The sequence below is a fragment of the Paraburkholderia sp. 32 genome (assembly GCF_050435345.1).
GTDB classification, from domain to species: domain Bacteria; phylum Pseudomonadota; class Gammaproteobacteria; order Burkholderiales; family Burkholderiaceae; genus Paraburkholderia; species Paraburkholderia tuberum.
On the sequence record NZ_JBNDKD010000003.1, the window covers coordinates 3,088,299 to 3,144,993 of the forward strand.

Here is a 56,695-nt window from a genome sequence, read left to right on the forward strand (position 1 = left end):
GGACGCCCTTTTATGCGGATCAGGCGCCCGCGGCGCGAGCCGTGCGATGAGAGGACCTTCCGAGGCACTTTTCGCGCAGGTAGTGGAAGATCTGCGCGACGCTTTGCGCGGGGCTCAGCGTTCCCGTGTCGACGTGCAGGTCGGGATCGATCGGCGCTTCATAGGGCGCTGATACGCCGGTGAACGAGCTGATCTCGCCAGACCTCGCTTTCGCGTAAAGACCTTTGGGATCGCGGCTCGCGCAGGTGGCGAGCGAGGCGGACACATAGGTTTCGACGAACTTGTCGGCTCCGATGATCGCGCGCGCCATTGCCCGATCTTCGCGTAGCGGCGAAATCAGCGCGGAAATCACGATCAGACCCGCGTCATTCATCAATTGGGCGACGTGCGCGACCCGGCGGATGTTTTCGCGCCGGTCGTCGGGCTCGAATCCAAGGTCGCTCGCCAGACCGTGGCGGATGTTGTCGCCGTCGAGCACATAGCAGGCGTGACCGAGCGCAATCAGCTGCTCCTCGAGCGCGAACGCGAGCGTCGATTTGCCGGCGCCGGACAGGCCGGTCAGCCAGATCGTGGCGGGCATCTGATCGAACATGCGTATGCGGTCCTGCAGCGCGATCTTGCCGTGGAAGCGTTGCACGAACTGGGGCGGCTCTTTCATGGATAGGTTCTCTTGGCTCTTCTGGCTCATTCGCAGTGCCAGCCTTGCCGCCACGTGCCGGCGTTGTGCAGGCTTTCGGTGGAATTGGCAATGGTAACGCGAAAGCCTTCCGGAATATCGTTCGGCAGTGGAATCGAAAATCCGCTGTATGCGCTCGGATAGCCGGCGCTCGCCACATCGGGCCGCGGCTCGCCGCTGCAGCCGGTCGCGACGATCTGCGTGCCGACCCGCACCTCGAGCGGTACCTGCCGCTGCGGCTCGCTCAGGTTGACGGCCCAGCCGCACACTACGCCGTCGCGCACCGTGTCGACAAAACCGTCGAACAGGTCGACCGGCGGACGCTGCCGGCTTCGCGCGAACTCCAGATAGGTGTCGATCGGCGCGAGATCGAAGCGGCGGATCACCTCATGCACGCGCGACAGGAATGAGCCATCGATGCCGAAAACCGTCGCGCTATAGACGTGCGGATTCTCGAGCTGATTTATTTCGGACTGAATCACGCGGACCAATTCGAGCGCATTCGAAAAGACGCTGCCCGTTTCATTCGCATAGGCTTCGACGATTCGATTCGCGTCGCGGAACAGTTCGTAATCGAGGCTATTGTCGTCGATGAACTTTTGTCTGGCTGCTTCGCTGATGTGAGCCTTGCCTTTCGGCGCACCATTGGTGCGATTCGCTTCGAAGCAGAACGGTAATTTCATCCCTGTCGAACCGCACAGCCGCAATAAGAATTCGCTCATGTCCTCGCAGACGCCGACGGTTCCGATCTGTTCGCGCAAATGGATTTGCGCGACGGCGAGGCTCGCTTCGTTGACCGCCGGCTCGCCGCTCAGCATCTGCACGAACAGATTCCTGCCGCCGAGCGATTCGCTGACCCACTCGTCGAGCGACAGTACGCCTTGCAGCGCCAGAGCCTCGGTCGCCGACACGCTGACGCCGCGCGTGATCTGGCCGTTCTTGCCGTTCGCCGCATACCAGTAGTGCGAGATCTGGCGCGCGAGCGGATCGCGCAGGATCGTGCAGTAGTTGACCGGATATTTGATCATCCGATGAATGCCATACGGTAGATGACCGCCGCCTACCTGCGTCTCGAGCAGCTTTGCGCGACAGTTTCCCCAGCCATCCTGATCCCAGACAAAGCTAATGAATTGGTCATTACCTTTATTCAAATCAAAAAACGAAATAACGGTCGAACCGCCGCATTTCGGTGGATGGATGAAGAAGGTGGGAAAGGACATGTGGGGACATATGACTGATCGTAATGCGTAAAGTCTAGACAAAAGATGTCATCGGCGTTGTAACGTTTGATTACGCGGTAAAACGTCTGGCTGCATCGCCGACAGCAAGATTCATGCGGCTATGCAAAATAAATTGACCAGGATGCCCGCGAGACGAACTGGGCGCGGCAGTATCGATAGCTACGCGCTAATTACATTGTTAAATTTGGATAAATCGAATGGAAAGTCGCACCAATCGCGAAAGTCGCATTAATGAAAAAAACGGCTGACAGCGGGTTTTTAGTCGATGCCGACAAATGGCGAGGTCAGTGCCGCGCTTCCCCCGGCGCCGTGCCCTTGCCTTGCGCGGGCGGCGTTTCGTCTTCATCGCTGCTGCGCGCCCAGAAGAAGCGATCGGGCATGTACGCCCCCATGCCGGGCCGGAACGCATTGCGCACTGCCTGATACAGATACTCCTGGCTTTCGCGCACCGCTTCCGCGGGCTCCTGGCCGTTGGCGAGAAGCGCGGCGATCGCCGCGCCGAGCGTATCGGTCAGGCCCGTCAACCGATGCGGCGCGCGGTCCCACATGTCCTGACGCAACTGGCCGTCCTCGCTGAAGAGTGTGTTGACGAGCCGATGCGTGCCGGTTTCGGTCGACAGAATGTACTCGCAGCCCTGCGACAGCAGATGCGAGATCGCCGCGTCGAGGCTCGGCGCCTCAGCGTCGCCGTCGGGCTGCGCGAGCGCGAGCAGCGTCGCCGAGTCGGCGACTAGCAGCGTGGTTTGCGGCGCGAGCAGATCGGCGATCGCTTCGCGCAGTTCGTCGGCGGCGAGCACGTGCTCGTCGTCGAGCGTGAAGTCCGGGGCGAGGATCAGCGGGATGTCGTCGTAGTCGGCAACAACTTCCGCGATCGCGCTGACCACTTCGGCGCGCGTGCACGCGCCGACCTTGAATGCGGCGATCGGCATGTCCTCGAGCAGCATGCGCGCCTGCGTCGCGACGATGTCCGGGTCGAGCCCGGTGACTTCGTCGCAGTTCGCCGAGTCGCGCACGGTATAGCCCGTGAGCACGGAAACGCCGTGGCAGCCCATGCTGGCAAGTGTCAACAGGTCCGCCTGCAGGCCGGAGCCGCCGGTGGGGTCGGAGAGACCGAAGGTGAGGACGATCGGAGGCGTGTCGCTGGGCATGAAAATGGATAAGGAAAGCAGGATTTCGGCGCGCAATGCGCAATTGGCTCAATTATGCGGCCTAAACCGTGGAGAGGGCGTTTTTTCGCGCGGCGGGGATCGCCAGAGGCTGGCTCGCGGCCCGCTGACGCGCAGCCGGCGGGGATCGCGTTGAGGTTGCCACGCTAGCGCCGCGAGCTTGCCGAGGGCGCCCTCTATGGCGCTGCCGGGTGTCCCCCACCGCCATGCGGCCTGACGCCGCGAGCGTCGTGCGCACGGCGCGCGGGCGCACCGCCGAAGCCCGGTCCACGCTACGATTGCGAGTTTTCGATTGCTAGGCATGGGGGCGGCAACACGGTACCATCATGGCTCCCGCTTCCACGGACTCAACGACGCGACAAAAGAATGGAATATCAAAGCTGGATGTGCCTGATTTGCGGCTGGATTTACGACGAAGAGGCCGGCTTGCCCGACGAAGGCATTGCGCCGGGCACGCGCTGGGAAGACGTACCCATCAACTGGACGTGTCCGGAGTGCGGAGCGCGCAAGGAAGACTTCGAAATGGTCCAGATCTGAAGTGCGGCAAGCCGCCGGCGTCAGCCGGCCGGTCGTTCGCATCGCTTGATCATTTGTTCCGGCGTCGCGGTTTGATGGGCTCGTGCCACACGCCGGAAGCTTCGGCCCCCAAACCGGGTCCCGAGATCCGGTCCCGAACCTGAACCCTGAGCTTCGATCCCGAAAAGTCAGCGGCGTCATCCGCCGCGCAATTGCTGCAATCGCTTGATGCGTCCGGCACGCCCGGCGCCTGTCTGAGCGCGCCGGCGCGGAACATCGCCGGTCGCGTCGTGTCGCAACGGTAGTCTGTCATTGTCCTGTCGCCGGTTCGCGCGGTGGCCGCTCACTCAGCATGCGGCGCGAAGCGACGGCCCCGTCAGCTTCGTGTCGCCTGCCCATGACTCTTCGATCCGCAGCACCCGTTTCCATCGATGCACTGCCGAACCCGCGCGGCGGCGCGGTCCGCCCTGCGGAACTCGCGCTCGCCGAGGCGTCGCTCGCGTTCGAGCAGCGCGACGAGAGCGGTGCCGCGCTGCTGCGCGCGTCGCATGCATTGCGCACGGCGGGCTGGCTCAGCGCGCAGCGTTTCACCGATGCCCTCGTGCGGCTCTCGCCGCTCGCGTGCGGCGAGCCAGCCGAAGCGGAAAGCGCGCGGCCAGTGTTCGGCGCGGCGCTGCGCGACTTCCGCGCGGCGCTCGAGCGTCACAATCTGCGCGAGCTCAGTTGCTCGCCGACGCTGTTCAACCACTACCGCGAGCTGTGTGCGCAACTCATCGAACCCACGCCGGGCTCCGCCGTTGCGTTCGAAGACCTCGCGCTGTGCGCGCGGCCAGTGCCGCCGGCTTCGCTGCACGCGCAATCGGCCGATCAGCTTGCCCATCTGCGGGCGCGCTACGAGCGCGCGTTGCTGCCGGTGCTGCGCTCGCAGGCCGACACCGGCAGCGCAGTGGCGCTTGCGGTCACGAACGCCGCGCTCGACGAGCTCGACGCCGTGTTCACCGAACTCGCCGGCCCCGATCCGTATGACTTCTGGCGGCTCGCGCGCGCCTGCGCGAAGGCGCTGCGCGCGCGCGGCCACGCAATCCGCGATATCGAGGCGCGGCGCTTCTACGCGCGCTGCAACCTGGCGCTCGCCGATCACGCGCGCGGCATCGAGCGCGCGCCGCGTTCGCTGGTGCGCGCGACGCTCGCGCTGCTGTGGCGCGACTACGCGCTGTTCGGCGCGGCCGCGCAAGACGCCGACCAGGTCGAGGTGCTGCACGACTATGGCTTGACCGTCGACTGGCACGTCGCCGGCACGCAGTCGTCGGAAGCGCTGTGGGAGGCGGGCGCGCTCGAGGCGCAGTCGCTGCCGCACACGCGCGATCTCGGCGTGCTGAGCGTCAACGCGAACGCGTACGAAGACTTCCTGCAGACCGCCGACGCGTCCATCGAGGCGCTGGCCGCCCATGCGCGCGCGGCCGATCAGCCGGAAAAAGCCGACCCGAGCGAAGCGCTGCAGGCGGGCGACGCCGCCTACCGGCTCGGCTCGGCCGCCTGCGCGCTCGGTCTCGGTCACGTGGCGCTGCTCGCCGACGCGCTCGGTCTCGCATGGCGGCGTCGTGCGCATGCGAGCGTCGCGACGCCGGCGGTGCGCGCGCACGTGATCGTCGGCGCGCCGCCGGCCGACACGCTCGAGCAGGCCGCCGAGGCCTTGCGTGCGTCGCTGCACAAGGTCGCCGCGGGCGTTGGACCGGCGGGCGGCAGCTTCACGCAGGCGGCGCTCGCCGCGCTCACGCGTGCTATCGAGCAGGGCGGCGCGTGAAGCGCAAGCCGGGTCGAACCAAACGCGCGACGTGGCGCGCGAATTGCGTCCGCAACGCTTCGACCGACGCGCGCCGAACCCGCTGAAACCCATTGTGACAAGTCACAATCCCGCAACTTCGCGACGCGCGCCGAACGTGCCGTTCTACGCGGTGTTTCGGCGCCTGATCGCGGCATGGCGCAAGTCGCGCGCGTGATAGAGTGCAACTTGATCCGGCGTCGATGGCGCGTCGCGCAGCGTGCGACCCAACGCGTTGCAATGCTCAAAGCAGCCCGCCATGACGCATCGTCTTTGCTAAAATCCGAACTATGTCCAAGAGTACCGATCGCATCAATCTGACCAACCAGTTCCTGATCGCCATGCCGAACATGGCCGATCCGACGTTTTCAGGAACGGTGGTCTACCTTTGCGATCACAGTGAGCGCGGCGCGCTCGGCCTCGTGATCAACCGGCCGACCGATATCGACCTGCAGGCGCTCTTCAATCGCATCGATCTGAAGCTCGAGATCGAACCGCTTCTCCATGTCCCCGTGTATTTCGGCGGCCCGGTGCAAACCGAGCGCGGCTTCGTGCTGCACGATCCGAAAGGCGGCAGCGCATACACGTCGTCGATGTCGGTGCCGGGCGGGCTCGAAATGACCACGTCGAAAGACGTGCTCGAGGCCGTCGCGAGCGGCAACGGTCCGGAGCGTTTCCTGCTGACGCTCGGCCACGCCGGCTGGGGCGCGGGTCAGCTCGAAGACGAAATCTCCAAGAACGGCTGGCTCACGGTCGAGGCCGATCCGAAGATCGTTTTCGACGTGCCCGCCGAAGATCGTCTCGAAGCGGCGCTCGCGCTGCTCGGCGTGTCGTTGTCGATGCTGTCGGGCGAGGCCGGGCACGCATGAGGGGCCGCGCATGAATCTGCCGGCCGGACGTGAGGCGACGCTGCTTGCGTTCGACTACGGAGAGAAACGCATCGGCGTGGCAGTCGGCAATTCGCTGACGCGCCGCGCGCGGCCGCTCGTCGTCGTGCAGAACCGCAGCAGGGAGTACCGCTTCGAAGCGCTCGGCAAGCTGATCGCCGAATGGAAGCCCGATGCGCTGGTGGTCGGCCTGCCGATGCACCCCGACGGCACACCGCACGAGCGCACGCAACTCGCGAAGCGCTTCGGCAACCAGCTGAACGGCCGCTTCAATCTGCCGGTCACGTGGGTCGACGAGCGCTACTCGTCGGTCGAGGCCGAGGCGGAAATCCGCGCCGGCAATGCCCGCGCCGACATGCTCGACGCCGAAGCCGCGAGCATCATCCTCCAGCAATATCTTGACGGACTTTCCGACGATCATGAGTTCCATTGACGCCGAAGCGCTGTATCGCGCGTTGCTCGACCAGATTCGCGCGGCGTACGGCGACCATCTCGCCGCCACGCAAGACGGTGCCGACGCGGCGGTACTGGCCGGTATCCATAGCGGCGGCGCGTGGCTCGCCGAGCGGCTCGCCCGCGACCTGAAACTGCCGAGCTTCGGCGTGGTGAACGTCGCGCTGCATCGCGACGACTACGCGAAGAAAGGGCTGCACGCGCAAGCAAGCCCGACCTCGCTACCGTTCGAGGTCGATGGCCGCCGCATCGTGCTGGTCGACGACGTGCTGTACACCGGCCGCACGATTCGAGCGGCGGTCAACGAGCTGTATGACTATGGCCGGCCGGCATCGGTCGAACTCGCGGTGCTCGCCGATCGGGGCGGACGCGAGTTGCCGGTGGCGGCGCGCTTCGTCGGTGGCGTGGTCGACGTACCCGCCGACGCGACGCTCGTGCTGGCCCGTGAAGACGACGGCGCGGGCGGCCAGCGGTTTTCTTTTCACACTGAAGCACGCGTCGATTGAAGGCAGTTTTGCGCAACGCAATGCCACGCAACATACGTGGAGCGCGCTGCGTTTGGTGAGATGCTGGAGTCGCCCCGAACCGTGGCAAGCAGCGTGCATCTGCAGCGATAGACTTGAGGTCCGTGTTTGAAGCAGGTACATCGTCAATCACCCCGGCCTATAGGCCGAGGCTTGCGGGGGTAAAAGTCCGCGAGTCTGAGATTGACCAGACCATGCGTCGCAAGACGCACCGTTGTGCAGAAGATTGCAGACCCACCGCCGGATGCTTCCTCAGTCTGGCGCTCTGGAAGTCGCAGCAGCAGACAAGCCACGGGTAGGTGTGAAACGGGCTGCGGCCGGTAGGAGTAATCCGCCCCTGCTGCACAACATGGTCGAGGGGAGCGGCGCCGCGAGGCGCCCGTCACCAGGCCCGTAAGGGCAACGCGCCGGAGTTTTTCCGGTTGGGCACCAGGAGCTACAGTTGGCGGTATTCGTTTTAGACAAGGTTGGGCGGCCGTTGATGCCGTGCAGCGAGAAGCGCGCGAGGCTGTTGCTCGCGCGTGGACGTGCGCGGGTTCATCGCCTCATGCCCTTCGCTATTCGGCTCGTCGACCGGGAGCTTCACAGCAGTGCATTGCAACCCCTGCGCATCAAGCTGGACCCCGGCAGCAAGGCCACCGGACTGGCGCTTGTGCGCGACGCGGAACACGTCGACACCTCGACGGGAGAAATCCATCGCGGTGCCGTGGTGCTTAACCTGTTCGAGTTGATCCACCGCGGTCGGCAAATCAGTGAGGCGCTTACTGCGCGCCGCACCATGCGGCGCCATCGGCGCAGCACCCTGCGCTATCGTGCACCGCGATTTCTAAACCGTACCCGGCCTGCAGGATGGCTCCCCCCATCGCTGCAACACCGGGTGGATACGACGCTCGCTTGGGTCGAACGGCTTCGGTGTTGGGCCCCGATAGCGGCGGTGAGTACTGAACTCGTACGCTTTGACATGCAGGCACTCGATAACCCAGAAGTCACCGGCATCGAGTATCAGCATGGAACTCTTTTCGGATATGAGCTGCGTGAGTATCTGTTGCAGAAGTGGACACACAAGTGCTGCTACTGTGACGCTCAGAACGTGCCTCTGAATATCGAGCACTTGGTGCCGCGCGCGCGCGGTGGCTCAAAACGGGTTTCCAACTTGGCAATTGCTTGTGTAGCCTGCAACGTCAGCAAGGGCGCGCGGCGGCTCGACGTCTTCGTAAAGGACGAGGCGCGCCTCGCGCGCATCATTGCCCAAGCCCTGCGCCCCCTGAAGGATGCATCGGCGGTCAATACCACCCGTTGGGCGCTGGTCAATGCCTTGCGCGCCACGGGTGTTCCTGTCGAAACAGCTTCCGGGGGACGAACGAAACACAACCGTAGCCAACTTGGCATCCCGAAGACTCATGCGCTGGATGCCGTGTGCGTGGGCGACGTTTCGACTGTGTTGGGGTGGCGAAAGCCGACATTGCAGGTGAAGTGCACTGGTCGGGGCAGCTATCAGCGAACGCGCCGAAACAAGTATGGTTTTCCTGTCGGCTATCTGATGCGGGCAAAACGCGTTCAAGGGTTCGGGACGGGAGACGTTGTGCGGGCGGACGTGCCTACAGGCAAAAAAGCAGGCACATATCATGGGCGTGTAGCCGTGCGCGCCAAGGGGAATTTCAACATTCAAACCCACGACCGGGTCGTACAGGGCGTTGCTCACCGCTATTGTCGGTTGCTGCAGCGCGCAGACGGCTATGGCTACTCAAGGATGGCAACTAACAAAGGAGAAGCGGGAGTAGGGGCTGTTATGCGGCCCGCGCCATCCCTCCCCGGCCCGGCGGCCGAGGTTTCCCGCGATGAAGGATGAACACCGCCACCCCGGCTCCGCAAGATTCCTCCGCTAGCGCATCCGAGCGCTTCCGCTACGGCTTCCTGAAGGGCAACCCGCAGCTCACGAAGAGCGGCGAGCTCAAACATCTGCTGTCGATCGAGGGGCTGCCGAAGGCCATCGTCAATCACATTCTCGAGACCGCCGATCAGTTCGTCAGCGTGACCGATCGCGAAGTGAAGAAGGTGCCGCTGCTGCGCGGCAAGTCGGTGTTCAACCTGTTCTTCGAAAACTCGACGCGCACGCGTACCACGTTCGAGATCGCGGCCACGCGGCTGTCGGCCGACGTGCTGAATCTGAACATCAACGCGTCGTCGACCAGCAAGGGCGAATCGCTGCTCGACACGATCAACAACCTGTCGGCGATGCACGCGGATCTGTTCGTCGTGCGTCATGCGTCGAGCGGCGCGCCGTTCCTGATCGCGCAGCACTGCGCGCCGCACGTGCACGTGATCAACGCCGGCGACGGCCGTCACGCGCACCCGACGCAGGGTCTGCTCGACATGTACACGATCCGCCACTACAAGAAGGACTTCACGAAGCTGCGCGTGGCGATCGTCGGCGACATCCTGCATTCGCGCGTCGCGCGCTCGGACATTCATGCGCTGACCACGCTCGGCGTGCCCGAAGTGCGCGCGATCGGTCCGCGCACGTTGCTGCCGGGCGGGCTCGAACAGATGGGCGTGCGCGTGTTCCACAACCTCGACGAAGGTCTCAAGGATGTCGACGTGATCATCATGCTGCGCCTGCAGAATGAACGCATGAGCGGCGCGCTGCTGCCGTCGTCGCAGGAGTACTTCAAGAGCTGGGGGCTCACGCCCGAGCGTCTCGCGCTCGCCGCCCCCGATGCGATCGTGATGCACCCCGGCCCGATGAACCGCGGCGTCGAGATCGACTCGCAGGTCGCGGACGGCCCGCAATCGGTGATCCTGAATCAGGTCACGTTCGGTATCGCGGTGCGCATGGCGGTGATGGGGATCGTCGCGGGCAATAACGACTAAGCAACGACTGATCGGGAAGCCGAACGATAGGCTGAACCACAGGTTTAACAAAGGCAGCGCATGAAGATTCATATTCAAGGCGGCACGCTGATCGATCCGGCAGCGGGCACCGAACAGCAGCAGGACATCTTTATCGAGGCGGGCAAGATCGCCGCCTTGGGCAACGCGCCGGCCGGCTTCCAGGCGGAGCGCACGCTCGACGCGCGCGGTCTGTCGATCGCGCCGGGTCTCGTCGACCTGTGCGCGCGTTTGCGCGAGCCGGGCTACGAGCACAAGGCGACGCTAGGCTCGGAAATGGCCGCGGCGCTCGCGGGCGGCGTGACGAGCCTCGTATGTCCGCCGGACACCGATCCGACGCTCGACGAACCGGGCCTCGTCGAAATGCTGAAGTTCCGCGCGCGCAATCAGAACAAGGCGCACGTGTATCCGCTCGGCGCGCTGACGGTCGGTCTCAAAGGGCAGACCATCACCGAGATGGTCCAGCTGACCGAGGCGGGCTGCGTCGGCTTCTCGCAGGCCGACACGCCGATCGTCGATACCCAGGTGCTGATGCGCGCGCTGCAATACGCGAAGACCTATGATTTCACCGTGTGGCTGCGTCCCGTCGATGCGTATCTGGGCAAGGGCGGCGTCGCCGCGAGCGGCGCGCTGGCGTCGCGGCTCGGGCTGTCGGGTGTCCCGGTGGCGGCCGAAACGATCGCGCTGCATACGATCTTCGAACTCGTGCGCGTAACCGGCGCGCGCGTGCATGTGTCGCATGTGTCGTCGTCGGCGGGCGTGGCGCTCGTGCGCGCGGCGAAGGGCGAGGGCCTGCCGGTGTCGTGCGACGTCACCGTGAACCACGTGCATCTGATCGACCTCGACATCGGTTACTTCGACGCGCAGTTCCGGCTCGATCCGCCGCTGCGCCAGCAGCGCGATCGCGAAGCGATCCGCGCGGGCCTCGTCGACGGTACGATCGATGCGATCTGCTCCGCGCACACGCCGGTCGACGACGACGAAAAGCTGCTGCCGTTCGCCGAAGCGACGCCGGGCGCAACCGGCCTCGAATTGTTCCTGTCGCTGACGGTGAAGTGGGCCGACGAAGCGGGCGTGCCGCTCGCGACCGCGCTCAATCGCATCACCGCGGCGCCGGCGCAGGTGCTCGGCCTCGAAGCGGCTGGCCGCATCGCGCTCGGCGCGGTGGCCGATCTCTGCGTGTTCGACCGTCACGCTCACTGGCGCGTCGAGCCGCGTGCGCTGAAGAGCCAGGGGCGCAACACGCCGTTCCTCGGCTACGAGCTGCCGGCACAGGTGCGCGCGACCGTCGTGTCCGGTCAGCTCGCCTACGAACAGCGCTGAGCGGTATCGTTTCGGTCCAGTCAAGGAAAGCTCCGGCCATGAAGCTCGCGTTACGCAAGGTTCGTCTCATCACGCATCTGCTGCACGGCATGTGGACCGTCGCGACGCGCTTTCCGAACGCGAGCGCCGAGCGGCGTCACGCGCTCAATCGCGCGTGGTCACTGAAGATGCTGCGGCTGTGCGGCATGCGCCTCGTCGTGCATAACGACGCGGTGCGGCTCGATCGTGGCGTGCTCGTCGTCGCCAATCACATCTCGTGGATCGACATCTACGTAATCAACGCGTGGCGGCCGACGCCGTTCGTCTCGAAGGCGGAGATCCGGCAATGGCCGGTGGTCGGATGGCTCGCACAGCAGCTCGATACGGTGTTCATCCAGCGCGAGAAGCGCAGTGACGCGAAGCGCATCATGCACGAACTCGCCGCACGGCTCAGCGCGGGTGAACTGATGTGCGTGTTCCCCGAAGGCACGACGTCGAACGGGCTCGAGTTGCTGCCGTTTCACGCGAACCTGTTCCAGGCCGCGGTGTCGGCCGGTGTGCCAGTGCAGCCGCTGTGCATCATGTACGAGGACGCGCAGGGCCGGCAGTCGACGGCACCCGCATATATCGACGACGTGTCGTTGTCCGACTCGCTCGACATGCTGTTGCGTGGCGGTCCGCTGACCGCCCACGTATATGTTGGCGCACCGCTCGCGCCGGACGCGGACCGCCGGGTGCTCGCGGCGCAGGCTCAGCAGGTGGTGGCGAACGCGTTGCGGGACATGCAGGCCGGCAACGCAGTAGCGGGGACGGTCGCGCAAGAGGGCGACGTTGTAGATGCTGCGTCGTCGAGCGACGCCGCTGAGACGGCGCAAACGCTGATCGAGCCCGTCGATCAGCCGCGCCGCTCGGTCTAAGCGGCGGCGCTGCCGGGCAGCGTCGCCGTCTTCTGTTTAGTTCTGTTTAGTTGCCCCCGCGCGGCACGCCGCGCGAATCGCAATCGACTTGCGTCAACGTCCGCTCAGCCGGGTTATTCGCGAGCCGTACCGCCGACAGCTTCTGCCCCCACACGCAACCCGAGTCGAGGCCGATCAGGTTGTCGCGCAACATCAGGCCGAGCGCGGCCCAATGACCGAACACGACGGTCACGTCGGCGGTCCGGCGCGACGGCACGTCGAACCACGGCATGCAGCCGCTCGGCGTGGATGCGAGCGTGCCGCTGCTGCTGAAATCCATCACGCCATCGGCGCTGCAAAAGCGCATGCGCGTCAACGCGCTGCACGTGACGCGCAGACGCTCGATACCCTTCAGGCCCGGCTTCCAGCGGTTCGGTTCATTGCCGTACAAGCCGGCAAGCGTCTCTTTCCAGTTCGGCGCACGCAGCGCGCGTTGCAACTCGTCGGCGAGTTCGAGCGTCAGCGTCGCATCCCATTGCGGCAGCACGCCCGCATGCACCATCAGCATGCCGTTGTCGAAATGCGCGAGCGGGCGGTGGCGTATCCACTCGAGCAGATCGGCGGCATCGGGCGCGGCGAGGATCTCTTCGATCGTGTCGCCTTTCTTCGACTTGCGAATCCCCGCCGACACCGACAGCAGATGCAGATCGTGATTGCCGAGCACCGGCACCGCGCGCTCGCCGAACGCGATCACGTCGCGCAAGGTGTCGAGCGAGTCGGGGCCGCGGTTGATCAGATCGCCGGCGAACCACAGCGGTGTGCCGTCCGGCGGCGCGGCTTTGGCCAGCAGTCGCTGAAACGGTGCGCGGCAGCCTTGCAGATCGCCGAAAGCAAGAGGGACGAGGGGAGCGGAGGTACTGGAAGCGTTGAGGGGTGTCATCGAGGAAATCAAGGCGATTCGATACGCGCGGTGCTGCACGACGCATGCCACGCTGGGCAGGGCAGGGCAGCAAGATAGCGTGACATAATAGCCCGTTTGGGGTTCGGGTATCGCGCGATCACGTTGCGGGACGCGGGTGGAACACCGCCGTAACACGGCACGGCGGCAGCCACGCATGGACCGCGCGCGATTCCAATACAACAACAGGATGACTCTCTCGTGAACGAAGCCAGCATGCCGTCTTCCGCGGCGAAGCAATCATTTCGCACGCTCGTCACCGGTGCGAACGGTTTTACCGGCCGCTATCTGGTCGAGAAGCTGACCGGGCGCGGCCATACCGTGATCGAAGCGGTGTCCGGCCGCGACGAGCCCGACAGGCCGACACGCGTCAAACTCGACATCACCTCACCGGAAGACTGCCGGCGCGTGCTCGACACCGTGCGGCCCGATTTCATCGTGCATCTGGCCGCGATCAGCTTCGTGGGGCACAACGATCCGCTCGACTTTTATCGCGTCAACGTGATCGGCACGCAGAACCTGCTCGAAGCCTGTGCCGCGATTGGCCATGTGCCGCGCAAGCTGCTGATCGCAAGCAGCGCGAACGTGTACGGCAACGTCAGCAGCGCCGCGATCGACGAGAGCTTCCCGCTTATGCCGGTCAATCATTACGCGGCCAGCAAAGCGGCCATGGAAGCGCTGGTGCGCACATGGTTCGACCGCCTGCCGATCCTGATCGTGCGGCCGTTCAACTACACCGGCCGCGGCCAGGCGGTGAACTTCCTCGTGCCGAAGATCGTCAGCCACTTCGCGCGGCGCGCGGCATCGATCGAACTCGGCAATATCGACATCGCGCGCGACTTCTCTGACGTGCGTTATGTGGCGAGCGCGTACGAGGCGTTGCTCGACTCCAATGTCGCCGCCGAAATCGTCAACGTCTGCACCGGCACGCCGTATTCGTTGCGTGAAATCCTCACGACCGCGAGCGAACTCACCGGTCACGACATCGAAGTCCAGGTCAATCCCGCCTTTGTCCGGCAAACGGACGTCAAGATGCTTGCCGGTTCGCCCGCCAAATTGCACTCGCTGGTGCCGGCGGTCGAGTCGATCCCTTTCATCGACACCCTGCGCTGGATCCTCGCGGCCTGAGCGCGCTCGCGCGAGCAACTGCCTGACAGTCTGCACTGAAGGGCCGCGTTTGCGGCCTTTCATGACGCTTTCGCCGTTCTTCTTCGTTTCCCACTCTTTCCGCGCCGCGCCGCACAGTATGTGGCGCACATCATTACAGGCGCCAAAATGCGTGTAACCGCACCGAAAAGCTCCTTTTCACAGACCAACGGCAACGAATTCTGTCAAGCTGTTTCAAGTTGTTAGGGTTCTAGTTTTTGCACTGGGCGGCTTTATAATTGGAGGTTCATAAAATTGGCGTCTGAGTGTCCACTCTCAGGGGAACGCGACGGACGACCAGAGAAACGGACACCACGCGGGGTGAACAGGTCGCAAGCTCTTCGCCGCCTGTCACTCACATCGACAAGGGAATTACATGATCCTGGTAACGGGCGGTGCCGGCTTTATCGGCGCTAATTTCGTGCTCGACTGGCTGAATGCGTCGGACGAAGCGGTGCTCAACGTAGACAAACTGACCTACGCCGGCAACCTGGGCACGCTGAAGTCGCTACAGGGCAATCCCAAACACATTTTCGCGCGCGTCGACATTTGCGATCGCGCCGCGCTCGATACGCTATTGGCCGAGCACAAGCCGCGCGCCGTGCTGCATTTCGCGGCCGAGAGCCATGTGGATCGCTCGATCCACGGTCCGGCCGATTTCGTGCAAACCAACGTCGTCGGCACCTTCACGCTGCTCGAAGCGACGCGCAGCTACTGGAACACGCTGGGCGTTGCGGAGCGCGCCGCGTTTCGCTTCCTGCACGTGTCGACCGACGAAGTGTTCGGCTCGCTGTCGGCAACCGATCCGCAGTTCTCCGAAACGACGCCTTATGCGCCGAATAGCCCCTATTCGGCGACCAAGGCCGGTTCGGATCACCTCGTGCGCGCCTACCACCACACGTACGGCCTGCCGGTGCTGACCACCAACTGCTCGAACAACTACGGCCCGTACCAGTTCCCCGAAAAGCTGATTCCGCTGATGATCGCCAACGCGCTCGGCGGCAAGCCGCTGCCCGTGTATGGCGACGGGCAGAACGTGCGCGACTGGCTGTACGTCGGCGACCACTGCAGCGCGATCCGTGAAGCGCTCGCGCGCGGCACGCCGGGCGAGACGTACAACGTCGGCGGCTGGAACGAGAAGAAGAATCTCGAGGTCGTGCACACGCTGTGCGACCTGCTCGACCAGCAGCGCCCGAAGGCGGCCGGCTCGTATCGCGACCAGATCACCTATGTAAAGGATCGTCCGGGTCACGACCGCCGTTACGCGATCGACGCCCGCAAGCTCGAGCGCGAACTCGGCTGGAAGCCGGCGGAAACGTTCGAGACGGGGCTCGCCAAAACGGTCCAGTGGTATCTCGACAACCAGCAATGGGTCGACGAGGTCGCTTCGGGCGAATACCGGAAGTGGGTCGAGACCAACTACGCGCAGCGCGCGTAAAGGCACGGCAATGGCGCGCAAAGGCATTATTCTCGCGGGCGGCTCGGGCACCCGCCTGTATCCGATCACGCACGTCGTCTCCAAGCAGCTGCTGCCGGTGTACGACAAGCCGATGATCTACTACCCGCTGTCCACGCTGATGGTGGCGGGTATTCGCGACGTGCTGATCATCTCCACGCCGCAGGACACGCCGCGCTTCGAGGCGATGCTCGGTGACGGCAGCCAGTGGGGCATGAACATCCGGTACGCGGTGCAGCCGTCGCCGGATGGACTCGCGCAGGCCTTCATCATCGGCCGCGAGTTCGTGAACAATGATCCGTCGGCGTTGATTCTCGGCGACAACATCTTCTACGGCCACGATCTCGCGAAGCAACTCGAACGCGCCGACGATCAGACCGACGGCGCCACCGTGTTCGCGTATCACGTGCAGGACCCGGAGCGTTACGGCGTGGTGGAGTTCGACAAGCAGTTCCGCGCGTTGTCGATCGAGGAAAAGCCCGCCAGGCCGCGTTCGAACTACGCGGTCACGGGTCTGTACTTCTACGACAAGCAGGTCTGCGACATCGCCGCGGACATCAAGCCGTCGCCGCGCGGCGAGCTCGAGATCACCGACGTGAACTCGCGCTACCTCGCGAACGCGGCGCTCAACGTCGAGATCATGGGCCGCGGTTATGCGTGGCTCGACACCGGCACGCACGACTCGCTGATCGAAGCCGCGACCTTCATCGCAACGCTGCAAAAGCGCCAGGGTCTGGTGGTCGCGTGTCCGGAAGAGATCGCGTACCGGCGTCAGTGGATCGACGGCGAGCAGTTGCTCGCGCTCGCCAAACCGCTCGCGAAGAATGCCTACGGGCAATACCTGCAAAACATTCTCACGGATCACGTCGCATGGCCATCCAGGTAACCGCAACCTCGCTGCCCGAAGTCAAGATCATCGAGCCGAAGGTGTTCGGCGATGCGCGTGGCTTCTTTTTCGAAAGCTTCAATGCGCTCGAATTCGCCGAGAAGGTCGAGCCGGGCGTCGAGTTCGTGCAGGACAATCATTCGCGTTCGGCGAGAGGCGTGCTGCGCGGTCTGCACTATCAGATCCAGCATGCGCAGGGCAAGCTCGTGCGCGTGGTCGAGGGCGAGGTGTTCGACGTCGCCGTCGACATCCGCAAGAGCTCGTCGAACTTCGGCAAGTGGGTCGGCGTGACGCTGTCGGTCGAGAACCATCGGCAGCTGTGGGTGCCGCCCGGTTTCGCGCACGGCTTCGTCGTGCTGTCGGAGTCCGCGCAGTTCCTCTACAAGACCACGGATTATTGGTTCCCCGAGCACGAGCGCAGCATCGTGTGGAACGATCCGGCGATCGGGATCGAATGGCCGGTCGACTTCGAGCCGCTGCTCGCGGCCAAGGATGCGGCGGGCAAGCGTCTCGCCGACGCCGAAGTCTACGCATAAGGGGATCGCATGAGCGCACACGACGCGAAACGGACGATTCTCGTCACCGGCGTAAATGGCCAGCTCGGCTATGAGCTCGCACGCACGCTGCAAGGGCTCGGCAACGTAGTCGCGGTCGACCGCTCGCGGCTCGATCTGTCGAACCTCGATCAGATTCGCGCGGTGGTGCGCGACCTGCGTCCCGCGCTGATCGTCAATCCGGCCGCTTATACGGCGGTGGACAAGGCCGAAGAAGAACGCGACCTGGCAATGCGCATCAATGGCGAAGCACCGGGCGTGCTCGCCGAGGAAGCGAAAAAGCTCGGCGCCGCGCTGATCCACTATTCGACCGACTACGTGTTCAACGGCACGAAAGAAGGCGCGTACGTCGAAGACGATCCAACCGATCCGCAGAACGTCTACGGCCGCAGCAAGCTCGCGGGCGAGCAGGCAATCGCGGCGAGCGGCGTGAATCACCTCGTATTGCGCACGAGCTGGGTGTACGGCACGCGCGGCAAGAACTTTCTGCTGACGATGTTGCGGCTCGGCGCCGATCGTCCGGAGCTGAAGGTGGTGGCCGACCAGTTCGGCGCGCCCACCTGGTGCAACACGATCGCGACGCTGAGCGCGCATCTGTGCGCACAGTCCTTCGCCGCCGAAGACGGCGCGAAGTGGTGGGACGAGCGTTCGGGCATCTATCACCTGTGCGCGGGCGACTCGACGTCGTGGCACGGTTTCGCGTCGGCGATCTTTGAACTCGCGGATTTGCCGAACAGGCCGAACACGCTGCCGATTCCGGCCGCGGATTACCCGACGCCCGCGAAGCGCCCAGCCAATTCCAGAATGTCGAACGACAAGCTGGCGCGCGTGTTCGGGCTCGCCGCGCCGCATTGGCGCGACGCGTTGAAGCTGTGTCTGACGGACGGTTTTCCGAAGTCGCCGGCGGCGCGCACCTGAGTCGCGGTTTCGACGCAGGACTCGCGAGCGTCGGTGCGGCGAAGGAAGCACTCGCATCGGATGTCCTGCCGCGCGCGCCGCTCGCCATGATGACGTCGTGGTCCGGGACCGATCGAAACGATTGTTCCCTGACAATGGTGAAAGGGTGCGGCGGTAGAATGACGCTCGACGCGAGGGCGTTCCAGGCGCGGATTTAACGTTCTATGCGCAGTAGATTGCAAACGTGTGCGTCAACCGCGCGCAAGCCAGTATGGCCACGTAAAAAATACGGTATCGAGAGGGAGCTGTGAGTTTGTTACCGATCATTCTGTGCGGCGGAGCGGGATCGCGGCTCTGGCCGGTCTCGCGGGAATTGCATCCGAAGCCGTTCATCCGTCTCGCGGACGGCGAGAGCCTGCTGCAGAAAGCGTTCCTGCGCGCGGTCGCGTTGCCCGGCGTGAAGGAAGTGCTCACGGTAACCAACCGTGAGCTGTTCTTCAAGACCGAAGACGATTTCCGCGAGGTGAACGGCAAGAACGTCGCGACCTCGTTCATTCTCGAACCGTTCGGCCGCAACACGGCCGCGGCGGTTGCCACGGCGGCCTTGCACACGGCGAAGGCGCATGGCGCAGACACCGTGATGCTGGTGCTCGCCGCGGATCATCTGATCGCGGATCAAACCGCGTTCGCCGCGGCGGTCGCGCGTGCGCAGACGCTTGCGCAGGCCGGCAACGTGGTCACCTTCGGCATGCATCCGGATACGCCCGAAACCGGCTACGGCTATATCGAAGCCGATGGCGAGCGGGTCGTGCGCTTCGTCGAGAAGCCGTCGGTGGAGAAGGCCCGCGAGTATCTGGCGTCGGGCAAGTTCGTGTGGAACTCGGGCATGTTCTGCTTCACCGCGGGCACGATCCTGAATGAAATGCGCGAGCATTGTCCCGACATTCTCGATGCCGCGGCCGAATGCATGGACAAGTCGCCGTCCGCCGAAGGCAAGAGCGGCGCGCAGGTGCGTCTCGAGCCGGGCTGCTTCGGCGCGGTGCCGGAGCTGTCGTTCGACTACGCGGTAATGGAGAAGTGCGAGCACGCGGCGGTCGTGTGCTGCAACCTCGGCTGGACCGATGTCGGCTCGTGGACCGCGCTGTCCGACCTGTCGCCGGCCGATGCGAGCGGCAACCGCGTCGAAGGCGAGGCGCTGCTCGTCGACGTGAAGAACTCGTATCTGCGCAGCGACGGGCGCCTGATCGGCGCGGTCGGCGTCGACAACCTGATCGTGATCGACACGCCCGATGCGCTGCTCGTCGCGCACCGCGATCGCGCGCAGGACGTGAAGCAGATTTTCGCGGAGCTGAAGTCGCGCGGCCATGAGACGTACAAGGTGCATCGCACCGTGCATCGGCCGTGGGGCACGTACTCGGTGCTCGAAGAGGGGCCGCGCTTCAAGATCAAGCGCATCGAGGTGAAGCCGGGCGCGAGCCTGAGCCTGCAGATGCATCATCACCGCAACGAGCATTGGGTCGTGGTGAGCGGCATGGCGAAGGTCGTCAACGGCGAAAAAGAGTTCTTCGTGTCGACCAACGAGTCGACCTATATCCCGGCGGGTCACAAACATCGCCTCGAAAATCCGGGCGTCGTCGAGCTTGTGATGATCGAAGTGCAAAGCGGCGAATATCTGGGCGAAGACGATATCGTTCGCTTCGAAGACATTTACGGACGTACTTGAGATGGATATCAGTTTTACCAACGACTCGGAAGACCTGACACGTCACAACGAGCGCGACGACCTGCTGGTCGGCATGAAAGCGGTGCGGGTCTGGGGCACGCTCGGCTGGCACGACATCCGGCAGCGTTATCGCCGCTCGGTGCTCGGGCCGTTCTGGTTCACGCTCAGCACGATCATCATGGTGGTCGTGCTCGGCGCGTTGTACTCGACGCTGCTGCACCAGGAACTCTCCGACTATCTGCCGTATCTGGCGGTGGGTCTCGTCGTGTGGGCGTATCTGGCGTCGGTCGCCAACGAGGGCTGCATGGCCTTTATCGGCTCGGCCTATCTGATCAAGCAGATAAGGTTGCCGCTCACCGTGCACGTATGCCGCATCGCGTGGCGCAACTTCGTGATCCTGCTGCATAGCTTGCCGGTCGTCGTCGTGCTGCTGTTCGTGTTCGGTCACTGGCCGGGCTGGGAAATCGTGCTGGTGCCGTTCGCGCTCGTGGTCCTGCTGCTGCACGGCGTATGGCTCGGCGTCACGCTCGGCGTGCTGTGCGCACGCTTTCGCGACATTCCGCCGATCGTCACGAACCTGATCCAGGTCGTGTTCTTCTTCACGCCGGTCATGTGGTCGCCGGAAATCCTGAAGGACCGCGCGTGGGTCGCCGACTACAACCCGCTCTATCACCTGATCGAAACGGTGCGCGCGCCGCTCACCGGCCGCCCGACCCACTGGGAGTCGTGGGCGTGGTCGATTGGTCTCTTGATCGTCGGCTTTGCGTTCGCGCAGATCCTGATGAAGCGTTTCCGTAATCGCGTTCCTTACTGGCTTTGATATTGTGAGTTCTTCATCGATTGTCGCTCGTAACATCTCCGTCGAATTTCCGATTTACGAGAACTCGCATCGCTCGCTGAAAAAGGCGGTGCTCAATTTGACGACGGGCGGCCGGATCGGCCAGGACGCGGGTCGCCATGCGATCGTCCGCGCGATCGACGACCTGAGCTTCACCTTCAGCGAAGGCGAGCGCATCGGCCTGATCGGCCACAACGGCTCGGGCAAGACGACGCTGTTGCGCACGCTGTCGGGCGTCTATGCGCCGGTGCGCGGCGAGCTGAAGGTGCGGGGCAAGATCGCGTCGCTGCTCGACGTGTCGATGGGCCTCGACCCCGACGCGACCGGCTTCGAAAACATCTATCTGCGCGGCATTCTCGACGGGCTGAAGCCCGCGCGCATCCGCAGCAAGATCGACGAGATCGCCGACTTCAGCGAACTTGGCGATTACCTGAATCTGCCGGTGCGCACCTATTCGAGCGGGATGATGCTGCGCCTCGCGTTCGCGATCTCGACGAGCGTCGAAGCCGACATCCTGATCATGGACGAATGGCTGAGCGTCGGCGACGCCGAGTTCAGCGTGAAGGCGGCCGAGCGTCTGGAAGGCCTCGTCGGCAAGGCGGCGCTGCTGGTGGTGGCGTCGCACGATCCGTCGCTGGTCGCGCGCGTGTGCACCCGCAAGATCTCGATGGAACACGGCAAGATGGTCGCCGACGAAGCCGTGCTGCCGTCGGAAAAATCCGACGAGCCGCTCATCAGCCACACCGCGCAGTTGCCGCACTGAGCACGCGGGCGCGCGGCCGGCGCGGCGCATGCCGCGCCTGCCGCATGTGCGCCGACGCGCGAGCTGCGAGCGCGACGGCAGCAGGCAAAGCCATCGGCTCATCGGCTAAACCGCGCCCCGGCGCAAGCCAGTCCCGCAGTTCAGCAACACCCTCGTGGCCAATCCCGAGGCGTAACAAGGTTCGAATTTGATGCGAGCTAATCACCCATTTCTGCGCTACTCCGAATCCCTGCTGGTGCGTCAGCCGTTTCGCACGCTGAAGGGTTTCGCGGGCGGCTATATCGCGTATCCGATTGCGGAGAACGCCGAAAAGCGCAACGTGCGCCCGAAAATCCGCGAGCTGCGCGAGCACTATTCGCTGCCGATGCCGCATCGCCGCCGCATCGCGCTCGAACGGCTCGTCGCCACGCTCGAATTCGCCGGCGCGAAGGTGCCTTACTATCGCGACCTGTTCCAGGCGAAGCAGTTCGATTCCGCCAAGGTCAGGAACGACCCGCGCTACCTCGAAGAACTGCCGTATCTGACCAAGGACATCATCCGCGAGCAGGGTCCGCGTCTCCTGTCGGGACCGCTCGAGGCTGGCAAGCACCACGCGTGCAAGACCGGCGGCTCGACCGGCCTCTCCACGACGATTTACTACGACCAGGAAGGCGCCGATTATTCGTCGGCGGTCACCAACTATTGCCGCGAGCGGATCGGCAAGCTGCGCCATCGCTCGGAGTTGCACTTCGCGTGCCGTTTCCCGGATCAGGTCGTGTCCGAGTGGCCGTCGCGCGAAGACTTCAAATGCTTCGCGATGAATCGCAGCAATGTCTTCTTCGACCGCATCGACGATCACGGCCTCGAGGAAATGTGGCGCACGCTGAAGCGCCGCCGCCCGTATCTCGCGCACTCGCATCCGTCGACGATGTACGCGCTCGCCTGCTATGTCGAGCGCAAGTACGGCGGCGGCAACGCGTTCCAGGTGTTCGAGTCGAGCGGCGAGCTGCTCGAGCCGCATGCGCGCGAGATGATCGCGAAGGCGTTGCGCTGCCGCGTGATCGACCGCTACGGCCTCGCCGAGCTCGGTGTGATGGCCTATGAGCTCGACGGTCACGAAGGCGGCTTCCAGATCCTCGAATCGGAAGGCTGGCCGGAAAGCCGCGTCGCGCCGGACAACCCCGACGGCGCGCACGAGCTCGTGTTCACCGGGTTCCGCAACCGGCTGATGCCGTTGATCCGCTACACGACCGGCGACCTCGCGCGCGTGCAGGAGACGGAGAAGGGCTTCTTCCTGACCGACGTGGTCGGCCGGATTCACGACGTCGTGCCGATCAACGGCGTCGCGCATCCGACGCACCACATCCAGGACATGCTCGATCATCGCGTCGGCGGCATCCAGGAATTCCAGATCGATCTGCGCACGACGCCGCCCACTTTGCGCATCGTGCTCGAACCGCACGCGAACGCGGAGGACACCACCGCGAAGCTGCGCCACTTCTGGCAGGACGCGTTCACGATCGCCTACGTCGGTCACGACGATTTCGTGCGCGTGGGCAGTCGCGCCAAATTCCGTCACGTGGTGAGCGCATGATCGGCGTCGCGTATCCCGATGCGCGCGCCGACGCCGGCCAATACGTGCTGGCGGCGCTGCGGCGCTCGGTCAGCGCGACCCAGGCCCAGGCGATTGCGCGCAACATGCTGCACGAGATCGCGCCCGACGTCGTGGTCGCGGTCGACGCGCCCGATGCGTGGAGCGCCGACCTGATCGCGTTCGTGCAGGCGCGGCCGCGCAAGCTGATCGTGTTCGGCCATATGCCGATCGCGCTCGCGGACTATCTGCGTTATCGGCCCGCGGCGTTGCCCGCCGACCTCTCGCAAGCGAGCCGCAGTGCAACGGCGCCTTCGGGCGAGTCGCGCGAAAGCGCGGCGGCGGTGCGCTACGGCGCGCTCGCGCAGACACTCGGCGGCGCGCCATGGCATCGCCCGTTCGAGCGCTTCGATTTCACCGACGAATGGAACAACCTCGGCTACGGCGCGATTCGCGCCGACGGCTCGATCTGGGCGCTCGCGCAGGCGCCCGAAGTTCCGGCCGAAGCGGAGCTGGCCGCGGTCGTCGTGAACGGCGAGCGACAGTTCGCGTACGCGGCGCTGTGGGATGCGGGCGCATCGGCCGTGCTGTGGTTCAACCGGCCGGTCGGCCCGTGCGATTCGTTCGAATGGCGCCTCGTCGAGCAGTTTCTGTCGGGCTACCGGGCTGATGCGCTGCCGTGTCAGCCGGTGCTGAGCGAACTCCCGTGGGGTTACGACGCGGCGATCACGTCGCGGCTCGATTGCGACGAGGACGTCGAATCGGCGCGCCCGTTGTGGCACGCGTACCGGCGTCTCGGCGTGCCGTTCACGCTCGCCGTGCATACGCAGAACCTGCAACGCGGCGGCCAGCACGACATCCTGCGCGAACTGCTTGCCGACCGGCAGCAGGGCGCGGTGCTGTCGCACACGGCGACGCACTCGCCGAACTGGGGCGGCAGCTACGACACCGCGATCGCGGAAGGCGTGCAATCGGCCGAACTGCTCGAACGCGCGACCGGCGTGCCGGTGCGCTACGCGGTGTCGCCGTTTCACCAGTCGCCGCCGTACGCGATGCGCGGCCTGATCGACGCGGGCTACGCGGGCTGCATCGGCGGCATCATCCGCAACGATCCGGAGTTTCTGAGCGCACGCGGCGGCGCGTTGGCCGGCTTGCCGGCGGGCTTCGTCGGTCACAGCCAACAGTGCATGCTGCACGGCGACTGCATGCTGAAAGAGGGCGATCCGCTCGCGGTCTTCAAGCAGGCCTTCGACACCGCGTACGCGACCAACACGCTGTTCGGCTATCTCGACCATCCGTTCTCCGAGCGCTACGCGTACGGCTGGACCGACGAGGCGGCGCGCATCGACGCGCACGAGCAGTTGATCGCCTACATGCGCGGCAAGGCCCAACGGCCGCTGTTCCTGCACGAGGAAGCCGCGCTCGATTTCCTGCGCTTGCGCTCGCTCGCGCAGATCGTCGAACACGACGGCGTCTTTCGCGTCGTCACGCCCTTCGCCGACACGACGCCGCTCGCGCTCGGCGTCGAGTTCCGGGGCGCTCATACCAAGGTCGAGACGGGGAAAGCACTGCAATGAAAGTCATGGTGGTGATGGGCACGCGGCCCGAGGTCATCAAGCTCGCACCGCTCGTGCGAGCGCTGCGCAGCGAGTTCGACACGATCGTCTGCGCGAGCGGGCAGCACAGGGACATGGCGGCGCAGGCGCTCGAATTCTTCGGCATCGAACCGGACATCGCGCTCGAAACGATGCAACCGGGTCAATCGCTGAACGCGCTCGCGTCGCGCCTGATCGCCGCGCTCGATCGCGCGCTCGACGAAACACGTCCCGATTGGGTGATCGTGCAGGGCGACACGACGACCGCGTTCTGCGCGGGCTTCGCGGCGTTCCAGCGCGGCATCCGCGTCGGTCACGTCGAGGCGGGGCTGCGCACCGGCGATCTGGCGAGTCCGTTTCCCGAGGAAGCGAACCGCAGCCTGCTCGGCCGCATCGCGACGCTGCATTTCGCGCCGACCTCGCGCGCGCGCGACAGCCTGCTCAGCGAAGGCGTCGCGCCAGAGAAGATCGTCGTGACCGGCAACACGGTCGTCGATGCGATCGGCGAAGTGCGCGCGAGCTGGAGCGTCACGCCGCCGGCGAGTCCGCTGCCCGCATGGCATGGCGCGCAGCAGCAGCACGTGCTCGTCACGTGCCATCGGCGCGAGAATTTCGGCGACGTGCTGCAGGACATCTGCCGCGTGCTGCGCGACCTGTGTCAGCGCTATAGCGATTACCGCTGGGTGTTCCCGGTGCATCTGAACCCGGCCGTGCGCGAGCCCGTGCATCGCGAGCTCGATGGCATCCCGAACCTCGCGCTGATCGAGCCGGTCGACTATCCGACGAGCCTTTATCTGATCAGCGGCAGCGCCGTCGCGGTCAGCGATTCGGGCGGCATCCAGGAAGAAGCGCCAACCTTCGGCGTGCCGGTCGTCGTGATGCGCAATCACACCGAGCGCCGCGAAGGCGTCGACGCCGGTTTCGCGACGCTCGCGGGCCAGAGCGCGGCGAGCATCGAAAGCGCGGTGATCGGCTGGCTCGACGATCCCGCGCGGCGCGCGGCGCTGCGCGATCGCGCGAATCCGTACGGCGACGGACTGGCCTCACGACGCATCGTCGACAGCCTGCGCGGCCGACCGGTCGAGGTGTTCGTTGGCTGACGGCAAGAACCCCGTGCTGGCCCCGCAAGACTGCGTGCTGTTTTCGACCGCCGACTGGGACGAGCCGTACTGGACCAACAAGCAGCACACGGCGAGCATCCTCGCCGCGCGCGGCTGGCGGATTCTGTATGTGGAAAGCGTTGGCTTCCGCTCGCCGAAAGTGGCCAGCGGCCGCGACTGGTCGCGCCTGTGGCGACGTCTGTGGCGCGGCGTGCAGTCGCTCGTGCTCGGCCCGCCGCGCCGCGCCGACAACATCTGGGTGCTGTCGCCGCTGATGGTGCCGGCCGGGCATCATCTGCCGTTCGTGCGCTCGCTGAATCAGGCGATGCTGCGTTTTTCGGTGAACCGCTTCGCGAGGTCGCATCGCTACGTCAAGCCGGTCGTGTGGACGTACCACCCGTACATGCTCGATGCGATCGCGACGCTGCCGCGCGGGACCCTGGTCTACCACTGCGTCGACGATATCGCGGCGATTCCGGGCGTCGACGTCGACGCGTTCCGCAATGCCCAGCAGGACCTGCTCGGGCGCTGCGAGGCGGTATTCACGACTGCGCAGTCGCTGAAGGACGTGTGCCTGCCGTTTAACCCCAATACGCATTTCTTCGGCAACGTCGTCGATGAAGCGCACTTCGGCGCGGCGCGCGCGGACGGCCCGCTGCCCGCCGAGCTCGCCGCGATCGACGAGCCGCGGCTCGTGTATCACGGCGTGCTGTCGGACTTCAAGGTCGATCTGCCGTTGCTGCTGCAAACCGCGCAGGCGCGGCCGCAGTGGCAATGGGTGATCATCGGCGAGGAGCGCGAAGGGCAGCGCAGCGACCTGCTCGCGCAGCTCAAGCGTCTGCCGAACGTGCATCTGCTCGGCTACCGGCCGTATCGCGTGCTGCCGCAATATTTGCGCGGCATGCGGGTCGGTGTGTTGCCGACGCTGATCAACGAATACACGCACTCGATGTTTCCGATGAAGTTCTACGAATATCTCGCGGCCGGTCTGCCGGTCGTATCGACGCCGCTCGATTTCGCGAAGGAACCGCGCGCGGGGCTCGAAGTGGGCAGCGATGCCGACGCGTTCATCGCGGCGATCGAGAAGCAGCTTGCACGCGGCAAGCTGAGCGCGGAGGAAGCCCGCGCGGCGGTTGGCGAGAACACGTGGGAAGCGCGGCTGGACAAGATGCTGGCGATCACCTTCCACTTCCCGCAGGCGGGCGGCAGCAGCGCGCGGCCACACGGCGCGGAGGTGCGCACGTGAGGGTCGTTCATGTGTACCGCACGTACTTCCCGGACCCGCCCGGCGGCCTGCAGGAAGCGATCCGCCAGATTGCGCTAGCGACGCGCGAGCGCGGCGTCGAACCGCGCATTCTGACGCTGTCGCCGAGCCCGACGCCGACCGTCGTCGAACGCCCGGAAGGGCAGGTGATCCGCGGGAAATCGTGGGCGGCGCCGGCATCGTGCGATCTCGGCGGGCCCTGCTCGGTGATCAGGTATCGCGAGCTGGCCGACTGGGCCGACGTCGTGCATTTCCACTTTCCGTGGCCGTTCGCCGACGTATTGCATCTGCTCGGACGCACCAGCAAACCGACGGTGATGACTTACCACTCCGACATCGTGCGGCAGAAGCTGCTCGGCGCCGTCTATGGGCCGCTGATGCGGCGCACGCTGCGCAGCATGTCCGCGGTGGTCGCGACGTCGGCGGCCTATGCGCGGACCAGTGAGACGCTTGCCGCGTGCGTGTCGAAGGAGCGTTTGAAGACGATTCCGCTCGGCATCATCGACTATCGCGACGAGCCGCAGCCGCTCGACGCGCGGCGCAAGCTCGAGAGCCGGCTCGGCCTGGCGCCGGGCGAGCCGTATTTTCTGGCGCTCGGCGTGTTGCGCTACTACAAGGGACTGCACACGCTCGTCGAGGCCGCCCGGCATGTGCAGGAGAAAATCGTCATCGCCGGCTCGGGGCCGGAGCGCGAGCGGCTCGCCGCCTTGGCGCGGCAGCATGGCGCGACCAACGTCGTGTTTGCCGGGCAGGTCACGCATGAGGAAAAGGTTGCGCTGCTCGAGGGCTGTCGCGCGATGGTGCTGCCCTCGCATTTGCGCTCCGAAGCGTTCGGGATGGTGCTGGTCGAAGCCGCGATGTTCGGCAAACCGATGGTGTGCTGTGAAGTGGGGTCCGGGACTTCGTTCGTCAACGAGGATGGGGTGACGGGGTTTGTCGTGCCGCCCGAGGCGCCGGAGCCGCTGATCGCCGCGATTAACCGGCTGACGCTGGATGAAGCACTGGCGCGCGGCATGGGAGCGGCGGCGCGGCAGCGATATGAGCGGCTATTTTCTGGGCCAGCGTTGGGAAACGCATATAAATCGCTGTATGAACACGTATTGTCTTCCTGAGTCGTTGTTTTCTTTCTCTCTATATCGCCGAAAAGCTTGCGAAAGTGTTTAATTCACCTTTGTTTGCGCAAATTCGGCCTATATGCGAGATGTTGGTATTATCTGCGCGGTCGAGCCCGGTACACTGATTATTCTGCTTCGTTACAATTTTGCGGCTCATGGTTGTTAAATCAGTCGGCAATCAGTTGACAAATAAATTGGAAGCGGGTTGTAGGGGAGGGCGCGAGATGGTAGCGTGATGCCGCTTTACGCGGTCCGGATTCTGATCCTCGTGGTTCGACTTGACCCGCTACCGCGCCAGAACGAATTTCTACGGCATCGCATGTGCCTTCCACACTCTTTTCTGCCCTGCGGCGGTTCACTGAATGAGCAGCAAACCACTCGTCGTCGATCTTGATGGAACTCTCATTCGCTCGGACGTCCTGATTGAATGCGGATTTGCTTTCACCCGATCCGCTCCCCATCGGTTCTACGAGCCGCTTCTGTGGCTCCTGCGCGGGGGCAAAGCCGGCCTCAAAGCCCGCCTGGCCGAAGCGACCGATATCGACGTCACCGTCCTGCCCTACGACGCCACGGTCATCGAGTGGCTGAAGGAAGAACGGGCCGCCGGGCGGTCGCTCGTGCTGGCGACCGCTAGCCATGAACGCTACGCGAAGGCGATTGCCGATCATCTCGGGCTATTCGACAAAACCTTCGCCACGCATAGCGACATCAATCTGTCCGCGCATCGCAAGCGCGACAGGCTCGTGGCCGAGTTCGGCGAGAAAGGCTTCGACTACGCGGGCAATTCGCACGACGATGTCGCAGTCTGGGCCGCGGCCGAGCGTGCTTATGTGATCAATCCGTCGAGCGGCGTAGAGCGCGCGGCCCGCAAGCAGGGCAACGTCGAGCGCGTCATCGACCAACGCTCCGCGTGGCCGGGAACGTGGGCGAAGTCGTTGCGACTGCATCAGTGGCTGAAGAATCTGCTGATTTTCGTTCCGCTGCTCGCGGCGCATCAACTGTCGGACGCTGCGCTGGTCATTGCCGCGCTCCTCGCTTTTTTTGCCTTCGGTGTCTGTGCGTCGAGCGTCTACCTGCTGAACGATCTGCTCGATCTCGAGGACGACCGGCATCATCCGACCAAGCGCAAACGCCCGCTTGCGTCGGGCGCGTTGCCGCTGGTTTGGGGCGCGGCGCTCTGTCCCGTTCTGCTGGTCGTGGGCGGCGCGATCGCGTGGTTCTGCCTGCCTCATCAGTTCGCGCTGGTTTTGCTTGGATATTACGTACTCACGCTGGCCTATTCGTTCCATCTGAAGCGGCGAGTCATGATGGACGTGGTGGTGCTGGCCTTGCTCTATACGACACGGATCATCGCCGGAAGCGCCGCGATCGATGCGCGGCTCACGTTCTGGCTGCTCGCGTTTTCGATGTTCATTTTTCTCAGCCTCGCGCTCGTCAAGCGGTATGCGGAACTGCACGCATTGAAGGAGCGCGGCCTCGTGAAGTCACGCGGCCGCGGCTATGTCGCGAGCGATCTGCCGTTGATTTCGTCACTAGGCGCGGCTTCGGGCTATCTGTCCGTGCTGGTTCTCGCGCTTTATATTCAGGACGGCAATACGGCGAGCCTCTATCGGCATCCGCAGTACATCTGGGTGGCCTGTCCTCTGCTGCTTTACTGGGTGAGCCGCACGTGGATCATCGCGCATCGCGGCTCCATGCATGACGACCCGATCATATTCGCGGCAAAAGACCGGAGCAGCTGGCTGATCATGGCCCTATGCGGTGCCGTGTTCTGGATGGCGATCTAGCCATGTCGAAAGTCCAGTCCTGGGGGCGCTATCCGTACGCGCTGCAAGAGGCCCATCCGATCGCCTGGCGTGATACGGCCGCGGCAGTATGGCGAAGTGTCGGCGGCACGCAGCGCACGACCCTTGCCTTCGGCAATGGGCGCAGTTACGGCGACAGTTGCCTCGCGTCGTCGGGGCACGTGGTCCAGACGCTGCCGCTGGACCGGATGATTCTGGCCGACTGGCAAAACGGCGTATTGCGCGCTGAACCGGGCATGACGCTCGAGCAGATTCTCGACGTGGCGATTCCGCGTGGATGGATGTTGCCCGTGACGCCGGGGACGAAGTACGCGACGTTGGGCGGCGCGATCGCCAACGACGTGCACGGCAAGAATCACCATGTACGCGGCACGTTTGGCCGGCATGTGCGGCGTTTCTGCTTGCTGCGAAGCGACGGCACGCAGTTCGAATGTACGCCGGACCTCCACCCCGAGTACTTCACCGCGACGATCGGCGGCCTTGGCATGACGGGGCTGATCGCGTGGGCTGAAATCCAGCTGATGCCGATCAGGTCGAGCATGCTCGACGTGACCAGTATCCGCTTTGCCAACCTCGACGAGTTCTTCGCGCTGTCCGAACGGCTCGACGAACTGCATGAGTACAGCGTGGCGTGGGTGGACTGTCAGAGCCGCGATGCCGCGTTGGGCAGAGGCATTTTCATGGTCGGCGATCACGCCTCCGAGGGGGGGCTCGACGTCGAACGCCGCAAGACGCGTACGGTGCCGTTCACGGCGCCGATCCCCGTTTTCAACCGCCTGACCCTGCGCGCCTTCAACGAGTTGTACTACAGGCGGCAACGCGCGGACGCGGTTCGCTCGACGGTGAGTTACGACTCGTACTTCTATCCGCTCGACAGCCTGCTTGAATGGAATCGCATCTATGGCCGCTCGGGCTTCCAGCAGTATCAATGCGTGATCCCGGCAGCCGTTGCGCGCGAGGCAACGCGGGCCATTCTCGACGCGATTGCCCGCAGCGGCACGGGGTCGATACTTGCCGTGCTGAAGCGCTGCGGCGCCATCAAATCGCCGGGCTTGCTGTCTTTTCCGCTCGAAGGCACCTCGCTCGCGCTCGACTTCCCGCAGCGCGAGGCATCGAATCGCAAGCTTTTCGACCGGCTGGATGCGATCGTGCGCGAGAGCGGCGGCCGTTTGTATCCCGCCAAGGACGCGCATATGTCGGGCGACGATTTTCGCGCTGCCTATCCGCAGTGGGAACAGGTCGAAGCGCTGCGTGATCCGGCTTTGCTGTCACGCTTTTGGGAACGAACCACTCGAGTATGAAAAACATCGTTATCGTAGGCGCCACTTCGGCGATCGCCATTGCCTGTGCACGGCAATGGGCTAAACAGGGCGCGCGGTTCTTTCTCGTCGCGCGCAACATGGAGCGCCTCCAGCAGGTTGCCGACGACCTCAAGGCACGTGGTGCGCAGGACGTGCTGTGTCAGCAGTTGGACATCGATCAGCTCGGTGAACATGCCGTCATGATGCAGCGTTGTTCGGCCGAGTTCGGCGCGCTCGATATCGTGCTGGTGGCGCCGGGTACGCTGCCTGACCAGCAGGACTGTCAGAACGATGCCGACGTCGCGGTCCGCGAGTTCAATACCAATGCCGTATCGATCATCGCGTTGCTGACGCGTTTTGCCACTGTGATCGAGCAGCAGCGGCGCGGCACGATCGCGGTCATTTCGTCGGTGGCCGGCGATCGCGGTCGCCAGTCGAACTATCTGTACGGCAGTGCAAAAGCAGCGCTCTCCGCGTTTTGCGAGGGCCTGAGGGCGCGCCTGTTCAAGGCGGGCGCGCATGTGCTGACGATCAAGCCTGGCTTTGTCGCGACGCCAATGACAGCGGGTCTTCCCTTGCCGGGACCGCTTGTTGCTACCGCGGACAAGGTCGCGGGCGATATCGTGCGCGCGGTGGAAAAGGGTAGGGATGTCATTTATACCCCATGGTTCTGGTGGGGCATCATGCTGATCATTCGCTCTATTCCTGGCCGCGTGTTCAAGCGGCTCTCGTTGTGATGCATTGCATGCATCGCGACGGGTCTGCCGTGCTCGACGGCAACTGTCGCCGCCCAGCGAGCGCATGGCGCGGCGAATGTTCGTTCGACCTTCCTGACCTGGTGTGCCTTTCGTGAACTCCTCGGCAACTCCCATGAGCGCGTCGCGCCTCGTGATTTTTTACGCGATATTCGCGGCAGTTTCGATCGCCGCGAATATCGGTCTGCAGAAGCTCTCGCTGATCGCCTATTCGGGAGCGTTCAGCGTGCCGCTGTCCGTAGTCGTCGGAACGGGTGGCGGGCTGGTGGTGAAGTTCTTACTCGACAAGCTCTGGATCTTTCGATACCAGCATCGCGATCTGTCGCACGGCATACAGAGTTTTCTGCTGTACACGGTGATGGGGCTCGCAACTACGGCGATTTTCTGGGGCTTCGAATTCGGCGCGGACGCGATCTATCATTCCGAGCCTGCCCGCTTTACGGGCGGCGTGATTGGCCTCGTGATTGGTTATATAGTCAAATATCGGCTCGACAAGAAGTTCGTTTTTGCCTGATTCGGGCAATGCATTGATTTCATAAATTGAACCACCGTCGAACTCGCGTGAACAGAAATTTTTGGCCAATGAACATGCAACGACTTAGACAATATCTTTCGGAGAACGCGCTTCTACTGGCGATCACCATTGCTGTGGGTGGCTACCTCGCATGGCAGACGCGCAACTTTCAGCTCGATGATGCGCTGATTTATCTGCGATATCTGCGCAATCTGTTTGACGGACACGGCCTGACCTACAATGCAGGCGATCGCTTCAACGGTTTGACGTCGCCGTTGTACTCCTACTTGTTGATCTTGGCCAACGTCCTGACGAGAAATTTGCAATATACGACGATCTTTCTGTCGTTCGTGTTCCTATGCGCGGCTGCAATCACGGGAGCACATCTGTTGGCAAGCGGGAAATACGAACAGACGCTGTGCGCACTGATCATTGTTTCCTTCAACTATTTTTACGACACCTTTGGGATGGAGACGTCGCTGTTTCTATTCCTCTCCGCTCTCGCGTTGATACTCTACCGCAGAGAGCAATTCTTCGGCCTCGGTCTGGTTCTGGGCCTGCTGTTCATCACACGCAGTGAAGGCGTGTTCCTTGGCTTGGTTCTGGTCGTCGATTTCTTCGTCAGGAACAGAAAGGTGCCTCATGTTAAGTATTTCGTTGCGCCGGTTATTTTGCTTGCGGCCAATTTCGCATTTAACTACTACTACTATGGCGCGTTTCTTCCAGCTACCGGTAATGCGAAGCTCGGACAAGGCAAGTCGGGGCTGTGGGGCGAGGGCCTGATTTTTCTTCACGTGCAGTATATGAAGGGCGCTTTCTTCGGGGGAGATCTCCGGCTGCTTGCATTCATGCTGCCGGTCGGTCTCGTTGGCGTGCTGACGAGCCTACGCCAAAGGATCGTCTTGCTCGCCATTCTCTACCTGGTATTGCTGGGTTCGTTTTATGTATTTCTGCATATTCCGAATTACCACTGGTACTACGCGCCGTTCTTCTTCTTTGGCTTGTTGTTCGTTGGCGTTGGCGCATGGAAGGTGCTCAGCTTCACATACGAGCGTTCCCGAGAGAGTGCTGTTGTTCTTACGCTGTTTCTTGCGTTCTTCCTTGCTACGAGCGGGTTCGTTTATCACAGCTTTGGCATATCCAATATCCAGCGCGGCTCGATGGACGTGTATAAGAATATCGGCGAATGGATAAAGGCAAACACGCCGGGCAATGCGGTGGTGGCAAGCGTCGAAATCGGGACCGTGGGTTGGTACTCTGACCGGTACATCATCGACATTCTCGGTCTGACAAATCGCTATAACGCGGACTATATTGCTCATAAGGACCTTTACTCCTGGCTCACGAAATACACCCCAGATTACATCCTCGTACATCAGCCGCTCTGGAGTTTCGAGGCTAGTGCAGATTGCCTGCTCGCGAGCGGGGCCTATGCCCCTGTGGAAGTATTTAATTTCGAGGGGTATCGCCTGCTAAAGCGCAGTGACGCCGTGGGCACGCAGCAGCGGATCCGAACGTGTGCGAAAGGGCCGCGTACCTGATAAGCGCTGCAGCGCTCGCTGCGAAGTCACCCCTCCTAGGGTAAGACCATTATTCCGACTGAAAACGGCCGACTCGAGGGTCCGAGTCGGCCGTAAATTTCTGACTCGTCTGTTTTAACATTCCTTCTCGCGTCCCATCACCGCACTTCTTGCGCTCGCGCCTTTACTGGTTCCGCAGGACGGGCGAGACCCTGCTAAACGTGACGAATATTCAATGGATACTGCTTCCGACGCTCATCGTTCTGCACGCGATTTCCCGCATCTGAATGGCCTATATGGAGCATTACGCCAAACGACACGGGCTACACCCTTAAGGTTGCGCCGAACTGGACGGTGCAGATTCCAAATAGTCCGTAAAAGTCCTGGTTCGCGGCGAGTGATAGCCGTCGGGACCGTTACCTCATCGCAACGGCCGTCAGAGCCGAGGCAGCCTAGATGCGCAATGGCGGGCGCAGCGGGCGCCCCTCTTTCCACCCAAAATGCTGGTAATGCGCGCCCGGATCAACGGCCGCCGCGGCGACGTCCGGGTTGACGGCGAGATATTCGCGAGGATCGAAATTCGGCGGCAGCCCGAGCGGTTCGTCGGGGTCGAGCTCGCTGCGTTCTCCGGATATGCGCGGTGGGCGCTGGTTCACGTCCTGCCGGTTGCGCAATTCCTCGAGCTTGCGATGGGTACGCCAGAATGGCACGCCCGGTGCCATGCCGCTCGCGGCGTGCTCCACTCGCCGCCAACTCTCCGCAATATAATCGCGATCGCGCGAACGTCTCAATACGACGGAAAACTCGATGTCATTGCGCTGCGTGTCGCAAAAATTCTCACACGCAAAATCGAGCAGTTCCATCTCGCAAAGATCAGCGAGCAGTTTCGAGAACGAGCGCGGCGTGAAAACCCAGCAATGGACGTCGTGATAATTGCCGTTTTCATGTGCGTCGCGAGCGAGATGCAGCGCGCCGTGCGGTGTGTGATGCCGCTTGACCAGATTCGGGTCGAGCCGCTTTTCCCAAGCCTCAACGGCAGAGACATCCGCGGCGGACAGGCAGTGATCCAGTAGTGAATAGGACTGGGGTATGCGCGCCCGCGCCACATAGCTAGCCAGAACCTCTGGCAGGCGGCTTTCACGGCGGAGGTAATCGAAAGTGAAGCGTCTATCCGGAACGACGAGACGCACTTCGCCCGTCGGTTTGAGGACCGTGGCCAGTTCTCTTAGCCAGGTCACCAGATCAGGCACGTGTTCGACAACATGGGATGCCACGACGTAATCCACATAGCGGCCGTTGATCGCTTCGTGCAGCGTATTGCGCCCCCAGATCGCGTTGACATCGACGATTTCATCAACCTTCACATGAGGATCGTCCTTGTACTTCTGACGCAGGTGAGGCGTGTCCGTATGATCGACGTAGATAATCTCGCCGCCGTCGCTGCGTCGCACTAGAGGCCAGCACAGCGGGCCTATCTCGACGCCAACGCTTTCTTTGATGTTCAGTCCTCGAAGTAGACGGCAACGCCGCTTATCTCGAATTTCATCGATGCTTGGAGCATTGTCTTCCTTCGCCATGTTGCCTCCTCGTATTGGACGGCACAGCTTCCAGGGATGACCGATGTTCACCGCATTGCGCGAGACCGCCTATGCCATCAGGTATGCATCTGCACCTTGATGGAGTCCGAACTTTTGTCGCTGGCCAGACGGAAGGCCTCGTCGACGTCGTCGAGGCTCAGATCGTGCGTGATCATGGCGCGCAACGTATCGCCCTTGCGCGCCAGCAGATCGATCGCGAGCGCGAAGTCGTACTGACCGTCGATATAGCCGTAGCAGTTCGGCAGATGAATCGTCAGTTCCTTGATGTGCGGTTTGATGATTTCGATGTTCCTGAAGCCGTGATCGAAGGCACCGAGCACGCACACGTGGCCGAGCGGGCGCACGAACTGACAGGCGAAGTCGAACGTGTCGGCCGTTCCGCCGACCGCTTCGATCGCGTAGTGCGCGCCCAATCCGCCGGTTGCCTGTTCGACCATGGCGAGCGCTTCGGCGCGATCGGCCGGCAGGATCGCAGTGGCGCCCATCGCCAGCGCCGCGCGCGCCTGAGCCGCGTGTCTTGCGACCACGTAGACATTTTCACTGCCAGCGTCCAGCGCCGCGGCGAGTGCCGCGAGGCCGATCGTGCCGGCGCCGATCACGACGCCGACCGAGCCGCGCGCAATCGGCATCTTGCGGCACCCGTGGATGCCGACCGCCACCGGCTCGACGATGGCGCCGAGCTGATCGTCGACGGCATCGGGCAGCGGGAACACGCCCGAGTCCTTGGTGCGCACGTATTCGGCAAAGCCGCCGCCGAACGGAAATTCGCGCGCGCGGCAGTGAATCGGCGTGCCGAGCTTGCAATACTCGCATTTGCCGCACGCGGTGCCCATCACCATGTCGATCGTCACGCGCTGGCCGACGCGCACGCTCGTCACGCCCTCGCCGATCTCGACCGCGGTGCCGCTCAGTTCGTGGCCGTTCGGAAAGCTTTGATGAACGTCGACGTTCCGGTAAGCGTGCAGATCGCTGCCGCAGATACCGACGCTCGCCACCTTGACGATCACGGTGCCGGGTAGCAACTCAGGTACCGGGATGCGGCCGACCTTCATCGCGCGCACCCCGTCTTGCAAGCCGGCTCGCATGGACGCGCCTTCGGTGCGATGCTCGAGCGCGTTCGTCGAAGTCATCTATCAATCTCCGCAAAATGTGAGACGTTTGCGCCGCGGCGCCTAACGTGTCTTTCGAATCCAGAAGCTCGCGCCGGGATTGCGCATGAAGAGCGGCATCCGCGCGTTCATCAGGTCCGCATGGAAGTGTCCCATGAACGTATTCATCAGGACAACTTCGAACGCGCTGTTGTACTGGAGGAAGGCGCGCAGCAGATAGGCTTCGTTCCACGCGCGGCCTTCGTAGATCCACTGCGGCGGGTATTCGAGGGGCAGGAACACGTCGTGAAAGTGTATGTGCACGCCGGGCGCGAGGATCGGCAGTATCTCGAAGACGATGCGGTTCACGTCGCTGCCGATCTTGCTCACGTGCGACGAATCGACGAACAGTATGTCGTTCGCTTCGAGCTCCGCGAATACGGACAGGTCGACGTCCTGCGCGAGCGACTTGACGATCTTCGAGGTGACCTTGTCTTTCTCGGTCAGCAACGACAGCAAGCGTTCATTGTTCGGTTCGACGAAGGTGCACTGGATCTGGCCGTCGAAGAACAGGTCGTTGGTATCGAGCGAAACGGCGGACGAAAAACCCGAGCCGATCTCGACGATGCGGCGCGGCCGCAGGTGGCGAATCATGCAGTACAGCGACGTCGCGTCGCCATACGAGAACATCACGTTCTCGAAGTAGAAGCGCAGGCCGTCTTTCTTGTGCGGCTCGAACGGCATTTCGCCGTAGTACTTGTCGGCGAACTCGCCGACGAGCCGCACCTGCGCCTCTTCGTTGAACTCGATGCCGGGCAGCGTGCGCGAGACGTTGCCGAACAGCCGTGCTTCGTCCTGTTTGATGTCGGGGATCGACGGGATCGGCGAATAGTAGTGGCCTGGAGGCACGTCGCCGAGATTCGAAAAGTGCGGAATATTGACCTGAAGCGCGTCGCGATACTTGTCCCGTTCAGCGATCAGTTCTGCAATCTCGGGATGCTGCGCGGCAAGTGAATCGAGAAGCTCGGGCGATGCCGACATCTTGTTTCTCCGCTTGAAAGAATTTGCGAAAAGCCATGACAGAACAGCGAATTCATACCGATATGCCGACTGGCTGGTGAGCCGGCCCTCCCGGCCGGGCAGTCTATCGTACCCCCAGTATTCTGCACGTCCAACATTTCCTGATGTTCCGACATGAGCCCGCATTTACCGTTACTTACAAATTATTCGTCGTAGCAATCGGCACAGCCGCGACGCCAAGTGTCATGTGCCGTCCGTTTTCCGTGGATACCGCGCGTGAGTCGCGAGTGCGCGGCAGAAGAAGGCGGGGCGGTCATCGTTTCGTAAGCCACGTAAGCCGACGAAAGCATGCAGCAGGTGCTCTGCGCGTCGCTCGTGGGCGATCGTCTGCGTTACGATTTGGCGTAAAATCGAGCCCCTGCCGATAATAGTCCGCGCCTGTTTCACAGGTCGCGCGAACGCGTGAATTCCGCACCGTCCGGCGGACGGCAGCAGCGCCCACGATTCGGGACGATTCGGGACGGAGCCCGCAATATGCATTTTAAAATTCTCCTGACCACTCACAGTACCGCGTTCATGACGAGCGGTGGTGGTGAGTCGGAACTCGTGCAGGTCGCCGAACTTCTCAACGATTCGGACGTACAGGCCGACATTTACGGCATTCGCAGCCGGCCGCTACGCTTTTACGACGCGGTGATGCACTTTTCCGTCCATGCGGACGGCGAAGCGATCGTTCGCGAAACGGTGAATCAGGGCAAGAAGCTGTTCCTGTGGCCGAACGTCTGGTGGTTGAGCGCGCCCGACCCGGCGGAAATCAGCCGCATCGAGGCGTTCGTGCAGCGTGCCGAGCGGCTACTGTTCAAGTCCTCCGCCGAACTCGCGCACTTCAACAGGTACATCCCGGTCGATCCAGGTAAATGCGTGGTGGTGGGCTCCGGCATATCCGACCGGTTCCTGCTGCCGGCCGACAAGGATTTGCTCCCCACGGTCTGCGACGTCTCGGACTACGTGCTGTGCCTCGGCTTGATCGAGCCGATCAAGAATCAGCTCGAACTGATCCGCGCACTGAACCAGCTCGACATGAACGGCCTGATGGTCGGCGGTTTCAGGGACGAGGAGTATTACCGGCAGTGCGTTCGCGAAGCGCGTCGCGGCATTCATTTCCTGCCGTTCATCCAGCCCTGCAGCGCGCTGTTGCGCTCCGCGCTCGCCAGCGCGATGGTAGTGGCGGAGCCGAGCCTCGATCCGCCCGGGCGCTCGTGCCTCGAAGGCGCGTTCGTGAAGCAGCCGCTCGTCATGGTTGATGGGGATTGGCAGCGCGAGCACTTCGACGACAATGTCTGGTACGCGGCTTCCACCCGCGCGCCGGACATCGTTCCCGCCATTCAGGCTGCCCTGACCGACCCGGACAGGGACGAAAAGATTGAAAGTAACTACGAACGCGTCTATGCACGGCACTCGTCGAGCACGGTAGCAGCAGACCTAATCAGACACCTGATCGATGCCGGCCTCACAAATTACTAAGATTCCCCGACTGCTCGTCGTTCAGCGGCGCTCCATGACCGATGGGCGAATGAATTCGCGCACCATCGGCGCGCGCTTCGCGCCTTTGCTTTCGTACATGCAGCGCCATCGGTTGATCGAGTGGGAGCAGATCTCGGAGGCGGACGTTGGCGTCAGCCATCTGCATCGCTTCGACGTCGTGCTGTTCAACAAGCACGTGTCGAATCTGTCGCTGAAGATCATGCGGATGGCCAACGAACTCGGTCTTCATACGATTTACGATCTCGACGACTGGCTGCTCGATCTGCCGTCGTGGAGCGTGCTCGAAATGAACGAGGACGTGCTCTACAACGTGCTCGCGATGATTCGCGAAGCGAGCGCGGCCACGGCGTCGAACTCGCTGTTGCAGGAGCGCATGCGCAAAGTGCGGCGCTCGGACGACGTGCTGATCATCCCGAACGGTTTCGACGATCAGGCGTTCGACCTGTCGCCGGAACTGTGGACCGAAACCCAGCCGCCGAAGATCATCTTCTCCAATCTCGACGGCATCAAGCTCGTGAGCTTTCGCAAGGAGTTTTTCGGCACCTTGCGCAGTTTTCTCGCGCGCCACGAAAACGTGTCGATCGACTTCTGGGGCGATCCGTTTCCGGAGCTCAACACGATTGCCCGCATGACGCATCGCGGCAGCCGCGGCAACCTCGAATACAAGAAGACCATTCGCGACGAAGGCTACACGTTCGCGATCGTGCCGCTCGGCGCCGAAGAGGATCCGGAGACGCTGTTTTTCAACTCGTGCAAGTCGCCGATCAAATACGCGGACTACGGCAGCCTCGGCATCCCGAGCATCTATTCGGATTGCCCGACCTACCGCGGGAACGTCAGACATCGTGAGACGGGATACATTGCGTCGAACACGGCCGAGAGCTGGGCACGAGCGCTGGAGGACATGCTGGGCGACCCGCAGCTTCGCCAGTCGATCCGCCGCAATGCCTACGCCGACGTGTTCGACCGTTTCAGCGTGCGACGCATTTCGTCGATGTTCCTGAAGGCCTTGCCCGACCCCAAGCCTTAAAGCAGCTAACACCTATGGATCTTCTTCTGATTCGCCACGGCCAATCGCACGCCAACGTGGCTGGCCTGTTGAACTCGACCGAGCAGGACGAGTTGACCGAGCATGGCCTGCAGCAGGCCGCGAAGCTACGCACGCTGATGGAAAGTCACGGTTTCGCGCCCGACCGCGTTTTTTCGAGCCCTTGGCGGCGCGCGTTGCAGACCACTGAAGTGCTGTTCAAGGACAACAGCGACTGGACCGTCGACGCCCGTCTCGGCGAAACCAATGCGGGGCGGTTCGCGACCTGGAAGGCCGAAGATTTTCGTCTGGCGTTTCCCGACTGGGGCAAACATCTGTCGGACCGTTACGAGGGCGGCGAGTCGCATCTCGAACTGGCCGCGCGTTCGGTGAACTGGCTCGAGGAGGAGGTGCTGCGGCACGCTGAGCAGCCTGGCCTGATCGCCGCCGTGTGTCACGCGGGACCGATCTCGGTGATCTCGCAATACCTGCTGAACGTGCCGTTGTCCCGCTTTCCCAACGTGCTGGTGCCGAATGCATCGCTCACGCTGTTCCGGCGCAACGTGCATACCGGAAACTATTATCTGCAGATCGCAGGGCTGTCATGAGTGCATCGATCAAGATCTTCGAGCCACTTTACGCGCCGGGACAGGTCCTGTCCGAACAGGCTTTTCATCCGCTCGAACTGCGCGATAACGCGCACGCCGCGTGGCGCGAGTTTTATATTCTCGTCGACATGTACCGCAAGGGCATGCATCGGCAGCAGCAGATCACCGGTCTTTTTTCGCCGAAGTTCGCGCTGAAGGCGCGCATGGACGGCAGCCGGTTTCTGGAGTTCGTGCAGGCCAATGCCGACGCCGACGTCTGGATGATCAATCCGTTTCCGCAACTCGCGTATTTCTCGTACACCGCGTGGATGCAGGGCGAGCATGCGCATCCGGGACTCGTCGAGCGCAGCCAGCAACTGCTCGACGCCTGCGGCATCGCGTGGAATCTGCGTGAGGCGCCCCGTCAGTCGCCGCACACGCTGTGCTATTGCAATTTCTGGGTCGGTTCGCAGTCGTTCTGGGAAAGCTACGTCGGCAAGGTGCTTGAGCCGATTGCCACGTTCCTCGAAACGCAGAGCGGCACCGAGGCCGCGCGCGGGGTGCTGGAGCCCACGATCCACTCGGACGACGCACCGTTCCTGCCATTCGTCGCCGAGCGTCTGTTCAGCACGTATCTGTCGCTGCATCCCGAACTGAAGGTGGCGGCCTATCCGATCGAAGGCGATCAGGTGCTGGACTATTGCGTCAGCGATTTCGAAAAAGACATCGTGCGCTACATGCAAAAACCGATCGACGCGGCGGATCGCGCGCCGGTCTTTCCGCCCGAGCAGATTGCATTGATGGACTTGCTGTGCACGCTATCGCAGAAGTACGTGCGCGCGCATTTCTCGTTCACACCGCACCCGCATACGGGGCAACCGATCGATTTCGACAGGACCGGCAAGCCGCCAGCGAACGGGTGAGGCGGCGCGATCGGGTCGGATCGCGCCGATGGGAGCCGGGATGCGTTGGTGAGCGGCGGCGCTGATTATCTATCTCTTTTCAGCGAAACGGCCGCCGTACCCGCGCGCGCATGCGTCGACGCGGCCGCCATGCCGACCCCGGCGCCGATGAAGATGTTGCGCCATACCTCGTCGCTGGCACGTTGCAGCACACCGTCGGCGTGTTTGACGAAGGCCGTGTCGATCGGACAGCGGCCGTGGGTCTGGCCGAGGCGCTGCGTGATCACGGGTATCCAGGCGGCGAGTTCGGCATGGGCGTCGAACACGCAGTCGGGCGGACAAATCTCCTGAGCGGCCGTGCCGCCACGCACGAATACGGGCTTGCCGTAATGCATCGCTTCGAGCACCGGCACGCAGAAGCCCTCGTGGCGGCTCGTCGCGAGCAACGCGTGGGTGGATTCGTAGCACTCGAACAGATCGGCGTCGTCGAGCATGCCCTTGAAGTCGACCTGCTCGAGCACGCCGAGACGCCGCGCGTGATTGATCAGAAATTTCAGGTAATCGTAGTTCGGCGTGCTGCCGACGATGCTCAGCGTCGCGCCGAAATCACGCTGCTTCAGCAGCGACAGAATCTCGATGCCGTCCTCGATGCGTTTATGCGGCACCACCCGGCCCACCATCAGCAGGTTCGGCTCAGGGCGCTTGCGGCCCTTGCGCGGTCCTTCGCGCCGGAACACGTACATGTCGGGAAAGATCGGCGGCACGACCTTGATGGCGTCCGCCGCGACGATGCCGGCAAGGCTCGCCGCCGTGCTGCGCGAATTCGCGACGACGGTGTCGAAGTGCGCGAGCAGCGGCAGTTGCGCGAGTGCCTTCTCGCACAACTGTGCGGTGCGCGGTTCGAGCGCGCGCAGCAACTGCGGGTCCGTCACGCCGTGGATGTAGCAGATCTTCCTGCAATCGAGCGCGAGTATCCGCTCGAGGTACGGATCGTAGATCGAATAACTCAGCAGAACCACATCGTCGCGAGTGACCTCTTCGAATAATGCGTCAAGCGGGCGCACTCCATTCGTTCCCTCCTCGAAACCGCTTGCATACAGCTCGGCCCTCATGCCGAGACGTTCAGCCATGCGTACGAAACCGATGCAGTGGTTACCCACCGCATCGCCCGAGAAAATGTCCGGAGCACATACCCGCAGCGTCATATCGTCTTCGCCTCCGCAATGTCGTTCAACCGTCGCGCATACGCGCGTGCGACTGCCTCAACTGAGTAGTCGCGCTCGATGCGCGCCTTCCCCGCCAGTGCGATGCGCTCACGGAGTGGCGCATCGTCGATCATGCGTTTGAGCTGTTCCGCCGCGATCGATACCTCCGGATCGCACCAGTACTGACCTTCGGCGAACAGGTAGTCGCCGGGGCGCAGCGGCACGAGTTCGCCATCCACGAGGAACGCGGTGTCGGGTTCGCAAAAGTCGACGTTGCCCGAGAAGTTCGTGACCACGACCGGCTGCCCCAACGCCATCGCCTCCGCGATCACGCGGCCGAAGCCTTCGCTACGGTGCAGCGAAATATAGGCGTCGCAGCAGGCCATGAAGTCGGTCGAGTCCTGGCGGCTCAGGCGCTCGGACACGATGTGAATGCGGCTATCGCCCGCGACAAGGTCGAGCACGGCGCGCCACACCGGGTCGTCGTCGCGCACGTTCATCGCCTTGATGACGAGCCCGACGCCCGGCGAGCTCTCGCCGAACGCCTGCTTGAACGCCTGCACGCCGGCGAGCGGATTCTTGCGGCTCAGCCACGAGTTGCCGTCGAACATCAGGTAGAACAGGAACTCGTTGGCCGGCAGGCCAAAGCGCTCGCGCTTCGGCGCGAGCGGCGCGGGGACCTCGACCGCCATCGGCATCTGGTAGACCGGCGTGTTGCCGAGCCGGCTGTAGACGCTCTGCACGAAGCGGCTCTGCGCCCAGATTTCGTCGACCATCTGATGCACGTTGCCGAACGCGTTCGGCCAGTGGGGCAGTTCCCACGGCCATGCGCCGATCTTGTGCGTGGGCGCGTCGATCAGGCTGCGGCCGCCTTCCAGCGCGAGCCGCACCATTTCGGGCGCCGGCAGGCAGATCAGGCTGATGTTGTACTTGAGCTCGTCGCTGATCAGATGATCGACCGAGTGTTCGAGGCGCGCGGGTCCCGCCATCGGCGCATTGAGCAGCGTGACCGGCGTCGACGACAGTTGCAGTACGCGGGCGGCCATGCGCGCGTCTTCGCCGAGGCCGAGCACGCCTTGCGGGAAGCCGATGATGTTGACGCCGAAGTCGTAGCCGATGCCTTCGACGCGCCGCGTGATAGCGCGCGGGCTCGTGCGCGTCGTCATCGGCTTCTTCGTCGGCACTGTCGGCGCTGTCGGTCCAGCGCACCTTCAGCGAGCCGACCAGCGGATATTCGGTCGACGCCCATTCGTTCCACCAGCGCACGAGCTGGTCGCGGCCATCCGCGGTGTTCAGGTCGTACACTTCGCGCAGATCCGGGCGGTCATTCGCGATCATCGTCAGGAAGCGCGGCAGCAAGGTGTCGTCCGCCGGCTGCTCGTCGTCGATTCTCGCGAGCTCTTCGGCCAGATGAGTCGGCGTCCATTTGATCGCGTAGTACTCGTCGTGCCCGTGCTTGTCCCACCACGAGATGAAGCCGAGCCGTTCGCTGAAGCTGTTCAGGTTGAACGATGCCTGCAGGTCGGGCCGCTCGTTCCAGATCAGCAGCAGAAAGCGCGGCAGCAGCGGCAGCGCGCCTTGCTCTCCGGCTTGCGCGCCGAACAGGCTGTCGGGCAACGGCGGGATGACCCAGTGAAGCGCCGGATACTGGTGCTGCCCGTGTTCGATCCACCACGACAGGCACTTCAGACGCCCGGTGAAGGTGTCGAGCGAGCAGAGCTCCTGCAGATCCTGGCGCTCGTCATGCAACAGCCGCAGGAAGCGCGGCACCGGCAGCCAGTCGGCGTGCGTGCCCCATTCGGGCTCGAAGATCAATGCGGGTGTGGTGGGCGGCACCCATTCGCCCTCGCGTTCTTCGGCGAGATGCGTCGGCGACCATTCGATCGCGTAGTACTCGCTGTGCCCGTGCTTTTCCCACCACGAAATGAACGCGAGCCGCTCGCGGAAGCTGCTCAGGTTGAACGACGCCTGCAGGTCGGGCCGCTCGTTCCAGATCAGCGGCAGAAAGCGCGGCAGCAGCGGCAGCGCGCCTTGCTCGCCGGCTTCCATCCTGAACAGGGTGTCGGGCAACGGCGGGATGCCCCAGTGAATCGCCGGATACTGGTGCTGCCCGTGCTCGATCCACCACGACAGGCACTTCAGGCGCCCGGTGAAGCTGTCGAGCGAGCAGAGCTCCTGCAGGTCCCGGCGCTCACCGTGCAGCATCCGCAGGAAGCGCGGCACCGGTAGCCAGTCGGCGTGCGAGCCAAATTCGGGCTCGAACATCACGGCGGAGGGCGTGGGCGGCACCCATTTGATCGCGTGGTACTGATGCTGGCCGTGTTCGATCCACCACGACAGACAGCTGAGCCGTCCGCGGAAGGACTGCAGCGTGAAGGTCGCCTGCAGGTCCGGCCGGTCCTTGTAGATCTCGCACAGGAAGCGCGGCACGTAAGGGCCACCGTCCGCGGGCGACGCTTCGGGTTCGAGCATGAAGCCGCCGATCGGCGGTTGCGACCACTTGATGCGCGGATACTCGCGCTGGCCGTGGTCTTCCCACCAGCTGAGCGCGTTGAGCCGCGAGGTGAAGCTGTTCAGATTGAACGCGCTGCGCAGATCGGGCCGCTCGGTCGTGATCAGCGCGAGGAAGCGCGGGAAACGGCATCGCGCTGGAGTCGGGCGCGTCGATCGGTTCCAGCAGCCCGGGCCACGCGATCGGCGGACGCCACGTCACGCGCGGGCAGGTGACCTGACCGTACTGCTCCCACCAGTCGAGGCAGTTCAGATAGCCGGTCAGCGTGTTCAGGTTGAATGCCTGGGACAGATCGCCGCGATTGCGCACGACCGTCGTCATCAGCTTCGGCAATTGCAGGCCGGCTTCTTCGAGCACGGTGACGGGCTCGTGCAGCGTCTCGCTCAGATGCTTCGCATCGAGCACGCTCGGTTTGGTCGAGCCGAGCCAGTACGTGACGGCGTCCGGATGCCGCTCGATCAGCGTGTCGTTGTCGAGCTGACGCAAATATTCGAGGTCTTCCTGTCGCAGCACCCAGTTGAAGTCCGGATACGTTTCGCGCGCCGACATTTCCCACCAGAAATACAGCGTGACGCGGTCATCCAGCACTTTGGAATTGAAGCGCGCGAGATCGGCTCTGAACTTCATCAGAAAGTAGATCGCGCTCGGCAGGCAGAACAGTTCCCCCGGCGATGGATGGCGGTACTCCGCCAGCCATCCGGTCTTGTTTTTTTTGGGTCCCAGATTAATCAAGATTTGCAATCCTTGAAGGCCAAGCAAAGGAAAAATCGTCGGCAGTCAGTGTCAGATTGGGTGAATAGCAGGGATCGTTCATCAACAGATGCTCCCAGCGCTGTCTGACCAACTCAGATTCCTGGTTGAAGCGGCTGATTTTTTCCGGTGTGTCTTCGGCGCCGCGGGTTGCCGATTCGTGATGATAAAGCTCCGCGTAGGGCGTCCACACATTGCGGTAGCCCGCTTGCCGCACACGCAGGCAAAAATCGATGTCGTTGTAAGCGACGTGTAACTGTTCGTCGAGGCCGCCGACTTCCTCGTAGATCGACTGGCGGATCAGCAGGCACGCGGCGGTCACCGCGCACATCACGTTGCGCAGGCGTGCGCGCGCGAAGTAGCCGGGGTGCGAATTGGGGAAATGCTTGTGCGCATGGCTCGCGATACCGCCGACGCCGAGCACCACGCCGCCATGCTGGATCGTGTCGTCCGGATACAGCAGTTTCGCGCCGACCGCGCCGACATTCGCCTGCAGCGCGACCGACACCATTTCCTCGAGCCAGTCGGCGTTGATCACTTCGATGTCGTTGTTCATCAGACAGACGAAGTCCGCCGTGCTCGCGAGCGCGACGCGGTTGTTCAGCGCCGAGTAGTTGAACGGCGAATCGTCGCGCACGACCTTGATGCGCTCGTCCTCTTGCAGGCGCGCGAACAGGTCGTGCGTTTCCTGCTTGAGCGAGCCGTTGTCGATGATCGTGATGCGGAAGTTCGGGTAGCTCGATTTCTGCCGCACCGATTCCACGCATTGCTCGACGAGTCCGGCGGAATCGCGCGTCGGAATGATGATCTCCACCGACGGCAGCACCTCGGGCAAGTCGTACACGACCTTGTTGAAGGCGTCCGTGCCCGGCGCGTGCTCGGTGTGGGCGTTGATGCCGTTGCGCGCGAGGTGTTCGTCGAGCGCGCGCATCGCCGCGATATGCGCGTACGGCTTGGCTTCATGGCCGGCCGCCGTGCTCTCGGGGATCATGCGCCAGTGGTACAGCGCGCGCGGCACGTGATACACCGTGTGATGACCCGCGCGATCGATCACGCGCAGCGCGAGGTCGTAGTCCTGCGAGCCTTCGAAGCCGGTTCTGAAGCCGCCGACCTCCTTCATGACCGAAGTCTTGTAGACGCCGAAATGCGAGATCATGTTCTGGCTCAGGAACAGATCGTAGTTGAAGTCGCATTTGAAGTACGGGTCCGAGCGGACCCCGTCGATCGAGATCTTGTCTTCGTCGCTGTAGATCACCGTCGCGTCCGGATGCGCGTTGATCAGCTCGGCGACGCAGTAGAGCGCGAGCGGATGCAATTCGTCGTCGTGGTCGAGCAGGCCGACGAATTCGCCGACGGCAAGCTCGAGCGCCGTGTTGCTGGAGCTGCTGATGTGGCCGTTCGTCGTGCGGTACGCGACCTTGACGCGCGGATCTTTGGCGGCGTAGCTGTCGAGCACCTGCTTGACCTCGGGGTTCGTCGAGCAGTCGTCGGCGATGCACAATTCCCAATTCTCGTAGACCTGGTCGACGACCGAATCGATCGCCATGCGCAGCCACCTGGCCGGCGTGTTGTAGGTCGGCATCACGATGCTGATCAGCGGTTGCAGCGCCCACGCCTTCGAGCGAGCGCGCAGTTCCGGGTAATGCGACGCGGGCGGCTCGTGCCGCTCGATCCATTCCTGATACGTGTGACCCACGGTTGGCGCCGGCGCGGGCTGAGCGCCGCCGCCCCACGACGCCATCCGGCGCGCGCGTTCGAGCAGTTCCGTCGGGCAGTCGGCGTCGGCCACCAGTTCGACGTTGAAGCCGGTGATCGAAAACAGTCCCGCGCGCGCGATCGGATCGAGGCGCAACGGACCGACGAGCGGCGGAAACGCGACGACCTGATCCACCTTGCCGTCAGCGTCGACCACGAGGCCGATCGTCGCGTGCTCCGACATGCCCGCGCCCGCGTCGAAATAGATCATGCACGGCGAGGCCGGCATGTCTTCTTTCGCGAGCTCGAACGAAATACGCGCGGCGCGACCCGACAGCTCTTCCCATCCCGTCAGCTCGAACTGCGGATCGCCGTTCGTCGCGTTCCAGGCGAACCCGGAATTCGAGGACGCCTCGACGTTATTCAAGGGACGAAGTTCGAAGTTCTTCATGAGGTTCTTCACGAGGTTCGTCACGGGTTTTGTCATTTCGTCAGCAGGGAATCGTAGAGGTCTTTCAAGGGCGACAGGACGGCCTGCCAGCTTAAATCGCGCGTCGGAGCAGCGGCAGCGCCGCGCGGTTGCGCGAGCGCCGCGCGAATCGACCCGGTGATGCTGTCGACGTCGAACGGATCCAGGTAGGCAACGTGCTGCGCGAAATATTCCTGGGTAGAGCCAACTTTTGTCACCGCGATGCGGGCGCCGGCGGCATGCGCTTCGAGCGCGGCGAGCCCCGGCGTTTCGAGCGTGCTCGGCAGCACGAACGCTTCGCAGGCCGCGTAGGCGGAGCGCAGCAGCGGCGAATCGTGGGGCAGCGTGCCGGCGTAGACGACCTGCGCGCCACCCTCGTCGAAGCATGCCTTCGCATACTCGGGATCGCGCTGATGGCCGATCAGGACAAGCTTCAGGTCGGGGAACGACTTCATCGCCCGGATCAGCGCGAGCTGGTTCTTGCGCGGCTCGATGTTGCCGACGTTCAGGATGAAGCGGCCCTCGATGCCGGATTCACGGCGAAACGGCTCCGCCGCGACCGGCTCGTAAAAGCTCTGTTCGACGCCGTTCAACACGCTCGCGAACTTCTCGCGCGGCAGATCGAAGATGCGAGCGAGCGTGTCGCATTCGATCTCGGAGTTCGCGACCACGCGGTCCGCGAGAGAGAACTGATGGTGGATCTCGCCGATCGGATAGAGATGCCTGGTTTCCTCCGTCACCCACAGACTCGACGACACGACGAGCGGCAAGCCGAGTTGCTTGACGAAGTTGCAGAAGTGCACCGAGCCACCGACGCACGAGAAGAAATGCACCACGTCGTGTTCTAGAAAACGCGGCTTCCACGGATCGAACAGCGTAACGTCGACGCCATGCGCGGGCAGATGCTTGTGATACGCAAGCAATTGGATTTCTCCGCCGCCGGGGGTATGGAAAGCCATCGGGTAGGTGGCGAACAGCACTTTCATAGGTGGGACTCTAGTCGCTCAAACAGTTCTTTTCTTCAGACCAGCACGTCGCGGCACGCCGCTGCGCGTAACGCGCGAACATGGCGGCGAGACCGGCAGGTTTCGGGGCATTCACGTGGATGCTCGCCGCGCGCTTGCGCGGCCTTCAGGCGCGGACTTGCCGATGCGCGGGCCGGGGCCTGAGCGCACGGCCAGCGAGCAGGCCGGCGTGTGCTGTTGTCGAGCACGTCGGATCGATACCACGAATTCCACATGCGCGAATATGTTTGAGTTGTTACGAAGTGTACGAACGACGCGCCAGCAGGCGCAGGTCCGTTTTATTATCACGGCCCGAGGCTCGTGCCGCGTGTTGGGGCTGCCGGCGTGGTCGCGGCAGCGCAGACATTCTAGCGCCCAGGTGGCGCGATGCCATCCCTGACGACTCGCAGGCCGCGACGGGTGTCGCCCGAATACAATACGTTCCCAGCCAGACTTCCTGAGAAAGCACCGCCGATGCCAGATTGTAGCGTGTCTGATCCGCCTTTCCCGCCGTTTGCGGCCGCGTCGAGTCCTGACGGCGATCGTCTGTTTGCGTGGGTCGCGCGGCATGGCGTGGGCGTAATCGTGCGCCGCGAAGTGCATGACGGAGCATTGCGATGAGTCTGCAGATCCTCGTCACCGGCGCCAACGGCTTCGTCGGCCAGGCGGTGTCCCGCGCGTTGCTGCGGAGGGGCGATCGCGTGACTGGCGTGGTGCGCCGGCCGCAGACGGCCGCCGAGGGCGTGCGCGAATGGCTGCTCGATACCGAAGACTTCGCGGGCATCGACCAGCGCTGGCCGGTCGCGCTCACTTGCGATGCGGTGATCCATCTGGCGTCGCGCGTGCACGTGATGCGGGAGACCCTGACCGAGCCGCTCGCCGCCTATCGCGCGACCAATGTCGAGGGCAGCTTGCGCGTCGCGGCCGCGGCGCGGCGCGCGGGCGCGAGGCGCTTCGTGTTCGTCAGCAGCATCAAGGCGATGGGCGAGGCGAGCAGCGGCCGGCCGATCGCTGAAACGGATCAGCCCGCGCCGTCCGATGCGTATGGCATCTCGAAACTGGAAGCCGAGCGCGCGCTGTTCGACTACGGCCGCTCGACGGGTCTCGAAGTCGTCGTGGTGCGGCCGCCGCTGGTCTACGGGCCGCGCGTGCGCGCGAACTTCCTGCAGCTGATGAACGCGGTCGCGAGAGGCATTCCGTTGCCGCTCGGCGCGCTCAGCGCGCTGCGCAGCCTCGTGTTCGTCGATAACCTCGCGGACGCGCTCGTGCATTGCGCGACCGATCCGCGCGCGGCTGGCGAAACCTTCCATGTGACCGACGGCCGCGACCTCAGCGTGCCGGAACTCGCGCGTCTGCTGGCCACGCAGCTTCACGTGCCCGCGCGGCTCGTGCCGGTGCCTGCCAGCCTGCTGCGTCTCGCGGGTCGCCTGACCGGCCGCTCGGCGCAGATCGATCGATTGACCGGCGAGCTGCGCGTCGACAGTTCGCATATCCGCGAATGTCTGAACTGGTCTGCGCCGCATACGGTCGAGCATGGGCTGCTCGAAACCGCGGCGTGGTATCGCTCAACGCATTGACCACGGGTTGAACCCGCCTTGACTCCGACCTGAACCGCTAACGCTATCGATGCCGCTCGCTGCACACTCCGCCTCTTCCGTCGTCTCTCTACTGCCGTGGGGCGTCGCCGCGCTCGCCGCCTGCGCGGCGATTCTGTGGACGCTGCTGCGCACCGGCCTCGCGTGGCGGCTCGCCACCGACGTTCCCAACGACCGCTCGCTGCACACGCGCCCGACGCCGCGCGTCGGCGGCTGGGGCATCGTGCCGGTCGCGGTGCTGCTGATCGCGCTGGCGGCGCCGTCGCTGTGGCTGCCCGCGCTTGCCGCGGCGCTGCTCGCGGCGCTATCGCAGCTCGACGATCGACGTGGCCTGCCCGCACGCGTGCGCTTCGGCGGTCATGCGGCGGCGGTGGCGGCACTGATCGCCGTCTATCCGGCCGACGTGCCGTGGTGGGCGCTCGCGTGCATGGCGGTTCTACTCGTGTGGCTCGTCAATCTCTACAACTTCATGGACGGCTCGGACGGCCTCGCGGGCGGCATGGCGCTGTTCGGCTTCGGCGGCTATGCGGTGGCCGCCTCGCTGTCGTCGCACGCGGACCCGGCGCTCGCGACGGCGAGCCTGATCGTCACAGGCGCGGCCGCAGGCTTTCTGCTGTTCAACTTTCACCCAGCGCGCATCTTTCTCGGTGACGCCGGCTCGATCCCGCTCGGCTTTCTGGCCGGCGCGCTCGGCTATTGGGGGTGGCGCGAGGGTGTATGGCCGGTGTGGTTTCCGGCGCTGTGCTTCGCGCCGTTCATCGGCGATGCGTCGGTCACGCTGCTCAAGCGCCTGCTGCGCGGTGAAAAATTTTGGCAGGCGCATCGTGAACACTACTATCAAAGACTGGTGCAGTCGGGTTTCGGGCACGCATCGACCGCGTGGATTTGGTATTTGTTCATGGCGGTGGGCATAATGCTTGCTATCTGGGCGCTACAATTCGCTCTTCTGTATCAATGGCTGGTTGTCGTCGCATGGGCTGCCGTGCTGGTCATCGCGGGGCTGTGTATTGATCGCCGCTGGCGGCGCCATGTGTCCCGTTCCGGGCCAATCTGAGGTTCTGCGCAATGAAAAGCTTCAAAGCCAGATGGCTTTCGTTCAGTGCGTTTGCGTTCGACCTGTGCGCGGTGGCAATGGCCTGGCTGCTGGCCTATGTGATCCGGTTCAACGGACCGGTGCCCGCGCCGTTCTGGTCGAGCGGGCTGCATGCGCTCGTGTGGGTGCTGCTGATCTACGCGGTGATGTTCCGCAGCTACGGCCTCTATCGCGGCATGTGGGTGTTCGCGAGCCTGCCCGATCTCGTGCGGATCGCGAAAGCGATCGGCGTCGGCGCGCTGGTCGTCGTGATCGGCTCGGCGCTGTTGCAGCCGGCGCCGGTCGTGCCGCGCTCGGTGCTGATCGTGTCGCCGATGCTGCTGTTCCTGACGATGGGCGGCTCACGCGCGCTGTATCGCGCGGCCAAGGAGTTCTATCGCTACGGCGGACTGGTCGGCCAGGGCAAGCCGGTGCTCGTGCTCGGCGCGGGCAATGCCGGCGCGAACCTCGTGCGCGAGCTGAAGCGCTCGGGCCAATGGCGCCTCGTCGGTCTGCTCGACGACGATCCGATCAAGCAGGGCCGTGAAATCTACGGCTATCGCGTGGTTGGTGCGATCAGCGATCTGCAGAAAATCTGCACGGAGCTGAAGGTCGAGCATGTGATCATCGCGGTGCCGTCGGCGTCGGTGGAGGCGCATCGGCGCATCGCCACGCTGTGCGTGCGCGCCGGCGTACGCGCGATGACGCTGCCCGCGCTCACGCCGCTCACGCAAGGTCAGGCGTTCCTGTCGCGGGTGCGGCAGATCGATCTCGAAGACCTGCTCGGCCGTGACCCGGTGACGATCGACACCGAGCACGTCGCCGCGTTGCTGAAAAACCGCGTCGTGATGGTGACGGGCGCGGGCGGCTCGATCGGCTCGGAGCTATGCCGGCAGATCCTGCGCTTCGGTCCGGTGCAACTGGTCGCGTTCGACATCTCCGAGTTCTCGATCTATCGGCTGAACGAAGAGCTGCGCGACAAATATCCGGAAGTGTCGGTGGTGCCGATCGTCGGCGACGTGAAGGACTCGCTGCTGCTCGATCAGGTGATGGCGCGCTACTGTCCGCACATCGTGTTTCATGCGGCGGCCTACAAGCATGTGCCGTTGATGGAAGAGGTCAACACGTGGCAGGCGGTGCGCAACAACGTGCTTGGCACGTACCGCGTCGCGCGCGCGGCGATCCGCCACGATGTCGCGCATTTCGTGCTGATCTCGACCGACAAGGCGGTCAACCCGACCAACGTGATGGGCGCGAGCAAGCGGCTCGCGGAGATGGCGTGCTCGGCGCTGCAGCAGCAGGGCGCGCGGCGCACGCAGTTCGAGACGGTGCGCTTCGGCAACGTGCTCGGCAGCGCGGGCAGCGTGATTCCGAAGTTCCAGGAGCAGATCGCGCGCGGCGGGCCGGTGACGGTCACGCATCCGGAAATCACGCGTTTCTTCATGACGATTCCGGAGGCGTCGCAACTCGTGTTGCAGGCGTCGAGCATGGGGCGCGGCGGCGAGATTTTCATTCTCGACATGGGCAAGCCGGTGCGAATCGCCGATCTCGCGCACGATCTGATCCGCCTGTACGGTTTCACCGAAGAGCAGATTCGCGTCGTGTTCACGGGTTTGCGTCCGGGCGAGAAGCTTTACGAAGAACTGCTCGCGGACGACGAAACCACCACGCGCACGCCGCACCCGAAGCTGCGCATCGCACAGGCGCGCGAGGTGCCGGACAGCCTGATCGACAATCTGCTGCCGTGGCTGATGCAGCATCGCGTGCCGGCCGACGATGAAGTGCGGCGCGATCTGCGGCGCTGGGTGCCGGAGTATCTGCCGGCGACGGCGACGACGCTGCGTAGTGTGGCGCCGGCGACGCGGGTGTCGTAGGCGTTCCGCCGCCGCGAGTCATCGGAGTAGTCGAAGCATTGAATCAGTACCCGCGAAGGCAGGTCAGTTGGCCCGTTGAAATTGGCCGTCGGATGTTTATCGATAAGAGCCCCTACAGATCTGCTGGGGCTTTTTTATTTTTGCCCAGGAGAGTTGACGACCATCGCGCACGCCCAGGCTTTTCGGAGTCGTCTGAAGCCTGCGCCCGGCACATACACCTAGCATTGAACCGTGTCGCCGCCCGGTATGTCATTCCCGCTGAGGTGGCGGCTCTGTTGGCTCTTTTTCTGTGATGCAAAGGTATTGCGCGCCCCTGTGGCGCGTTTTTTTTGTCCGGGCGCAAGAGGCGGCAAATCCGGAATCGACCTGTAGCGCGCCAGCGGCCCGCGCGGTTATGGTCAAGGTTCACCAACGGGAGGAACCTGTGCAGGACGTAATGACCTACAGCCAGCGCAATCAGGAGGCGTAACACATGGCCTACACCGGCAAATTTCTCGTGAATAACGAGTCCCTATCACCGCTCACCATTTTTGGCATCGGCACGTTCAACGCGTATTCAGGCAACAATCAATACCGCAATCGGGGCGGCTGCACGATGGTGCCTAATGATGGGCCGCTCCCTGCCGGTAAATACTGGATCGTGGACCGCCCCACGGGCGGAATCCGTTCTCAGCTGTTTGCACGGGCAAACGATGAGTGGAATGCAGCAATGGGTCACCCATCGAATCACGGTGAATGGTTCGCGCTGTATCGTGATGATGGAACGATTAATGATCTGACGTGGATTAATGGCGTCAAACGCGGGCAGTTCCGTTTGCATCCGGCAGGCGGACGCGGGATTTCGCTTGGCTGCATCACGCTGCCGAGCCATAGCGATTTCATGAGAATCCGCAACGCGCTGCTGCACACCGTCAAAATTCCCGCGCGCAGTTCGGGCCTGCGCGCCTATGGAACAATTGAGGTCATCACTTATGGCAACACTTGCCCGTAGGGTGTTCAAGGTCGCCCTGTTTATCGGCCTGTGCTATCTCTCTCTGCTCTATGTCCGTCCGTACCATTATGAGTGGACAGAAAGCGAGTCGCGCGCATGGTTTGGTGCTTCGCGTTGGCTTGGTGTCCGCGATCCCGAAGATTTGTATTTCGTGGTGTGGGTGACGATTGAACTGATCGCGGCGGCGCTGGCGTATGTGGCGATCATGAAGCTATTGCGGTGGTTTCGCACGACGTAGATGAAAGCCTCGGCGACGGGGCTTTTTTCTGCCTTGGAAAGTTGACGACCATCGCGCACGCCTCGGCGTTTCGGAGTTGTCTGAAGCCTGCGCCCGGCACATACACCTAGCATTGAACCGTCGCCACCCAGTATGTCACTCCCGCTGAGGTGGCGGCTCTATTGGCTCTTTTTCTGTGATGCAAAGGTTTTGCGCGCCCTTGAGGCGCGTTTTTTTCCAGGCGAAAGAGGCGGCAAATCCGGAATCGACCTGTAGCGCGCCAGCGGCCCGCGCGGTTACGGTCAAGGTTCACCAACGGGAGGAGCCTATGCAGGAGAATGACCTACAGCCAGCGCAATCAGGAGGCGTGAAACATGGCTTACTTCGGCAAATTTCTCGTGAACAACGCGCCGCTGTCACCGCTCACCATTAATGGCATCGGCACATTCGACGCGTTTTCGGGTGATCAGCAATATCGCAATCGGGGCGGCTGCACGGCGGTGGTGGGCAAAGGGCCAATTCCCGCTGGTAAATACTGGATCGTCGCGCGTCCCGCTGGCGGTGTAGGCTCCAGGGCTTTAGCGTGGATAAAAGATGCGTTTAATGCCTATGATGGGAGGCCAACCGATCACAACGAATGGTTCGCGCTATATCGTGACGATGGTGTGATTGATGACTGGACATGGGTCAATGGCGTCAAGCGTGGCCAGTTCCGGTTGCATCCGGCAGGTGGTCAGGGTGTTTCGCTTGGCTGCATTACCCTGCCGAGCCGTACGGATTTCCTGAGAATCCGCAACTCACTCCTGCACACCATGACGATCCCTGCCGGCATTTCGGGGCTTCGCGCTTACGGAACAATTGAGGTCATCACATATGGCAACACTTGTCGGTAGGCTCTTCAAGATCGCGCTGTTTATCGGGTTGTTTCTTCTTTCATTTCGTTATGTCCGGATATCCCATCAGTGGACAGAAGGTGAAGCGCGAGCATGGTGGGGGGCTTCGGATTGGCTCGGTGTCCGCGACCCCGAAGATTTGTATATCGGGGTGTGGGTGACTATCGAACTGATCGTGGCGGCGCTGGCGTATGTGGCGATCCTGAAGCTATGGCGGTGGTATCGCACGAGGTAGACGAAAGCCCCGGCGACGGGGCTTTTGTTTATCCCGTGCATTGATGAATTTGGAGGAATCTCGTGAAGAGAGGATTTATTGCTACATTTCGAGCCGAGTGAGCCGATTTCAGCCTTTGTCGTTTCTGCTCACCGCTTCCCCTTCCTCACCACCATCCACCGCGGCGACTTGAACCGCACGATGCTCACGTAAAGCCACACATACGTCGCGGCGAACACGACAACGAAGCAGAACAGATGCAGCGTGTGCCGCCAGAACAGCGTCGCCGGCACGACTGCAATCAG

General features: G+C 63.3%; 53 protein-coding genes (1 of these 53 running past the window's edge). 40 read left to right on the forward strand and 13 right to left on the reverse strand.

Annotated features, from left to right (window positions below):
* Positions 1-19: 19 nt before the first annotated feature.
* Entirely contained in the window at positions 20-658 is a 639-nt protein-coding gene (gene cysC, locus OKW26_RS37090; RefSeq protein ID WP_429356678.1) for an adenylyl-sulfate kinase, read from the reverse strand.
* Between the two features lie 26 nt (positions 659-684).
* Positions 685-1,704 (reverse strand): chondroitin 4-O-sulfotransferase, encoded by a 1,020-nt coding sequence (locus OKW26_RS37095; protein ID WP_429356679.1) that lies wholly within the window; start codon positions 1,702-1,704, stop codon positions 685-687.
* A 21-nt stretch (positions 1,705-1,725) separates the two neighbouring features.
* On the opposite strand from OKW26_RS37095, the gene OKW26_RS37100 reads away from it, so the two are divergent.
* On the forward strand, positions 1,726-1,914 hold the full coding sequence (locus OKW26_RS37100) for a hypothetical protein (RefSeq protein WP_429356680.1): 189 nt from the start codon (positions 1,726-1,728) through the stop codon (positions 1,912-1,914).
* A gap of 287 nt (positions 1,915-2,201) precedes the next feature.
* Here the strand turns inward: OKW26_RS37100 and OKW26_RS37105 are convergent, their stop codons facing one another.
* Positions 2,202-3,065: a hydroxymethylpyrimidine/phosphomethylpyrimidine kinase gene (locus tag OKW26_RS37105; protein WP_429356681.1), complete on the reverse strand. Its 864-nt coding sequence runs from the start codon at positions 3,063-3,065 to the stop codon at positions 2,202-2,204.
* Between the two features lie 384 nt (positions 3,066-3,449).
* Between OKW26_RS37105 and OKW26_RS37110 the strand changes: the two genes are divergently transcribed.
* The 9 genes from OKW26_RS37110 (at position 3,450) to OKW26_RS37150 (ending at position 12,393) form a co-directional block, all read left to right on the forward strand.
* Positions 3,450-3,620, forward strand: coding sequence for a rubredoxin (locus tag OKW26_RS37110; protein ID WP_006047743.1), 171 nt, complete (start codon positions 3,450-3,452; stop codon positions 3,618-3,620).
* Between the two features lie 376 nt (positions 3,621-3,996).
* A complete protein-coding gene (locus OKW26_RS37115) occupies positions 3,997-5,403 on the forward strand; it encodes a hypothetical protein (protein ID WP_429356682.1) in 1,407 nt (468 codons plus the stop codon).
* A 308-nt stretch (positions 5,404-5,711) separates the two neighbouring features.
* Positions 5,712-6,290 carry a YqgE/AlgH family protein gene (locus OKW26_RS37120; protein ID WP_090803272.1) on the forward strand — a complete coding sequence of 193 codons (579 nt, stop codon included), beginning with the start codon at positions 5,712-5,714 and terminating at the stop codon, positions 6,288-6,290.
* 10 nt (positions 6,291-6,300) lie between these two features.
* Complete coding sequence (gene ruvX / locus OKW26_RS37125) at positions 6,301-6,741, forward strand: Holliday junction resolvase RuvX (RefSeq protein ID WP_184038467.1); 441 nt, start codon at positions 6,301-6,303, stop codon at positions 6,739-6,741.
* Positions 6,728-7,267 carry a bifunctional pyr operon transcriptional regulator/uracil phosphoribosyltransferase PyrR gene (gene pyrR, locus OKW26_RS37130; protein WP_429356683.1) on the forward strand — a complete coding sequence of 180 codons (540 nt, stop codon included), beginning with the start codon at positions 6,728-6,730 and terminating at the stop codon, positions 7,265-7,267. The genes ruvX and pyrR overlap by 14 nt, the downstream gene beginning before the upstream one ends.
* 460 nt (positions 7,268-7,727) lie before the next feature.
* On the forward strand, positions 7,728-9,134 hold the full coding sequence (iscB, locus tag OKW26_RS37135) for an RNA-guided endonuclease IscB (protein ID WP_187611857.1): 1,407 nt from the start codon (positions 7,728-7,730) through the stop codon (positions 9,132-9,134).
* On the forward strand, positions 9,131-10,156 hold the full coding sequence (locus OKW26_RS37140; protein ID WP_090803276.1) for an aspartate carbamoyltransferase catalytic subunit: 1,026 nt from the start codon (positions 9,131-9,133) through the stop codon (positions 10,154-10,156). The genes iscB and OKW26_RS37140 overlap by 4 nt, the downstream gene beginning before the upstream one ends.
* Before the next feature lie 60 nt (positions 10,157-10,216).
* On the forward strand, positions 10,217-11,497 hold the full coding sequence (locus tag OKW26_RS37145) for a dihydroorotase (RefSeq protein ID WP_429356684.1): 1,281 nt from the start codon (positions 10,217-10,219) through the stop codon (positions 11,495-11,497).
* A 38-nt stretch (positions 11,498-11,535) separates the two neighbouring features.
* Complete coding sequence (locus tag OKW26_RS37150; RefSeq protein WP_429356685.1) at positions 11,536-12,393, forward strand: lysophospholipid acyltransferase family protein; 858 nt, start codon at positions 11,536-11,538, stop codon at positions 12,391-12,393.
* Positions 12,394-12,439: 46 nt separating this feature from the next.
* On the opposite strand, the gene OKW26_RS37155 is transcribed toward OKW26_RS37150, so the two are convergent.
* A complete protein-coding gene (locus OKW26_RS37155; RefSeq protein WP_184062178.1) occupies positions 12,440-13,312 on the reverse strand; it encodes a symmetrical bis(5'-nucleosyl)-tetraphosphatase in 873 nt (290 codons plus the stop codon).
* Between the two features lie 234 nt (positions 13,313-13,546).
* Between OKW26_RS37155 and OKW26_RS37160 the strand changes: the two genes are divergently transcribed.
* The 18 genes from OKW26_RS37160 to OKW26_RS37245 all read left to right on the forward strand — a co-directional run bounded on the left by OKW26_RS37160 (position 13,547) and on the right by OKW26_RS37245 (position 34,153).
* On the forward strand, positions 13,547-14,458 hold the full coding sequence (locus OKW26_RS37160; RefSeq protein ID WP_429357163.1) for a GDP-mannose 4,6-dehydratase: 912 nt from the start codon (positions 13,547-13,549) through the stop codon (positions 14,456-14,458).
* A gap of 394 nt (positions 14,459-14,852) precedes the next feature.
* On the forward strand, positions 14,853-15,914 hold the full coding sequence (gene rfbB / locus OKW26_RS37165) for a dTDP-glucose 4,6-dehydratase (protein ID WP_429356686.1): 1,062 nt from the start codon (positions 14,853-14,855) through the stop codon (positions 15,912-15,914).
* Positions 15,915-15,924: 10 nt separating this feature from the next.
* Positions 15,925-16,818, forward strand: coding sequence for a glucose-1-phosphate thymidylyltransferase RfbA (gene rfbA, locus OKW26_RS37170; RefSeq protein WP_429356687.1), 894 nt, complete (start codon positions 15,925-15,927; stop codon positions 16,816-16,818).
* Positions 16,803-17,354, forward strand: a complete 552-nt coding sequence (rfbC, locus tag OKW26_RS37175; RefSeq protein ID WP_429356688.1) for a dTDP-4-dehydrorhamnose 3,5-epimerase — start codon at positions 16,803-16,805, stop codon at positions 17,352-17,354. The genes rfbA and rfbC overlap by 16 nt, the downstream gene beginning before the upstream one ends.
* A gap of 9 nt (positions 17,355-17,363) precedes the next feature.
* Positions 17,364-18,290 (forward strand): dTDP-4-dehydrorhamnose reductase, encoded by a 927-nt coding sequence (rfbD, locus tag OKW26_RS37180; RefSeq protein ID WP_429356689.1) that lies wholly within the window; start codon positions 17,364-17,366, stop codon positions 18,288-18,290.
* Between the two features lie 286 nt (positions 18,291-18,576).
* Positions 18,577-19,992: a mannose-1-phosphate guanylyltransferase/mannose-6-phosphate isomerase gene (locus OKW26_RS37185; protein ID WP_429356690.1), complete on the forward strand. Its 1,416-nt coding sequence runs from the start codon at positions 18,577-18,579 to the stop codon at positions 19,990-19,992.
* Between the two features lies 1 nt (position 19,993).
* Positions 19,994-20,812, forward strand: coding sequence for an ABC transporter permease (locus OKW26_RS37190; protein WP_429356691.1), 819 nt, complete (start codon positions 19,994-19,996; stop codon positions 20,810-20,812).
* A gap of 4 nt (positions 20,813-20,816) precedes the next feature.
* Positions 20,817-21,593 carry an ABC transporter ATP-binding protein gene (locus tag OKW26_RS37195; protein WP_429356692.1) on the forward strand — a complete coding sequence of 259 codons (777 nt, stop codon included), beginning with the start codon at positions 20,817-20,819 and terminating at the stop codon, positions 21,591-21,593.
* 190 nt (positions 21,594-21,783) lie between these two features.
* Positions 21,784-23,166, forward strand: a complete 1,383-nt coding sequence (locus OKW26_RS37200) for a phenylacetate--CoA ligase family protein (protein WP_429356693.1) — start codon at positions 21,784-21,786, stop codon at positions 23,164-23,166.
* Entirely contained in the window at positions 23,163-24,740 is a 1,578-nt protein-coding gene (locus tag OKW26_RS37205) for a polysaccharide deacetylase (RefSeq protein ID WP_429356694.1), read from the forward strand. Before OKW26_RS37200 ends, OKW26_RS37205 begins: the two co-directional genes overlap by 4 nt.
* Positions 24,737-25,858 carry a non-hydrolyzing UDP-N-acetylglucosamine 2-epimerase gene (gene wecB, locus OKW26_RS37210; protein ID WP_429356695.1) on the forward strand — a complete coding sequence of 374 codons (1,122 nt, stop codon included), beginning with the start codon at positions 24,737-24,739 and terminating at the stop codon, positions 25,856-25,858. Before OKW26_RS37205 ends, wecB begins: the two co-directional genes overlap by 4 nt.
* On the forward strand, positions 25,851-27,104 hold the full coding sequence (locus OKW26_RS37215) for a glycosyltransferase (RefSeq protein ID WP_429356696.1): 1,254 nt from the start codon (positions 25,851-25,853) through the stop codon (positions 27,102-27,104). The genes wecB and OKW26_RS37215 overlap by 8 nt, the downstream gene beginning before the upstream one ends.
* Positions 27,101-28,234, forward strand: coding sequence for a glycosyltransferase (locus tag OKW26_RS37220; protein WP_429356697.1), 1,134 nt, complete (start codon positions 27,101-27,103; stop codon positions 28,232-28,234). The genes OKW26_RS37215 and OKW26_RS37220 overlap by 4 nt, the downstream gene beginning before the upstream one ends.
* A gap of 365 nt (positions 28,235-28,599) precedes the next feature.
* A complete protein-coding gene (locus OKW26_RS37225) occupies positions 28,600-30,024 on the forward strand; it encodes a UbiA family prenyltransferase (RefSeq protein ID WP_429356698.1) in 1,425 nt (474 codons plus the stop codon).
* Between the two features lie 2 nt (positions 30,025-30,026).
* The gene (locus OKW26_RS37230) at positions 30,027-31,343 is read left to right on the forward strand and encodes an FAD-binding oxidoreductase (protein ID WP_429356699.1); all 1,317 of its coding nucleotides are present in this window, start codon (positions 30,027-30,029) and stop codon (positions 31,341-31,343) included.
* Positions 31,340-32,080, forward strand: a complete 741-nt coding sequence (locus OKW26_RS37235; protein ID WP_429356700.1) for an SDR family oxidoreductase — start codon at positions 31,340-31,342, stop codon at positions 32,078-32,080. Before OKW26_RS37230 ends, OKW26_RS37235 begins: the two co-directional genes overlap by 4 nt.
* A 133-nt stretch (positions 32,081-32,213) precedes the next feature.
* Positions 32,214-32,612: a GtrA family protein gene (locus OKW26_RS37240; RefSeq protein ID WP_429356701.1), complete on the forward strand. Its 399-nt coding sequence runs from the start codon at positions 32,214-32,216 to the stop codon at positions 32,610-32,612.
* Positions 32,613-32,680: 68 nt separating this feature from the next.
* Entirely contained in the window at positions 32,681-34,153 is a 1,473-nt protein-coding gene (locus OKW26_RS37245) for a hypothetical protein (protein ID WP_429356702.1), read from the forward strand.
* A 431-nt stretch (positions 34,154-34,584) separates the two neighbouring features.
* Here OKW26_RS37245 and OKW26_RS37250 read toward each other — a convergent pair whose 3' ends face one another.
* The 3 genes from OKW26_RS37250 to OKW26_RS37260 form a co-directional block, all read right to left on the reverse strand.
* Positions 34,585-35,709 carry a methyltransferase domain-containing protein gene (locus OKW26_RS37250; protein WP_429356703.1) on the reverse strand — a complete coding sequence of 375 codons (1,125 nt, stop codon included), beginning with the start codon at positions 35,707-35,709 and terminating at the stop codon, positions 34,585-34,587.
* 77 nt (positions 35,710-35,786) lie between these two features.
* Positions 35,787-36,860, reverse strand: coding sequence for a zinc-dependent alcohol dehydrogenase (locus OKW26_RS37255; RefSeq protein ID WP_429356704.1), 1,074 nt, complete (start codon positions 36,858-36,860; stop codon positions 35,787-35,789).
* 42 nt (positions 36,861-36,902) lie between these two features.
* Positions 36,903-37,859 carry a class I SAM-dependent methyltransferase gene (locus OKW26_RS37260; protein ID WP_187615941.1) on the reverse strand — a complete coding sequence of 319 codons (957 nt, stop codon included), beginning with the start codon at positions 37,857-37,859 and terminating at the stop codon, positions 36,903-36,905.
* Positions 37,860-38,300: 441 nt separating this feature from the next.
* Between OKW26_RS37260 and OKW26_RS37265 the strand changes: the two genes are divergently transcribed.
* From OKW26_RS37265 to OKW26_RS37280, 4 genes are read left to right on the forward strand one after another with little or no spacing between them, the layout of a single operon-like run.
* Complete coding sequence (locus tag OKW26_RS37265; protein ID WP_429356705.1) at positions 38,301-39,362, forward strand: glycosyl transferase family 1; 1,062 nt, start codon at positions 38,301-38,303, stop codon at positions 39,360-39,362.
* Between the two features lie 49 nt (positions 39,363-39,411).
* The gene (locus tag OKW26_RS37270; protein ID WP_429356706.1) at positions 39,412-40,413 is read left to right on the forward strand and encodes a glycosyltransferase; all 1,002 of its coding nucleotides are present in this window, start codon (positions 39,412-39,414) and stop codon (positions 40,411-40,413) included.
* 14 nt (positions 40,414-40,427) lie between these two features.
* Positions 40,428-41,018 (forward strand): histidine phosphatase family protein, encoded by a 591-nt coding sequence (locus OKW26_RS37275; protein WP_184038546.1) that lies wholly within the window; start codon positions 40,428-40,430, stop codon positions 41,016-41,018.
* A complete protein-coding gene (locus OKW26_RS37280) occupies positions 41,015-41,920 on the forward strand; it encodes a hypothetical protein (RefSeq protein ID WP_429356707.1) in 906 nt (301 codons plus the stop codon). The genes OKW26_RS37275 and OKW26_RS37280 overlap by 4 nt, the downstream gene beginning before the upstream one ends.
* A 65-nt stretch (positions 41,921-41,985) precedes the next feature.
* On the opposite strand, the gene OKW26_RS37285 is transcribed toward OKW26_RS37280, so the two are convergent.
* Both OKW26_RS37285 and OKW26_RS37290 read right to left on the reverse strand, forming a co-directional pair.
* The gene (locus tag OKW26_RS37285) at positions 41,986-43,104 is read right to left on the reverse strand and encodes a glycosyltransferase (RefSeq protein ID WP_429356708.1); all 1,119 of its coding nucleotides are present in this window, start codon (positions 43,102-43,104) and stop codon (positions 41,986-41,988) included.
* Positions 43,101-44,270, reverse strand: a complete 1,170-nt coding sequence (locus tag OKW26_RS37290; RefSeq protein ID WP_429356709.1) for a glycosyltransferase family 4 protein — start codon at positions 44,268-44,270, stop codon at positions 43,101-43,103. The genes OKW26_RS37285 and OKW26_RS37290 overlap by 4 nt, the downstream gene beginning before the upstream one ends.
* Between OKW26_RS37290 and OKW26_RS37295 the strand changes: the two genes are divergently transcribed.
* Complete coding sequence (locus OKW26_RS37295; protein ID WP_429356710.1) at positions 44,257-45,333, forward strand: hypothetical protein; 1,077 nt, start codon at positions 44,257-44,259, stop codon at positions 45,331-45,333. The genes OKW26_RS37290 and OKW26_RS37295 overlap by 14 nt on opposite strands.
* Here the strand turns inward: OKW26_RS37295 and OKW26_RS37300 are convergent.
* Genes OKW26_RS37300 through OKW26_RS37310 form a run of 3 tightly spaced genes read right to left on the reverse strand, consistent with a single transcriptional unit; the run spans position 45,296 to position 49,516 of the window.
* Complete coding sequence (locus OKW26_RS37300) at positions 45,296-46,348, reverse strand: hypothetical protein (RefSeq protein ID WP_429356711.1); 1,053 nt, start codon at positions 46,346-46,348, stop codon at positions 45,296-45,298. The genes OKW26_RS37295 and OKW26_RS37300 overlap by 38 nt on opposite strands.
* Positions 46,341-48,548, reverse strand: coding sequence for a glycosyltransferase (locus OKW26_RS37305; RefSeq protein ID WP_429356712.1), 2,208 nt, complete (start codon positions 48,546-48,548; stop codon positions 46,341-46,343). Before OKW26_RS37305 ends, OKW26_RS37300 begins: the two co-directional genes overlap by 8 nt.
* On the reverse strand, positions 48,545-49,516 hold the full coding sequence (locus OKW26_RS37310; RefSeq protein WP_429356713.1) for a glycosyltransferase: 972 nt from the start codon (positions 49,514-49,516) through the stop codon (positions 48,545-48,547). Before OKW26_RS37310 ends, OKW26_RS37305 begins: the two co-directional genes overlap by 4 nt.
* Before the next feature lie 635 nt (positions 49,517-50,151).
* Between OKW26_RS37310 and OKW26_RS37315 the strand changes: the two genes are divergently transcribed.
* The 7 genes from OKW26_RS37315 (at position 50,152) to OKW26_RS37345 (ending at position 56,411) form a co-directional block, all read left to right on the forward strand.
* The gene (locus OKW26_RS37315) at positions 50,152-51,111 is read left to right on the forward strand and encodes an NAD-dependent epimerase/dehydratase family protein (protein ID WP_090803328.1); all 960 of its coding nucleotides are present in this window, start codon (positions 50,152-50,154) and stop codon (positions 51,109-51,111) included.
* A 49-nt stretch (positions 51,112-51,160) separates the two neighbouring features.
* Complete coding sequence (locus OKW26_RS37320) at positions 51,161-52,183, forward strand: MraY family glycosyltransferase (protein WP_429356714.1); 1,023 nt, start codon at positions 51,161-51,163, stop codon at positions 52,181-52,183.
* 11 nt (positions 52,184-52,194) lie between these two features.
* A complete protein-coding gene (locus tag OKW26_RS37325; RefSeq protein WP_429335862.1) occupies positions 52,195-54,075 on the forward strand; it encodes a polysaccharide biosynthesis protein in 1,881 nt (626 codons plus the stop codon).
* Between the two features lie 472 nt (positions 54,076-54,547).
* A complete protein-coding gene (locus OKW26_RS37330; protein ID WP_429356715.1) occupies positions 54,548-55,066 on the forward strand; it encodes a DUF2778 domain-containing protein in 519 nt (172 codons plus the stop codon).
* Positions 55,047-55,304: a hypothetical protein gene (locus OKW26_RS37335; RefSeq protein WP_429356716.1), complete on the forward strand. Its 258-nt coding sequence runs from the start codon at positions 55,047-55,049 to the stop codon at positions 55,302-55,304. The genes OKW26_RS37330 and OKW26_RS37335 overlap by 20 nt, the downstream gene beginning before the upstream one ends.
* Positions 55,305-55,657: 353 nt before the next feature.
* The gene (locus tag OKW26_RS37340) at positions 55,658-56,176 is read left to right on the forward strand and encodes a DUF2778 domain-containing protein (RefSeq protein ID WP_187615953.1); all 519 of its coding nucleotides are present in this window, start codon (positions 55,658-55,660) and stop codon (positions 56,174-56,176) included.
* Entirely contained in the window at positions 56,157-56,411 is a 255-nt protein-coding gene (locus OKW26_RS37345) for a hypothetical protein (protein WP_187615954.1), read from the forward strand. Before OKW26_RS37340 ends, OKW26_RS37345 begins: the two co-directional genes overlap by 20 nt.
* Positions 56,412-56,539: 128 nt before the next feature.
* Here the strand turns inward: OKW26_RS37345 and OKW26_RS37350 are convergent, their stop codons facing one another.
* Positions 56,540-56,695, reverse strand: partial view of an MraY family glycosyltransferase gene (locus OKW26_RS37350; RefSeq protein ID WP_184059737.1) — the end only. Its footprint extends 945 nt past the window's final position; the window shows 156 of its 1,101 coding nt (coding positions 946-1,101); the start codon falls outside the window, past its right edge — the gene reads right to left on this strand; the stop codon is at positions 56,540-56,542.

What these genes read in the sequence shown, in the direction of transcription:
- rfbA (WP_429356687.1), top strand. Translation starts at nt 15,925, where the DNA reads ATGGCGCGCAAAGGCATTATTCTCGCGGGCGGCTCGGGCACCCGCCTG.
- OKW26_RS37315 (WP_090803328.1), top strand. Translation starts at nt 50,152, where the DNA reads ATGAGTCTGCAGATCCTCGTCACCGGCGCCAACGGCTTCGTCGGCCAG.
- cysC (WP_429356678.1), bottom strand. Translation starts at nt 658, where the DNA reads ATGAAAGAGCCGCCCCAGTTCGTGCAACGCTTCCACGGCAAGATCGCG.
- OKW26_RS37225 (WP_429356698.1), top strand. Translation starts at nt 28,600, where the DNA reads ATGAGCAGCAAACCACTCGTCGTCGATCTTGATGGAACTCTCATTCGC.
- OKW26_RS37310 (WP_429356713.1), bottom strand. Translation starts at nt 49,516, where the DNA reads ATGAAAGTGCTGTTCGCCACCTACCCGATGGCTTTCCATACCCCCGGC.
- OKW26_RS37095 (WP_429356679.1), bottom strand. Translation starts at nt 1,704, where the DNA reads ATGATCAAATATCCGGTCAACTACTGCACGATCCTGCGCGATCCGCTC.
- OKW26_RS37155 (WP_184062178.1), bottom strand. Translation starts at nt 13,312, where the DNA reads ATGACACCCCTCAACGCTTCCAGTACCTCCGCTCCCCTCGTCCCTCTT.
- OKW26_RS37290 (WP_429356709.1), bottom strand. Translation starts at nt 44,270, where the DNA reads ATGACGACGCGCACGAGCCCGCGCGCTATCACGCGGCGCGTCGAAGGC.
- OKW26_RS37230 (WP_429356699.1), top strand. Translation starts at nt 30,027, where the DNA reads ATGTCGAAAGTCCAGTCCTGGGGGCGCTATCCGTACGCGCTGCAAGAG.
- OKW26_RS37320 (WP_429356714.1), top strand. Translation starts at nt 51,161, where the DNA reads ATGCCGCTCGCTGCACACTCCGCCTCTTCCGTCGTCTCTCTACTGCCG.
- OKW26_RS37335 (WP_429356716.1), top strand. Translation starts at nt 55,047, where the DNA reads ATGGCAACACTTGCCCGTAGGGTGTTCAAGGTCGCCCTGTTTATCGGC.
- rfbC (WP_429356688.1), top strand. Translation starts at nt 16,803, where the DNA reads ATGGCCATCCAGGTAACCGCAACCTCGCTGCCCGAAGTCAAGATCATC.
- OKW26_RS37340 (WP_187615953.1), top strand. Translation starts at nt 55,658, where the DNA reads ATGGCTTACTTCGGCAAATTTCTCGTGAACAACGCGCCGCTGTCACCG.
- OKW26_RS37120 (WP_090803272.1), top strand. Translation starts at nt 5,712, where the DNA reads ATGTCCAAGAGTACCGATCGCATCAATCTGACCAACCAGTTCCTGATC.
- OKW26_RS37140 (WP_090803276.1), top strand. Translation starts at nt 9,131, where the DNA reads ATGAACACCGCCACCCCGGCTCCGCAAGATTCCTCCGCTAGCGCATCC.
- OKW26_RS37275 (WP_184038546.1), top strand. Translation starts at nt 40,428, where the DNA reads ATGGATCTTCTTCTGATTCGCCACGGCCAATCGCACGCCAACGTGGCT.
- OKW26_RS37145 (WP_429356684.1), top strand. Translation starts at nt 10,217, where the DNA reads ATGAAGATTCATATTCAAGGCGGCACGCTGATCGATCCGGCAGCGGGC.
- OKW26_RS37305 (WP_429356712.1), bottom strand. Translation starts at nt 48,548, where the DNA reads ATGACAAAACCCGTGACGAACCTCGTGAAGAACCTCATGAAGAACTTC.
- OKW26_RS37200 (WP_429356693.1), top strand. Translation starts at nt 21,784, where the DNA reads ATGCGAGCTAATCACCCATTTCTGCGCTACTCCGAATCCCTGCTGGTG.
- OKW26_RS37280 (WP_429356707.1), top strand. Translation starts at nt 41,015, where the DNA reads ATGAGTGCATCGATCAAGATCTTCGAGCCACTTTACGCGCCGGGACAG.
- OKW26_RS37190 (WP_429356691.1), top strand. Translation starts at nt 19,994, where the DNA reads ATGGATATCAGTTTTACCAACGACTCGGAAGACCTGACACGTCACAAC.
- OKW26_RS37110 (WP_006047743.1), top strand. Translation starts at nt 3,450, where the DNA reads ATGGAATATCAAAGCTGGATGTGCCTGATTTGCGGCTGGATTTACGAC.
- ruvX (WP_184038467.1), top strand. Translation starts at nt 6,301, where the DNA reads ATGAATCTGCCGGCCGGACGTGAGGCGACGCTGCTTGCGTTCGACTAC.
- OKW26_RS37235 (WP_429356700.1), top strand. Translation starts at nt 31,340, where the DNA reads ATGAAAAACATCGTTATCGTAGGCGCCACTTCGGCGATCGCCATTGCC.
- OKW26_RS37160 (WP_429357163.1), top strand. Translation starts at nt 13,547, where the DNA reads ATGCCGTCTTCCGCGGCGAAGCAATCATTTCGCACGCTCGTCACCGGT.
- OKW26_RS37345 (WP_187615954.1), top strand. Translation starts at nt 56,157, where the DNA reads ATGGCAACACTTGTCGGTAGGCTCTTCAAGATCGCGCTGTTTATCGGG.
- OKW26_RS37285 (WP_429356708.1), bottom strand. Translation starts at nt 43,104, where the DNA reads ATGACGCTGCGGGTATGTGCTCCGGACATTTTCTCGGGCGATGCGGTG.
- pyrR (WP_429356683.1), top strand. Translation starts at nt 6,728, where the DNA reads ATGAGTTCCATTGACGCCGAAGCGCTGTATCGCGCGTTGCTCGACCAG.
- OKW26_RS37115 (WP_429356682.1), top strand. Translation starts at nt 3,997, where the DNA reads ATGACTCTTCGATCCGCAGCACCCGTTTCCATCGATGCACTGCCGAAC.
- wecB (WP_429356695.1), top strand. Translation starts at nt 24,737, where the DNA reads ATGAAAGTCATGGTGGTGATGGGCACGCGGCCCGAGGTCATCAAGCTC.
- OKW26_RS37240 (WP_429356701.1), top strand. Translation starts at nt 32,214, where the DNA reads ATGAGCGCGTCGCGCCTCGTGATTTTTTACGCGATATTCGCGGCAGTT.
- OKW26_RS37100 (WP_429356680.1), top strand. Translation starts at nt 1,726, where the DNA reads ATGACCGCCGCCTACCTGCGTCTCGAGCAGCTTTGCGCGACAGTTTCC.
- OKW26_RS37150 (WP_429356685.1), top strand. Translation starts at nt 11,536, where the DNA reads ATGAAGCTCGCGTTACGCAAGGTTCGTCTCATCACGCATCTGCTGCAC.
- OKW26_RS37250 (WP_429356703.1), bottom strand. Translation starts at nt 35,709, where the DNA reads ATGGCGAAGGAAGACAATGCTCCAAGCATCGATGAAATTCGAGATAAG.
- rfbB (WP_429356686.1), top strand. Translation starts at nt 14,853, where the DNA reads ATGATCCTGGTAACGGGCGGTGCCGGCTTTATCGGCGCTAATTTCGTG.
- OKW26_RS37260 (WP_187615941.1), bottom strand. Translation starts at nt 37,859, where the DNA reads ATGTCGGCATCGCCCGAGCTTCTCGATTCACTTGCCGCGCAGCATCCC.
- rfbD (WP_429356689.1), top strand. Translation starts at nt 17,364, where the DNA reads ATGAGCGCACACGACGCGAAACGGACGATTCTCGTCACCGGCGTAAAT.
- OKW26_RS37270 (WP_429356706.1), top strand. Translation starts at nt 39,412, where the DNA reads ATGAATTCGCGCACCATCGGCGCGCGCTTCGCGCCTTTGCTTTCGTAC.
- OKW26_RS37325 (WP_429335862.1), top strand. Translation starts at nt 52,195, where the DNA reads ATGAAAAGCTTCAAAGCCAGATGGCTTTCGTTCAGTGCGTTTGCGTTC.
- OKW26_RS37245 (WP_429356702.1), top strand. Translation starts at nt 32,681, where the DNA reads ATGAACATGCAACGACTTAGACAATATCTTTCGGAGAACGCGCTTCTA.
- OKW26_RS37255 (WP_429356704.1), bottom strand. Translation starts at nt 36,860, where the DNA reads ATGACTTCGACGAACGCGCTCGAGCATCGCACCGAAGGCGCGTCCATG.
- OKW26_RS37330 (WP_429356715.1), top strand. Translation starts at nt 54,548, where the DNA reads ATGGCCTACACCGGCAAATTTCTCGTGAATAACGAGTCCCTATCACCG.
- OKW26_RS37205 (WP_429356694.1), top strand. Translation starts at nt 23,163, where the DNA reads ATGATCGGCGTCGCGTATCCCGATGCGCGCGCCGACGCCGGCCAATAC.
- OKW26_RS37105 (WP_429356681.1), bottom strand. Translation starts at nt 3,065, where the DNA reads ATGCCCAGCGACACGCCTCCGATCGTCCTCACCTTCGGTCTCTCCGAC.